The organism is Paenibacillus sp. sgz302148, assembly GCF_056120465.1.
Map to the genome: position 1 here is coordinate 1 of NZ_JBVYOJ010000025.1, position 57,671 is coordinate 57,671.

Genomic DNA, 57,671 nt, shown 5'->3' on the forward strand with positions numbered 1-57,671 from the left:
GAGGTTGATAGGTTCGGGGTGGAAGCGCAGCAATGCGTGCAGCTGACGAATACTAATCGGTCGAGGGCTTAACTAATTTCCCCCGGTTACCCGCCGGGAAGCTAAGGATTAACGAAGCACACTTACTTTCGCATTCAGTTTTCAGGGAATAATACCTGAGCATTGCACCGCTTTCGCGATAAGCGATAGCCCGTTTGGTGGCGATGGCGGAGGGGTTCCACGCGTACCCATCCCGAACACGACCGTTAAGCCCTCCAGCGCCGATGGTACTTGGATCGCAGGATCCTGGGAGAGTAGGACGTCGCCAAGCACAGATGAAACAGCCATTACGATCCGTCGTAATGGCTGTTTTTGTTTTGCTTTTCGGAGCAAGTTAGGCATGATAATACGAAAAATCGTGATCGTTTTGGCGGACAAGACCGGCATTGGATTGCTTGCGAAGGCTATATAATACCGCGAGTCGCGGCAGCATGACCCAGAGGTGCACCGTAGCGACGTTTACAATGGCGTACAGAGGGATCCATGGACTAAGCAGCCCAACGAAGCAGAAGCCGATCCAGAACAAGTGAACCTGCGTTTGGCGGAAGATGCGCCAGGTCATGAACTGAGGCGGCATGAAGCCAATGAATGGTAGCTTCATTTTCACAATCCAACGCTTCTGTGCGGACCGCATGATCGTTTGATGGAAGATAGACATAATGACGTAATGTATAAGCCCGACCATGATGAAGCCGGCTCCATAATAAAGAAGACTGACGATGGGCCAGATAACGCTGTCTACCATCGGAACGATGGCAAGAAGCAGGATATAGCTATAGAGCAAAGCGGGACGAAACGTTATTTTACGCACCAATTTATACTGATAGACGGTCGTATCGCCGGTTTCGGGAACGGTAGTGGGTAGAGTCATGATGGCACCTGCTTATGAGCCGCTTCGCTGCGGCGATATTTGTTCGTACGTAGGTCTTTGGTCGAAGGGCTAGGATCAGAGCTTATATTACTATTAATATCGGCCAGACGAAGGACAATCAATATATTATTTTTGCTTTGCGGAATGGGGATTGTCGGGTCTGGACTAACACCTATGCGGTTTGCGCCGCATACGTTATAGGGCAGTACGGGGTAAACGTTTAAACTTTTTGGTGTTTTCAAAGTTTAAAAGAATAGATTTTGTGGCATAATAATAGGAAAATGAAACGGGGTGACGGCAATGGAGGACAATCGGCCGAAAAACAAATGCATCATCTGCGGGCTCGAAAAGCAGGAAGGCATCGTCATCATTTCGGAGTTTATTTGCGACACGTGCGAAGCGGAAATGGTGCAAACGGACGTCAAGGACGCGAAATATCCTTTTTTCATTCATCAGATGAAGCAAATCTGGTACAAGAAAGACGCATAACCGTTAAATCGCAACGCGGAAGGGGTTCCATCAGGGAAGTCCTTATTTTTTTGTGTTACAATAGGTACAAAAATTCGGAAGGATCGACACGATGGATCGGAACAGTGCGCCTCTATATGAGGCATTGGTTCTATACGGCTTGCGTGAGGCGACAACCTTTCACGTACCTGGACATAAAAACGGCAAGGCGCTGAACCCGCTTGGGGCTGATCGGCTGGCTGCCGTGATGGGCATCGACGTGACGGAAATCGCGGGCTTGGACGATTTGCATCATCCGGAAGGCGTGATTGCCGAAGCACAGCGTCTGGCGGCGGAATGTTTTGGCGCGGAGGAGACGTGTTTTCTCGTTGGAGGCAGCACGGTGGGCAACCTGGCGTTCATCACGGCATTGTGCGATCGGGACGATGTGCTGCTTGTTCAGCGGAATGTACATAAATCGGTTCTGCATGGGTTAATGATAGCCGGAGCGAAGGCGGTGTTTCTCCCGCCGGAAACGGATGAAGCATCTGGCTTGGCGGCAGGAGTCAGCCTGGAATCCGTCGATAAAGCGCTGCAGATGTATCCGGAAGCTAAAGGCGTTTTCCTAACGAATCCGAACTATTACGGCATGGGCATGAATCTGAAGGCTATCGCCGAACGCGTACATGCGTACGATAAACCGCTCATCGTCGATGAGGCGCATGGAGCGCACTACGGCATGCACCCGGAGCTGCCGCCTTCGGCTTTGCAATGCGGCGCGGACGGCGTCGTGCAATCGACGCACAAAATGCTCGCGGGCATGACGATGAGCGCGATGCTGCACATGCAGGGGCCGCTGGTCCTCCGCAACATCGTCAAGGAGCGGCTCGCGATGCTGCAAAGCTCCAGTCCATCGTATCCGTTGATGGCATCACTGGACTTGAGCCGCCATACGCTGCATACGCGCGGTACCGACAGCTTCAGCGAAGGGTTGAATGCGGCAAGGTCATTCCGCCGCATGTTGCAAGAGCTGCCCCCATTTGGCGTGCTGCCGGAACAGCGGCTTCAGGGCGCTTCACGTCAAGCCTTCACAACGATGGATCCGTTCAAAATCGTCATCCATGATGAAACCGGCACCTTATCCGGTTATGATTTGTTGGAGCAGCTCGGTACCTATCAGTGTGTCGCCGAAATGGCCGATATGCGGTACGTTGTTCTCGTATTCAGCTTAGGGACGACGCTGAGCGATGCAGAAGCGTTATACACAGCGTTGAAACGAATAGCGAAGCAATATGGACTAGGTAACAAACCGGAAGCCATGGCAACTCCGCAGCCCGCAGAAACGCTCCCACGTTGGAATGTGATCTCGGAGCCCGTACCGTTCCGGCTATCGTTCAGTCGGTCGTCGGATCGGGGAGACATGGCTGAAAGCGCGATTGTATCCATCCCCGTGGATGAAGCGGTAGGGCAGGTAGCAGCGGAAATGGTTATTCCGTATCCGCCGGGCATTCCCGTGTTGTACAAGGGGGAGCGCATTACGGCTGAGACGGCTCGTTATTTGGTCGCACTGGCCAAGGAAGCGGAGAAAGGTATGGTCAAATGCCAGGGAGTCCATGACCCAACGTTAAGAACATTGCGTATATATAATGAAGCAACAGAAAATGATGAAAATAAAGAGAACAGGGGCATACCGTCACATGAGTAAAGGCTGGTTTATATCGTTTGAAGGCGGAGAGGGCGCAGGCAAATCTTCGTTGATCGTCAGGCTGGAGCAGGAGCTTCGCAGCCGGGGAATGGAAACGATCGTAACCCGCGAGCCGGGCGGGATCGAGATTGCCGAACGAATTCGTGCAGTTATTCTGGATAAGCAGCATACGGCCATGGATGGCCGTACGGAGGCGCTGCTCTATGCGGCGGCACGCAGACAGCATCTTGTCGAGAAGGTGATTCCCGCTTTAGAGCAGGGCAAGATCGTCTTATGCGACCGTTTCATCGACAGCAGCTTGGCCTATCAGGGCTATGCTCGCGGTTTAGGAATCGACGAGGTGATGTCGATCAATGCTTTTGCCATCGACGGCATGATGCCGGACATGACGATTTATTTGGATCTCGATCCTGAGCTCGGCTTACAGCGGATTCGTGCGAATGAGGATCGTGAGGTGAACCGGCTGGACCTGGAAGCGATCGGCTTCCACAAGAAAGTGAGAGAAGGGTACCGAATCCTTGCGCAGCGCTATCCGGAACGAATTTTCAAGGTCGACGCGGCACCCGAGCAGCAAGCGGTATTTGTAGCCGTTTTGACGCTAATAGAACGGGAATTTGCAAAAAAACGGCTCAAATAAAGGATTTTCGCAGGTTCATGTCAAATATTATATTGTAATACCGGACTCATGGTTTGATTATTGACGAATATGTCGCCAACGAATAGGACAATGAATCGCAGATCAACTTTTATTCTCTAGGGAGGTTTTTGGAATGAAATTGGTCATTGCCGTAGTACAGGATAAGGATAGCAACCGGTTGTCCATTGCACTCGTGAAAGCGGGTTTCCGCGCAACGAAGCTGGCTAGTACGGGCGGTTTCTTGCGTGCGGGGAATACGACGTTTCTGATCGGGATCGAGGATGAGCGCGTCACCGAGGTCATGCAGGTCATCAAATCGAACTGCAAGGTGCGGGACCAGCTTGTAACGCCGGTTTCGCCAATGGGGGGAACAACGGATTCCTACATTCCGTTCCCGGTCGAAGTACAAGTAGGCGGCGCCGCGGTGTTCGTTATGCCGGTAGAGCGATTCGAGCATTTTTAAAACGATGCGCCGACGAGGATGGCACAAGCCGTTTATCCTTGCAACAGATGATATCCTATCGTAGACAGTAATGAGGCTTTTCTATAGAATGAAATTGACGGCGGTTTCGCGTCACGAAGAATAGGCAAGCAGGATAAGAGACAAGGAGCCGTACGGCATGAAAATCAATCCGGGCTTTCGGCCGATGGGCCAAGGAATACAGATAACGGATAACACGAACTTGCAGCAGATCCAGCCGAGAGCGTTTAACGACGTCATGCAGCAGCACGCGCAGCAGGCGACACAAGAGCAGCTTTCGCTTAAGATGCAGCAAATTCAGCTGCAGGGGGAGCGCCTCGCCAAGTCGATGACGATTCGCGAGCTGCGCGCCTATAAGCAGCTGGTCAAGCAGTTCCTTGAAGATACGGTTCGCCGCGGCGTCGGCATCAAGGATACCAAAGGCTGGGATCGGCGTGGGCGAGGCAAACGGTATAAGCTGCTTGCGGAGCTCGACTCGGCGCTGCTGGCTATGGGCGACGATCTGCTCGAGACCGAACAAGGACGTATCGATCTGTTGCAAAAAATCGGCGAAATCCGCGGATTGTTAATTAATTTATTTTTTTAGCGGGGCGAATAAGACATGTCATTTGAAGCAATCGTCGGACAGCAGCGGGCGAAGCAACTGCTGCAGAACGGGCTGCGGGGCGATAAAGTATCGCATGCGTACCTGTTCAGCGGCCCTGCGGGAACGGGAAAGCGGCAAATGGCGCTCGCATTCGCGCAAGCGTTATTTTGTCTCGAACGAAAGGACGATGCGTGCGGGACGTGTATCGAATGCCGGAAGATCGAACACGGGAATCATCCGGATTTGCACATGGTCGAGCCGGATGGGGCTTCGATCAAAATCGATCAAATCCGAGAGCTGCAGCGCGAGTTTTCCTATCGCGCCAAAGCGCAGCAACCGAAAGTGTATATCATGCTGCAGGCGGAGAAGCTGACCGTCCAAGCCGCCAACAGCTTGCTTAAATTTCTCGAGGAGCCGGCGGCAGACGTTGTTGCGATTCTCATTACAGACAACGGCAATGCCGTGCTGCCGACCATCCGTTCTCGGTCGCAATGGGTCGCCTTTACGCCGCTTTCGCCGGATGAAATGATTCCGGTGCTGCTTGGCGAAGGACATCCCGAGACGTTGGTCCGCTGCGCCGTTCACCTGGCCGCAGGCCTTGCGGCATGTAGGGAAATTATCCAGCGAAATGAGTTTGCAGAATTAAGAAACGTAATGATACAATTGGGGAAGGAAGCGTTAGCTAAATTTGCTTCCGCCATCGTTACGGCACAGCAAAAACTCGTCAAATCCGAGCTCATCGACCAGCTTGATACCATTCTTAGCTTGTTTGTATTATGGTTCAAAGATATGCTTCACATGCAATGCAATCGACGAGGAAGTATCGTTTTCATAGATCAAATCGAGTGGTTGACTGGGCATGCTTTCTCACGCAGCATGGCCGAATGGGTCGCCTGCATGGAGCAGGCGGTCGAAACGCAGAAAAGGCTCCGCTATCATGCCCAGCCGCAGCTCGCATTTGAGCAATTCATTATGGGAATACAGAGGCAGGGGGGGTAGTGCTTGTATAATGTCGTAGGCGTCCGCTTCAAAAAAGCGGGGAAAATCTATTATTTCGACCCGACGCATTGGCCGGTAGACAAGGATCAGAGCGTCATCGTCGAAACCGCGCGCGGCATTGAATACGGAAAAGTCGTTATCGGTAAAAAAACCGTAGGCGAAGCCGATGTCGTGTTACCGCTCAAGAAGGTAATCCGAATTGCAGACGACACAGACGCGCGTGCGGTAGAGGAGAACAAAGCCGCAGCCAAAAATGCGTTTGCAATCGGTTTGGATAAAATCAAAGAGCATGGACTCAAAATGAAGCTCGTTGACGTGGAATATACGTTTGACCGCAACAAAATCATTTTTTACTTTACCGCCGAAGGGCGCGTCGATTTTCGCGAGCTGGTCAAAGATTTAGCCGGCATCTTCCGTACCCGAATTGAGCTAAGACAAATCGGCGTGCGCGATGAAGCGAAAATGCTCGGCGGACTCGGTCCGTGTGGACGAATTCTTTGCTGTTCCTCGTGGCTCGGCGATTTCGAGCCCGTATCGATCAAGATGGCCAAGGATCAGAGCTTGTCGCTGAATCCGACGAAAATTTCAGGCCTGTGCGGCCGGTTAATGTGCTGCTTGAAGTTTGAGCATGACAATTATGAAAGCGTGAAGGACGAGCTGCCTTCTGTAGGCAAGCTGGTCGTTACATCGTATGGAGACGGCAAAGTCGTGGGTATTAATGCGGGCGAGCGTACCGTACATGTGCAATTGTTCGAAATCGGCAAAGTCAAAGAGCTTCCGTTTGACGATGTCGTTGTTCAATAAGGAACGAAGCAGCCTTAGAGGATTTGAAAAATAGAGCGTGAGATGGAATGGCGAAGAGGTCTGTCCGCACGCGGGCAGATCTCTTTTTACCAGAATAGAATTTATAAGTTTTCCGAAGATAACGATCGCTCATCTTATGTTGAAGAACTTCGATTGAAGGAATAGCTCGGATACCGGACAATAAAGTTCGGCAGCTCGTCCGAGATGTTTCAATGGGAGTTTTTCTTATAATATAAAAATAACCTACCGCTGAAAAGCGGTCGCTCATCTTTGAATGACTTCGATCGAAGTTTTTCTTACCACAATAGAATTTATAAGTTTCCGCAGATAACGTAATGACCTAAATTCGATTTGGCAAGAGAAGCTTCCTCTAAGACACGAATGTATCATCATCGAAAGGGCTTCGATTAGAATTAGAAGCTTCTCTTAACGCTAAAGAAAGTTGATTTTGATGAAGCAATAATGCGAAAGAGAACTTTCTTTACCAAGAATAAACTACCGCTGAAACGCGGTCGCTCATCTTTGAATGACTTCGATCGAAGTTTTTCTTACAATTGCGGGGTGGGAATCGTGGATAAAAAAAATATTTTCCAAGAAATCGATCAAATCGAATCGCACATGGGCGAGCTCCATGGCAATCTGGGGACCTTGAAGCAAACAATCAAACAGCTGCTTGAAGAGAACCAGAGGCTGCGCATAGAAAACCAGCAATTGCGCAAAATATTAAAAAAAGAGTCGCAGTCAAGCTATGCACAATCGGCTAACGGCGAGACCGAAGAGGCTTCGATCGATGCTGAAGAAACGCCGATAGTTGATGTTGAGGCGTCGTTGAAACTGCCGGAGGAGCGTACGGCCAAAGAGATCAAGATCGCTGCGGCTACCGGCGAAGGATACGATAATTTAGCGCGTCTGTACCACGAAGGGTTTCATATATGCAATGTATATTACGGACATTTAAGAACCGAGGGCGATTGTTTGTTCTGCTTGTCGTTTTTGAATAAATAAAGAAACCGTAGGAGCTGTCGGCCTACGGTTTTTTTGCTAGGAGAGGGAATAATGGATAACGTAGCATTGAAGGATACGGAACGGCTTGACGACCTATTGACACATCAGTTAAAAATCATACAAAGCAACGAAGTATTCAGCTTTTCGATGGATGCGGTGCTTCTGGCCAGGTTCTGCTCCGTTCCCGTACGGGGGAGAATCATGGATTTGTGCACGGGCAACGGGGCCGTGCCGCTGCTGCTCTCGACGCGAACGAAAGCGTCCATCGATGCGGTCGAGATCCAAGACCGCTTGTTCGATATGGCGGCGCGCAGTGTCCGATTGAACGGGCTGGAAGGACAAATCCGCATTCATCATGGAGATTTGCGGGCATGGCGTGATCCTGCGCTGCATGGCGTTTATGACCTCGTTACGGTGAATCCGCCCTATATGCCGGTTCAGGCGGGCGATCAGAATACGAACGCGCATTATGCGATAGCCCGGCACGAAATGCATTGTACGCTGGAAGACGTGGTCGCCGCCTGCAGCTGGCTCGTCCGTACCGGAGGCAAGGTGGCGATGGTGCACCGTCCATCGCGGCTTGTGGAAATATTGGCGGCAATGAGCAAGCACCGGCTGGAGCCGAAACGGATACGGTTCGTCCACCCGCGTGCGGGTGCCGAAGCGAACATGGTGCTGATCGAAGCGATCCGGGACGGTAAACCGGAGGTGCGGTTGCTGCCGCCGCTGATCGTATATCGGGATCATCAGGAATATTGCGACGAGCTGCTCGACATTTATTATGGCGGAAGCAGTCGGCTGTCGGATGATGGCGAGTCCGTTGTCCCGCAAGAAGCGGATAAGAACCCTGATATCACGGAAGAATGGACGAAATCAACCGGGCCAAATGGCTATTTCACATCGCAGAAGAAGGAGGGAGAGACGGAATGACTTTTCATGTGCAAAAAAGTTTTCGCAATCGCGCAAGCGATGGGTCGGATGCGAAGGGAGCGCAGGAGCCAGGGACGTTATATTTGGTCGCTACACCGATCGGAAACCTGGAAGACATGACGTTCCGAGCCATTCGAACGTTGAAGGAGGTCGATCTCATCGCCGCGGAAGATACGCGGCAGACGCGCAAGCTGCTGACGCATTTCGAAGTGGCGACGCGGCTCGTCAGCTATCACGAGCATAACAAACAATCGAGCGGGCCGGAGCTGATCCGGATGCTGGAGGAAGGGAGCTCCATTGCGCTAGTGAGTGACGCCGGACTGCCTGCGATCTCCGATCCCGGCGAAGACCTTGTCCGGCTTGCGGTGGAGCGGGATATCGCCGTTGTGCCCATACCGGGCGCGAACGCCGCTTTATCGGCGTTGATCGTATCCGGCTTGTCGACCGGCCGGTTCACCTTCGTTGGCTTTCTGCCACGCGAGAAGAAACCGCTGGAGGAAGCGCTGACCGGCTTGAAGCGACTGGAAGGATCGTTATTGTTCTACGAATCGCCGCACCGCGTGAAGAAAACGTTGGAGGCGATGAGACGCGTGATCGGCGACCGTCAGATCGCTTTGGCCCGCGAACTGACGAAGCGATATGAGGAAATTATACGCGGGTCAATTGCAGAGTGTCTCGAATGGATGGAGGAACACCCGCCTCAAGGCGAGTACTGCATTGTAGTGCAAGGTGTGGAAGCGGGAACAGCAGCCTTGGCCGTGGCCGGTGGAGAAAGCGATGAAGCTGTATGGTGGCAGGCTCTGACGGAGGAACAGCACGTTGCGCATTATGAGCAGCAGGGGATGAACCGCAAGGAAGCGATCAAACTGGCGGCCGTCGATCGCAAAGTACCGAAACGCGAGTTATACAACCGGCTGCATCAAACGTAGAAGCCGGGCACCCGGCTGCAATTGCATCATCCTGCTGAGCGTTTCCGCTTGTGTCGCCGGAGCAGTGTTTGCGAAATGCATCAAGCAAGCCGCTAGGCCATTAGACTGCGAGTTAAGTCAATCCTAGCGGCGGAACATTTGCGAAGTGTTATTTTTGCACAAAAAGATGCCCTTGCCGGTGATTCCCAAAAAAGATGGGCCGGACAAGGGCACAAGGAGTATGAAAAAGGTTAGAATTAACATACTCGGGTAACAAACTAATGCTCAACAATTCTATTATATACTATTTTTTCGATTTTGTCTTATTATTTTGCAACGGGAACAGGCATTTCCGATAAACAGCTGTTGCAAACGATTTTTCCTTTGAAATACGTAACATTTTCCGCGTTGCCGCAGAAGATGCAAGCCGGTTCATATTTCTTCAGCATGATGCGCTCGCCGTCTACATAAATCTCAAGCGCGTCTTTCTCGCCAATACCCAGCGTGCGGCGCAGTTCGATCGGAATTACAACACGGCCCAGTTCATCAACTTTTCTTACAATACCAGTGGATTTCATCATTTCAATTTATCTCCTCTCAAGTACAAATGATTATCGCCATGATTCGACAAACACTTTAGTTTAATGATACCAACCTTTCCCAAAACAGTCAACATCAAATTTGCTAGAATTGGAGTTAAATGTTGGTATAAAATATGGATAACGCAAGCTGCGAAAGGGATTTTCGCGATTCCGTAAATTGGATTGCGCGTTTCCGTAAGGTGATTTTCTGGAAGAGTTTACATGACATGTTTCGACAAACAAAGACTTTATACTTACTGAAAATTGTCGAAAACAGAGGTCTAAAGTCCTAATAAATTCGACACGGTTTGATGAAAAGGAGGCAATGCTCATGGATCACCATCCGCTCCCCGAAGAAAAAGTGTTCAAAGATCCGGTGCACAAATACATTTATGTACAAGACGGTACAATTTGGGACCTCATCAACACCAGGGAGTTTCAACGTTTGCGGCGGATCCGCCAGCTCGGCACCTCGTATTTGACATTCCACGGGGCGGAGCACAGCCGATTCTCTCATTCGCTCGGTGTTTATGAAATTACGCGTAAAATCATTTCGCAATTCGAGCGCAATCAGCATCCCGACTGGCCGAAGGAGGAACGATTATTGTGTCTTTGCGCAGCGCTGCTGCACGATATCGGACACGGGCCTTTCTCACACTCGATCGAACAAGCCTTCGACATGCATCATGAGGATTGGACCATCAAGCTTTTGCTTGGCGACACGGAGGTGAACCATGTCTTGCGCCGGGTTTCGGAATCGTTCCCGCAGCGCGTTTCCGAAGTGATCGCCAAAACGTACAATAAGCCGATCGTCATCAGCCTCGTATCGAGCCAATTGGACGCGGACCGGATGGATTATTTGCTTCGCGATGCCTATTTTACCGGCGTCAATTACGGAACGTTCGACTTGGACCGGATTTTGCGCGTGCTTAGGCCTTTCAAAGGAAAAATCGTCGTTAAGGACAGCGGCATGCATGCGGTGGAAGATTATTTGATGTCGAGATACCAAATGTACTGGCAGGTCTACTTCCACCCGGTTACGCGAAGCTCGGAAATCATACTTCGACAAATATTTCGCAGGGCGAAACAGCTTTATGGGGGTCGTTATTCGTTTCAATTCCTGCTCGAACCGCTGCCGTCGCTATTCGAGAATACGATGACGGCCGAGCAGTATTTGATGCTGGATGAAGCGCTGATCCAAACGCTGTTCATGCAATGGACGAAGGAGCGGGACCCGATCCTATCCGATCTGTGCATTCGATTTCTCGACCGAAAGCTGTACAAATATGTCATATCGGACGTCATCGACGGGAAATTGATCGAAACGATCCGCGATAATATGCGCCAAATCGGCATCGATCCCGATTATTACTTCGAGATTGATTTTCCTTCCGATCTTCCGTATGATGTTTATCGGCCTGGGGAAGCTGAGGAGAAACCGCCGATTTTACTGCTCGGCGATCGCGACAAGTTGACCGAAATCTCGCGAAAATCGGAGATCGTCCGCTCGATCAGCGGCATCCATATGGGGAAACATCACTTCTATTATCCTGCGGACATGTTATATGAAGAAAGACAAAATTTGAAGCCGGAAGTCCGGAAATTTTTCGACATAGAATGAGGAGGACAATCATGTTAATCGACACGCATACGCATTTGGATTCGCCCAAGTTCGACGATGATCGCGAGGAAGTAATCGCGCGCGCGCTGGAGCAGGGCGTAACCAAATTAATCAATATCGGATTCAACCGCGAAACGATCCCGACGACGATGAAGCTTGCCGAAACCTACGATTTCATCTACGCCGTCGTTGGATGGCATCCCCAAGATGCGATCACTATGGAACCGGGCGATTTGGAATGGATCGAATCGCTAGCGAAACACCCGAAGGTGGTGGCGATCGGTGAGATCGGGCTAGATTATTATTGGGACACGTCGCCGCGGGACGTGCAGCATCGCGTATTTCGGGAGCAAATCAGGCTCGCTCGCAAGCTGAACATGCCGATTGTCATTCATAATCGGGATGCGCATGAGGATATTCTGAGGTTGTTGAAGGAAGAGAAGGCCGGAGAGGTCGGCGGGGTCATGCACAGCTTCTCGGGGAGCTGGGAAACGGCCAAGCAATGTCTCGATATGGGTTTTTATATTTCGTTCGGGGGACCGATCACGTTCAAGAATGCGGTTCAACCGAAAGATGTGCTCTCGAAGGTGCCTCTGGACCGTCTATTGGTCGAGACAGATAGCCCTTATTTAACTCCTCACCCATTTCGTGGAAAGCGAAACGAGAGTGCTCATGTGAGACTAGTGGCGGAGATGGCAGCGGAAATAAAAGGAATTTCTCTCCAAGAAATCGCGAAAATAACGAGCGAAAACGCCGCCCAAATATTTACATTTTCACAAAAATGAAAGAAATACAGAGATCTTCTTAAATATGACGAAATAATTAATGCTTTTGTTTCAAAAATTCACGAAATTTCGCTGCTTTTTCATCAATTTTACCGAAAAACGGTTTTTTGCCGTTCTTTACACCGATGGTGGAATCAGGTTATCATTCTTTTCAGAACGTTAATATTGTTTGCAATTTCCAGTATCGCTGAGTCTCCAGTAGGAGAACGGGGGAACCACGTACGGCTGCTTATCCGATAGTACGCCGTGTGCATTCATTAGGGGTGAATTTTGCAAGCGATCATTTTTGGCCATATGCCGAATGTGATTGCGTTGCGAATAGGGCGACTCTCACGTCCGAATCCGTCAGCTAACCTCGTAAGCGTGCCAGGGAGAGGAAATTTCGTGCTGCCAACCTTCCTATGTGTTTTTGACGTCACCGGAAGCCGCGAAAGAGTATCCTCTTATCGCCGGCTTCTTTTATTTTGAATATCGAACAAGCGGGGTTCATACAGTTAAGCATGGGAGGTGGACTGTACCAGCTTGCACACCGGATTAGCAGCTTCGATCGGATCGAACTGCGGATCTGGGAGTAAAAAACGATAGTCGCGTCAGGATGAACTCATGTTACACTCGGGCGGCGGGGCTATGAAGGAGGACCGAAGAAGTGGGCGATTTTCAGTTTGAGGACACCCATGGGAACCGATCATCCAGCATGTCTTTCGCATTGCGATGGAAGCATGAAAACTTGCGTCTGATCCTACTTACCGCTGTAATCTCATTCGCTATGACTTTCATGTTTTTGGTGTTGTTGTACGGTACGGCTACCAAGAGCGTATCCGTAGTTGTGAATGGACGAGAAACCGTTGTGGAAACAAAGCAATGGGTCCTGCAACGCCTACTGGATGAACAAGCCATTTCGATCGGCGAGCACGACCGGATTTCTTTGCCGGTAACGTCGTCGATCAAGGACGGGGATCGCGTCGTGATCGATCATGCGATTCCGGTTCAAGTGACTGCTGACGGGCAGACCAAAACGGTATACACGACAGAAAAGACAGTTCGAAACGCCATAGAGAAGTCGAATATTTCTATAGGCAAGCAAGACAAAGTAATGCCATCGCTGGACCAGGCGATCGCTTCGGGAGGCAAGGTCACGGTCGTCAGAGTGAAGAAAACGTTCGAAGACCGCAAACAGACCGTTCCGTTCCAGATCGTGAAGAAGGCGGATCCGACGCTGCTCAAAGGCAAGGAGAAGGTCGTTCAGAACGGCAAATCCGGTCTTGTCGTCAGCAAGGTGGAGAAAGTGTACGAAGACGGCAAGCTCGTATCGGCGAAAGTCGTAAACAAGCTTGTGCAGGCGCCATCTGTGAATACCATTATCGCCGTCGGCACGAAGCAGATGCCGAAGGTGGCGGTATTATCCAAACATTCTCCCGCAGTGGAGACGTTGTCGAAGAAGGGCGTCACGTTTGATGCGAAGCAAGTGCTTAAGAACGTCACGTTAACCGCTTATTCGGCCGGCGAAGAATCGACCGGCAAGAAGAAGGGCGATCACGGTTATGGCGTGACCGCATCCGGCACGCGGGTAACCGAAGGCCGTACGATTGCGGTTGATCCGAAGGTCATTCCGATGGGCTGGTGGGTATACATCGAAGGGATCGGCTTCCGGCGGGCGGAAGATACCGGCGGTGCCGTCAAAGGGAAGAAAATCGACGTCTATTTCGATAGCGAGGATTACGTCGACCGTTTTGGGCTTAAGCGAGGCTACACCGTTTATATTATCGGGCCGAATAAGCCGTCGGCGAATTAAGCTTCAGCTTGGGCAGCTGGCATTCAATTGCAAAATGTGGCATGCTAAGAAGAGGAGTACATCCTCTTCTTTTTTGCTGTGAGGCGTAAGTTTTAACATTACCACTCACATCATGTATCCATGGGGTCTGGAGGACGAATGGCGGAATGATTAAAGAAATTATTGTCGTTGAGGGCAAAGACGATACAACGGCGATTCTGAGGGCCGTAGAGGCCGAAACGATCGAGACCGGTGGCTCGGCCATCGGAGAGGACGTCCTCCGCAGGGTGGAGCTTGCGCATGCGAGACGCGGCGTCATTATCTTCACCGACCCCGATCATGCGGGGGAGCGGATTCGTAAAATCGTGGCGGCGCGCGTACCGGGCTGCAAGCATGCTTTCATCAATGCGGAGGACGCGGAGTGGAAAGGCGACATCGGCGTCGAGAACGCGAGCCCTGAGACGATCCGGAAGGCACTTGCCAATGTGCGCAGCGAATACGCCGGGAGCGAGTCGCAGATCACGATGGAGGACCTGATCGAAGCGGGACTCATCGTACATGCCGACGCGGCGCGCAGACGGCTGGAGATGGGCAAGCTGCTTGGGATTGGCGTATGCAACGGCAAACAATTTTATAAACGGTGCAGCATGTTTCAAATTAGCCGCGAGGAGTTTCAAGCGGCGCTGCAACAATTGGACAAAAGAGGGTCATAGATGACGAACATCGAACAGGATATCGCCTCGCCGAGGCGGACCAAAGAGATTATTAACAAATACGGATTCACGTTGAAAAAAAGCTTAGGCCAGAACTTTCTGATCGACCAGAACATCCTCGGCAAAATCGTCGATGCGGCGCAGCTGGATGCTACGCGCGGCGCGCTTGAGATCGGTCCGGGCATCGGGGCGCTGACGCAGCAGCTCGCGAAGGAAGCGGGCAAAGTCGCAGCCATCGAAATCGACCAGCGGCTCATCCCGATTCTGGAGGACACGCTTGCGCCCTACGCCAACGTGAAGGTTGTCCACGGCGACGTGCTCAAGCTGAACCTGCACGAGGTTGTCGCGCAGCATCTGAACGGCGTAGAGGCCGTCAGCGTTGTCGCCAATTTGCCGTATTACGTGACGACCCCGATTATCATGAAACTGCTGGAGGAGCGGCTGCCGCTCGAGAATATCGTCGTCATGATCCAGAAGGAAGTCGCGGAGCGGATGGCGGCGAAGCCGGGCGGCAAAGATTACGGCAGCTTAAGCGTAGCCGTTCAGTTCTATTGCGAGCCGGAGCTCGTCTGCATCGTGCCGCAGACGGTGTTCGTGCCGCAGCCGAACGTTGATTCGGCGGTCATCCGGCTGAAAGTGCGATCGAAGCCGGCAGTGGACGTCAAGGATGCGAAGCATTTCTTCGACGTGGTGCAGGCAAGCTTCGCCCAGCGGCGCAAGACGCTCGCCAACAATTTGCTGACTCGTTTCTACACCAAGGAGACGAGAGGGCAGATGGAGGCTGTTCTGGCACGCTGCGGCATCGATCCGACCCGGCGCGGAGAAACGCTCAGCCTGGAGGAGTTCGCCCGCCTGAGCAACGCGATGCAGGAATAATCTGGCCGGCTCAGGTGGCACCAATTGCCGCGTCTGCCCATACGATAGACGTAGAGGTGATTTGGCTTATGAGGCAAGGAGACCTGGTCGTTCGCCGTTCATATGGCGGAGATGTCCTGTTTCGCATTGAAACATTTTATCGCGAATATGCGATATTAAAAGGAACGGAATTCCGATTGCTCGCCGACTCTTACGTCGACGATCTCGTAACCGTAACCGAACCGGAGAAGTTCGAAGCGCGGTCGCGGGCAGGGGCGAAAATGCGCGAATCGATGCTTTGGATGGATGAGCAGCGCAAGCAGCAGCGGCAGAAATCAGGAGCTTCGTACGGTTCTCGCATAAGGGAAAATACGTCTTATTTCGACATGCCGGGCAAGGTGCTGCACCTTGACGGCGATCAGTCCTATTTGCACAAAAGCATTGCGATGTATGAACAGCTGGGCGTGCCTGCCGAGGGCTACTTCGTTTCGGAGTCCCGCATGGCCGATCTGCTGTATCGTCTGCTGCCCCAGTCGAAGCCGGACATCGTCGTTATCACCGGACATGACGGATTGCTGAAAAGCCGCCGCGGGGGCGACATATACAGCTTGAACAGCTACAAAAATTCGCAAAATTTCGTGAATGCGGTAAGGGTTACCCGGGAATACGAGCGCAACCGCGACGCGTTAACGGTGATCGCCGGCGCTTGTCAGTCACACTTCGAGGCGCTGCTGAAGGCTGGAGCCAACTTCGCCAGCTCGCCCGGCCGCATCTTGATCCATGCGCTCGATCCCGGTTATGTCGCCGCCAAAACGGCGTATACGTCAATCAAAGATACCGTCAATATGCCGGACATCTTCAGCCGCACGGTGAGCGGCGTCGAAGGCATGGGCGGCATTGAGTCGTACGGCAGCTATCGCATCGGCGTCCCGAAGCCGATCGATTTGAGCAAGAAACAGATTACCCCAACCGCTTAGGTTGGGTTTTTTTGCGTAGGTAAGACACTATATATATGAAGGAACGGCAAAAATTTGTCGGGAATTGGCTTTTGCAGGACGACAAAACGGGTAAAATGCGGATTGGCCAATTGGTAAAAAACCGCGAACCTCCTTGAAGGGATCCCATATACACACCGTCCATACGGCTTGTTCTAAAATGGCATGAGATTGAAAAATTTGATATGCAATGGACCGAATTTGAACATTGTGTGAACAATAATTAATTATTTTGTCCCATGGATTTAAAAAAATCGCAAAAACCCCGTTGACAACTGATTTGCATCGCTGCTATAATATTTCTCCTTGTTTGACATGCCCCCTCCAAAAGGGTATAATGAACAAGGAAAGAGGTGGTAGTTGACAATGGCAAAAAATGCGCTGTTGGAAATCAAGCGTAGTTTGGAAGCCCATGTCGGGCAGAAAATTATGTTGCGGGCAAACGGTGGGAGACGAAAGACGATCGAACGTACCGGTGTGTTGGAAGAAATCTACCCTTCTGTTTTCATTGTGAAATTAGACCAAGAACAACATGCGTTCAAACGCGTGTCATACAGTTATGCGGATATCCTTACGGAATCGGTGGAGGTTTCGGTCTGCCAGGATGAAGGACAAGTACGCATCAACTTTGTACAGCATTGATTCGACATACAGGAGAGCGGCTGGGCTTCTACGGGAGCTTGAGCCGCTTTCTGCATATAGGCCGGGGTATGGCGCGAAGCCAGGTAGCCAGACAAGCCCAAGGCAAGCTTTTGCGGTATGACATGCTCTCCAAATTCGCATACTAACGCTAACCTAAGCTCAAAGGAGGCGAATGTACACGTGGCGAGAAGAAGACGAGGCGGGATCATGTCTGAGCAATTGAAGTACGAGCTGGCGAAGGATCTCGGTTTTTACGATACGGTGCAGAACGAAGGCTGGGGCGGCATTAAAGCAAAGGATGCCGGCAACATGGTGAAGCGGGCGATTCAGATTGCGGAGCAGCAGGCTGCGAGAACCGGGAAGTTTTAATACTTTAGCATGAAATGTGGGCGAGGACAGGCGACTGTCTTCGCTTTTCTTATAAGACACGAATGTATCTTCATCGAAAGGGCTTCGATCAGAAACTTTTCTTATATCGGTTTGTTAAGATATAATATATGACAAAATGACGTTACATGGCATGAAGCAGGAAGCAGGTGGACAAACCGATGAAAGTGTATGAAAAAGCGCCGGCCAAAATCAATTTGCTGCTGGACGTGCTGCGCAAGCGAGAGGACGGTTACCATGAAGTCGAGATGGTGATGACGATGGTCGATTTGGCCGACCGTCTCGAGATGGAGGAGCTCGCGCGCGACGCAATTATTATTAGCAGCCAGGCGGGGTATATCCCGCTGGACGAGAAAAACTTGGCCTTCCAGGCGGCCAAGCTGATTAAAGAACGGTATGACGTGAAGCAGGGCGTTTATATTCATTTAGATAAAAAGATTCCGGTCGCCGCGGGCCTCGCCGGTGGCAGCAGCGATGCGGCTGCGACGTTGCGCGGGTTGAACCGGCTATGGAGGCTGAACATCCCGACCGAAGAACTGCAGCAGCTTGGCGCCGAGCTTGGCTCGGACGTGCCCTTCTGCGTCACCGGCGGCACGGCGATCGCCCGGGGGCGGGGCGAACAGCTGGAGCATATCGACAACCCGCCGCAATGCTGGGTCGTCCTGGCGAAGCCACCGATTAACGTCTCGACCGCGGACGTATACGGTAAGCTGCGCGCGAACGCGATCGACAAACATCCGTCCCTGCAGGGGATGGTCTCTGCGATTCAGGCACAAAGCTTCGAGGCCATGTGCGAGGGGCTCGGCAACGTACTCGAGGACGTGACGCTGGAGCTGTATCCCGAAGTTCGGCAACTAAAAGAATGTATGCTTCGACTAGGTGCCGAAGGGGTGCTCATGTCGGGCAGCGGGCCGACGGTATTCGGCCTTACTTCGAAGGAATCGAAGGTGGCCCGGTTGTACAATGGCTTGCGCGGATTTTGCAAGGAAGTATACGCGGTACGTTTGCTCACATAAACTAGACATAAACAGGACATAAGCCAAGACTCCGCTTGAATAAAGCCGTACAAAAATGCTATATTCTCTTTATAATATTCGGATTTTGGGCATGCGAAGTAGGGGGAATATCGATGAAAAAACTGAAACGAAGTGCCAGACTTGTGGAAATGACGCAATATTTGTTGTTCCGCCCTCACACGTTAATTCCTCTGACAACGTTTGCCGACCGCTACAGCTCGGCCAAATCGTCGATCAGCGAGGACTTGTCGATCATCAAGGAAGTGTTCGAGGAAGAAGGTCTAGGCGAATTATTGACGATGGCGGGCGCGGCGGGCGGCGTCAAATATATCCCGAAAACGCCGAAGGCGACTTCGCTTGCCACGCTGCAGCAAATTTGCCGCCGGCTGGAGCAGCCGGAACGGATTTTGCCCGGCGGTTATTTGTACATGACCGACGTGCTCGGCGAACCGGGCACGCTGCAAGAGATCGGCAAAATGTTCGCCTCCGCCTTTGCCGGAAGCGATGCCGATGTCGTCATGACCGTCGAGACGAAGGGTATTCCGCTCGCTTATGCGACGGCCTCGTATCTCAACTTGCCGGTCGTCATCGTTCGAAGGGATCATAAGGTGACCGAAGGCTCAGTCGTGAGCATCAATTACGTCTCCGGCTCGACCAAGCGCATTCAGACGATGTCGCTTGCCCGTCGCGCGCTGAAAGAGAAGTCGAAGGTGCTTATTATCGACGACTTTATGAAGGCAGGCGGCACGGTGCACGGCATGATGGACCTGCTGAAGGAGTTCCAAGCCACTGTGCAAGGCGTTGGCGTCTTCGTAGAATCCGGCGAAACGGAAGAGCATCTCGTACCGGAGTACGTATCGCTGGCGAAGTTATCCAGCGTCGATTCCAAATCCAAACAAATTACGGTGCTGCCGGGAAATTATTTTCAAGAGTAGCAAAGACGTCCCTAATTCATAAATTTCAATAACGAAAACGATACCCAAAGGAGCCATGACCCTATGAAACCGCAAATCGTATCCACAAACGAGGCACCGGCAGCGATCGGACCGTATTCGCAAGCGATGCGCATCGGCAATTTATTGTTTACGTCCGGGCAAATACCGCTTGATGCGAGCGGACAGCTTGTAGAAGGCAGCGTAGAGGAGCAAACGCACCAAGTGTTCCGCAATTTGAAGGCGGTACTCGCTGCGGCCGGAGCAACGCTGAACGATGTCGTGAAAGCGACCGTTTTTCTGAAAGACATGAATCAATTTGCGGCGGTCAATACGATTTATGCATCGTATTTCGGAGACCATAAACCGGCCCGTTCCACCGTGGAAGTTGCGCGCTTACCCCGTGACGTATCTGTCGAAATCGAATTGATTGCAGCGCTTTCTGTCGAATCGTAACGAATCGTCGTGGAACAAAAAAATTATTTTTAAAAAATCTAGTTTTCTGCCAAAATAAAGAAGGAATCGGCACAATTGTGTGGAAGTATACACCAAGTCTTTTGGAAAAAGGTGGTGAACACAAAAGTGCAGATTACTGATGTTAGACTCCGCCGTGTCAATTCCGAGGGGAGAATGAAGGCGATTGCGTCCATTACCATTGACAATGAATTTGTTGTTCACGATATTCGCGTGATCGACGGCAACAATGGAATGTTCGTCGCAATGCCAAGCAAGCGGACTCCGGATGGGGAATTCCGCGACATCGCTCATCCGATTTCATCGACGACCCGCGAGAAGATTCAGTCCGCTGTATTGGCAGAATACGAGCGCGCGGCAAACGAAGAGGAAGTTATCGAAGAAGGGGCGTAATGGTACATTGTACCATGAAGAAAGAGGGCCAAACGGCTCTCTTTTCTTTTGGAGTAAAGTAAGATATATTCAGTATGATTCACTAAGAAGTTTTGATGCATAGAACCAAATTTTCCTATGCACAATTGCGAAGCGGAACAGCCGCTATATGACGCATTGGCGAAAGCTAGGGAGGGTATTGCACAGATGAAATTGATGGCAATCGTATTGGCGGCAGGCCAAGGAAAACGAATGAAATCCAAATTATATAAAGTGCTGCATCCGGTATGCGGCAAACCGATGGTTGCGCACGTGCTCGATGCACTGCATAAGCTGGAGGTCGATCGGACGGTCGTCGTTGTCGGCCATGGCGCGGAGTCGGTTCAGGCGCAGCTTGGCGATCGTGCGGAGTATGCACTACAGGCCGAGCAGCTTGGGACAGGCCATGCGGTGATGCAAGCGGAAGCCGCGCTCAAGGGCGAGACCGGCGTCACGTTCGTCGTATACGGCGATACGCCGCTCGTGAAAGAGGAGACGCTGCGCAGCATGTACGAGCTCCATACGAAGCGTGGAGCTGCCGCAACGCTGTTGTCGGCGGAGATGGAGGAGCCGTTCGGCTACGGCCGCGTCATCCGCGACCATGACGGCTCCGTGCTGCGCATCGTCGAGCAGAAGGATTGCACGCCGGAAGAGCATGCGGTCGGCGAAATCAACGTCGGTACTTATTGCTTCGATAATGCGAAGCTGTTCGCTGCGCTGGCGCAAGTGACGAACGAGAATGCGCAGAAGGAATATTATCTCACCGACGTGATCGATATATTGCGGGCACAAGGCGAGTCGGTGCTTGCCTACTGCACGGACGACCCGAACGAAGCGATCGGCGTGAACGACCGCGTCTATCTCGCGAATGCGGAACGGATCATGCGCGAGCGGATCAACCATAAGCATATGGTGAACGGCGTCACGCTGATCGATCCGGCGTCCACGTATATCGGCGCGGACGTTACGATCGGCTCGGATACGGTCATTTACCCGGGCACGGTGCTGCGCGGAACAACCGTCATCGGTTCGGATTGCGAAATCGGCCCGAATACCGAGATCGACAATTCGCAGATCGGCGACGGCGTCACCGTGAAGCAATCGGTCCTAACGGAATCGGTCGTCGGCAACGGGACGGCGGTTGGGCCTTTCGCTTATATGCGTCCAGGCAGCCGTACCGGGGAAAACGTCAAAATCGGCGATTTTGTCGAGATCAAAAACGCGACGCTCGGCGATAACACGAAAGTATCGCATCTGAGTTACGTCGGCGACGCCAAAGTCGGCAGCAACGTGAACATCGGCTGCGGGGCGATTACGGTCAATTACGACGGCTTCAACAAATCGATTACCGATATTGCCGACGATGCGTTTATCGGCAGCAACGTCAACCTGATCGCGCCGGTGCAGGTCGGCAAAGGCGCGTATGTGGTGGCGGGATCGACGATCACGCATGACGTGCCGGAGGGCGATTTGGCCATTGCCCGCGAGCGGCAAACGAACAAGTCGGGTTATGCGGAGAAGATCCGTGCCCGTGCATTAGCCAAGAAAAACCGCGGCAAAGCGTAAAGCGAGTGAAAGCATATGACTAGAAACCTCCGGTTTGAGGGAAAGTAAGACAGAATTATTTTCCCGAACAACAAGGAGGTTTTCGAGCAATGACGGGAAGCATTAAAGCGGAGGCGCGCACGGGAACGACAAAGTCGGCTTTGAAGGAGCTTCGCGCGCAAGGGAAAATTCCCGGAGTCGTCTACGGCAAGAAGCTGAATCCGGGGACGTCGATCTCGATCGATGCCAAGGAATTGATAGCGCTGCTGCGCGGCAATCCCCGTGCGGTCATTGAAATGGACGTACCGCAATCCGGGAAGATGCCGGTTATGGTCACCGATGTGCAGCGGGATAAAATAAACCGGGACCTGCTCCATATCGATTTTCACCAGATCAATATGGACGAGAAGGTCAAAACGCTGATCCGGCTGGAGCCGACAGGCGACTCCGCCGGCGAACGGGAAGGCGGCATGCTGCAGATTCAGCTGCACGAGCTGGAGATCCGCTGCTTGCCGAATGAAATTCCGGCGGCGATTACGTTCGACGTGACGCCGCTCACGTTCGGCGACAGCCTCTTCGTCAGAGATTTGCAGATCCCGCCGGGAATCGAAGTCAAGTCCGACCCGAACGAGATGGTGGCGACGATCTTGGCGCCGCAGAAAGAAATTTCGGCTGAAGAGAAGGCAGACGCCGAAGTCGAAGAAGCCGAGGAGAAGAACAGGGCTAAAGAAGCGCTGATGCACGAGACCGGCAAAGGGGAGTAACCGCAGAAGCAGCCGGATAACCGGCCGGGAGGCGAGCTCAAGGCGAGTTGACCTTAGGCCGATGCCTTGTCTGAAAATAGGAATGCAAGCCCCCCGGCCCTTTGGGTTCGGGGGTGTCTGCGGATACGTAACGACGATGGCGCACGCAACAGCGGAACAGGGTCGCTTCGATTGGAAGCGGCCCATTGCAAGTTGAGGAACGCGGCATGCCTCAACCTGCCGGGTCTGTACGGATTCAATATCCCGGCCTGGAAATAAAGGTATATACCGTTCGGCTGTAGAATGTATTATTGACCTTCACATATTCCGGGCCATACGTCTCAATGAAGCCGATGTCGCTGTGGGTTTGGCCGCAATAAATTTGGACCGGGACATCGTGTTCGATGTGGTCTTGGAAATGGTGGTCATCAATTAAAGCTTGTCCGAATAAATACATTGGCGTCACCCTCCGTTCGCATGATCGACGAGCTCGGCAGCAACGTAATGGCATCTCCACAGGCGAGTGCGCCGATTAAGACGGCGATAGCCGTTAGTGCACGGAGAGCGATACGGTTGCCTTTTCTTGTTATGACAGCGGAAAATGCCGTTTCGTTGCGTGGCCATATTTTTTAAAATAAATGAGAGTATAAGTCTGAATGGGGAGAACGACATGAAATGGTTTGTCGGTTTAGGCAATCCGGGCAATCAATATCGCAATACGCGGCATAATGTCGGGTTTATGGCGCTTGACCGGTTTGCAGACAATTGGGGCATATCGATTAGCCCAAACAGCAAATGCAAGGCGCATATCGGCGAAGGCTCGGTAGGCGGCGTCAAAGTGGTTCTCATCAAACCGATGACGTATATGAATCTATCGGGCGAATCGGTGCGCGCCTACATGGATTACTATAAAGCGAGTTTAGAAGATTTTATCGTTCTGTACGACGATTTGGATACGCCGCTCGGTAAGCTGCGCCTCCGCTACCAAGGAAGCGCGGGCGGCCATAACGGCATCAAATCGATTATTCAGCATACCGGCACGCAAACGTTCAACCGGATCCGAATGGGAATCAACCGGCCGGAGCCGGGGCGAGACGTCGCTGACTACGTGTTGTCCCCCTTCGCCAAGGCGGAAGCGGGAGCGCTGGACGAAATGCTCAGAACAACGTGCGATGCGATGGAAGATGTGCTGAAACAGCCGTTCGAGAAGACGATGGCCCGATTTAACGGGTAGAGACTTAATGTGACGGGATTTTCCGATTTCGTGCTCCGCGGCGGCTAATGTACGGCAAAATTGGCCATACTGAAGGGTATATCGACACTTCAGGAGGCATAAATATGTCAGTATCTTACGTTTGCAGACATTGCGGCACGTCAATCGGGAGGCTGGAGGACGAAAGCGTCAGCGAATACCGGCTAGGCTTTCATTTCTTGACCCCCGAAGAACGCAGCGATATAATATCGTATAACTTAAACGGAGACGTTACCGTAAAAGTCGTCTGCGACTATTGCAAGCAGGCGCTTGACGCCAATCCGGAGCTGCTGCTAGTTTCGAATCCGCTGCAATAAGAGCGTACAGGCTTACGTGAACGTAGCCTTGGCAATTTGCCGAGGCTTCTTGATGTTATATTGAACGATAAATCCCGGGGTCCCCGCAAAGTATCTGATCAGCTTCGAAGTCAAACCCCACTTTGCGGGGTTAATTTGTGATGGGGCCGTGGCCGACTGTTACTTATGTGAAAGAGGTGCCCGTGTTGAGAGCGTTAATGCAAGCTTTGACTGAGGATATAGATTATCAATCGATCGTGTCCGGCATTCGCTCGGGGATGAGGGAACAACTCATTTCCGGGCTTGCCGGGTCTTCGCGTCAATTAATGATGGCGTCGCTGTTCGAGGAATTGAAGCGGCCGATGATGGTCGTGACGCATAACATGTTCGCCGCCCAGAAAATCGTCGAAGACCTGCAGGAGACGTTGTCGCCGGAGCAGGTGCTGCTCTATCCGGCCAACGAGCTGATCGCCGCGGAAGCGGCCATTTCGAGCCCGGAGACGCTGGCGCAGCGGATCGACGTCTTGACGAAGCTCGCGCGGGGCTATCAAGGGATCGTGGTGGTACCGTTTGCAGGCGTCAGAAGGTTCCTGCCGGCACAAACCGTGATAGCGGAAGCTCAAGTTACCGTGAAGGTCGGCGAGACGATTCAGCTAGAGGAATTCCTGCGGGGCATGAACCAGCTTGGCTACGAGCGCGTGGAGCGCGTCGAATCCAAGGGTGAGCTCAGCGTACGCGGCGGCATTATCGACTTGTACCCGCTGACGTCGCCGGTAGCGTACCGGATCGAGCTGTTCGACGACGAGGTCGACTCCATACGTACGTTCGATCCGGCCGATCAACGGTCGGTCGATAAAATTGCGGAGCTGGTCATTCCGCCCTGCAAGGAGATCATTGCCGACCGCAACCGCTTTCAAAATGCTGCCCAGCATGCAAGCGAGCTGCTGGAGGCCCAGCTTGCCAAAATGTCCGACCGCCAAGCGAAAGAACGTCTGCGCGAAGAGATCGGACAAGAGATCGAGAAGCTGCGCGAGCATGTATATTTTAACGGACTTTATCAATATATCGCTTTGCTTTACCCTGAGCGTCAAACGTTGTTCGACTATATGCCGAAAGAAACGCTGCTCGTGTACGACGAGCCGATGCGATTGATCGAGACGGCACGACAACTGGAGCGGGACGAGGCCGAATGGATGACCCACCTGCTGCAGCACGGCAAATCGCTGCCGGGTTTCGTGCTGGCCAAGACGTCGGAGTCGCTGCTGCATTACCGCTCGCTGCCGACGCTGTATATGTCGCTGTTCCTGCGCCAGGTGCCGCATACGCAGCCGCAGAACATCGTCAATTTCATGTGCCGCGCGATGCAAAATTTCCATGGCCAGATGAATCTGCTTAAAGCGGAGATGGAGCGCTGGAAAAAAGCCGGCACTCGCGTCATGATGCTGGCGAGCGGCGAAGAGCGGATGGATCGGATGCGCCGCGTGCTCGAGGATTACGACATCGAAATGCCGACGATCGTCAAGGGCAACCTGCAGACGGGTTTTGAGCTGCCGTCGATTCATCTTGTCGTCATTACCGAAGGCGAGATGTTCTCCCAGAAGCAACGCAAGGTGCGCAAGCTGGACAAGAAGATCGACAATGCCGAGCGGATCAAAAGCTACACCGAGCTGAAAGTCGGCGATTACGTCGTCCATACGAACCACGGCATCGGCCGGTATATGGGCATCGGTACGCTCGAGGTAGGCGGCATTCATAAGGACTACATTCATATTCTGTATGCGGCCGGCGACAAGCTGTCGGTACCGATCGAGCAGATCGAGCTGGTGCAGAAATACGTCGGCGCCGAGGACAAGGAGCCGAAGGTCAACAAGCTCGGCGGCAGCGATTGGCAGCGGGCCAAAACGAAAGTCCGCGCGTCGGTTAAGGACATCGCCGACGATCTGATCAAGCTGTACGCGGCGCGCCAGGCGACGGCCGGTTACGCATTTACGAAGGATACGCCGTATCAGCAGGAATTCGAGGCGATGTTCCCGTACGACGAAACGACGGACCAGCTGCGGGCCATCGAAGAAATCAAGAAGGATATGGAGAAAGCGAGCCCGATGGATCGTCTGCTCTGCGGCGATGTTGGCTACGGCAAAACCGAGGTGGCGATTCGCGCCGCGTTCAAGGCCGCGATCGACGGCAAGCAAGTAGCCGTGCTCGTGCCGACGACGATTCTCGCGCAGCAGCATTATGAGACATTCCGCGAGCGCTTCTCCGGGTATCCGTTCAATATTCAAGTATTAAGCCGTTTTCGTTCGCGTAAGGAGCAGAACGAAACGACAAAAGGCGTCAAGCAAGGCACGGTCGACATTCTGATCGGCACGCACCGGCTGTTGTCCTCGGACATCGTGTTCAAGGATTTGGGCTTGCTCATCGTTGACGAGGAGCAGCGGTTCGGCGTGACGCATAAGGAAAAGCTCAAGAAGCTGAAAACGAACGTCGACGTGCTGACGTTGACCGCAACGCCGATTCCGCGGACGCTGCATATGTCCATGCTCGGCGTGCGCGACTTGTCCGTCATTGAAACGCCGCCGGAAAACCGGTTTCCGGTGCAGACCTATGTCCTCGAATACAGCGCGTCGCTCATTCGCGAGTCGATCGAGCGGGAGCTTGCGCGCGGCGGGCAAGTATACTATTTATACAATCGGGTGCAGGGCATTCAGCAAATGGCCGAGCAAATATCCGCGCTCGTGCCGGATGCGCGAGTGACGGTCGGTCACGGGCAAATGTCCGAGCAAGAGCTGGAGAAGACGATTCTTGATTTTCTCGACGGCGAATTCGACGTGCTCGTCAGTACGAGCATTATCGAAACCGGCGTGGACATTCCGAATGTCAACACGCTGATCGTGCATGATGCGGATAAAATGGGCTTGTCCCAGCTGTACCAGCTGCGCGGACGGGTCGGACGCTCCAACCGGATCGCTTATGCGTACTTCACCTATCAGCGGGACAAGGTGCTGACCGAGGTGGCCGAGAAGCGGCTGCAGTCGATCAAGGAGTTCACCGAGCTAGGCTCCGGGTTCAAAATCGCCATGCGCGACCTTGCGATCCGCGGGGCGGGCAATTTGCTCGGCGCGGAGCAGCATGGATTCATCGCGTCCGTCGGCTTCGATCTTTATTCGCAGATGCTGGCCGATGAAGTTGCGGCGCGGAAAGCCGAAATGCACGGCGAGCCGGTGAAGGAAGAGAAGACGGTTGCGACGGTCATTGACCTGAACGTCGACGCCTATTTACCGTCCGACTATATTTATGATAATATTCAGAAGATTGAAATCTATAAAAAGGTTGCTTCGTGTTCTAGCATAGAAGAAGCGGGCGACTTGTTCGACGAGCTGACCGACCGGTTCGGCGACGTGCCGGATGCGGTGGAACATTTGCTGACCGTGGCGCGTCTTAAAGTATACTGCCGGGAGTACGGCATTGAATCGATCGCAGGCAAAGGCGACGATGTGCTGATTAAAGTGAGCGACAGCCGCAAAGAAACGATTGACGGCCAGAAGCTGCTAGCCGTCGGGTCGCGTTTCGAAGGGCGCGTGAAGCTTGTCCCCGGTCCGAATTTCGTCATTCAGATTCGATGCAAAGGCATGAACGACACACAAATGATGGCTTTGCTGGAACAATTTTTGATACAATACAAGGAAGCGTTAAAATCGAAGGGAGAACTGCAAGATGTTGCAAAATAAACGGCAATCGACGTGGAAGCGTACGATCGCGAAGGGGGCGCTGGCCTTGTCCGCGGCGCTGCTCATCGTTACGGCGGCAACGGGCTGCGGCAAAAGCACGGTCGTAGCGACGTACAAGGATGGAGAAATTACGGAGAAGCAGCTGACTACGTATATGAACACGCTCAAATTCGTACAGCCGAGCTACGCGCAAATTCTCGATATCCCCGAGTTCAAGGAACAAATTTTAAAGCAATATATCGGCACGCAAATCCTGTATGCGAAAGCGGACGACAAAGCGAAGAAGGATGCCGCTCCGCAAGTGGACGAGCAGATGAAAGGGCTTGATTCCGCGTTAAAGCAAAATGCCCAATTAAAGGACCAAATGAAGCAATTAGGCGTCACCGAGGATGACGTCAAGCGATATTTCGAAGAAACGTTCACGATCGTGAAGGACGCTCAAAATAAAGTGACGGACGAGCAGATGAAGGCGTTCTACGACAAGGCGCCGGCTGAATTTGACGTTGTGACGCTCCGTCATATTCTGGTCGGAACGTCCGACCCGAATACAGGCGCTGAAACGCGCAAGAAAGAAGATGCGCTGAAACGGGCCAAAGAAGTGCAGGACAAGCTCAAAACGGGCGATTTTGCGGCGCTTGCCAAAGAATACTCCGATGACACAGGTTCGAAGGAAAATGGCGGACAATATAAAGATGCTAAACCATACAAGTGGGTTGAAGCCTTCAAGAAAGCAGCTACGACGCTTGCGCTGGGCACGATTAGCGATCCGATCGAAACCGAATACGGCTATCATGTCATGAAAGTGGAATCGCGCACGGAAACGCCTTTCGACAAGCTGACGCAAGAAGACAAAGACTTCATTCGCGGCAATGTCGCGCAGCAAACGATGGGCGACTTCATGTCCAAGGAGCTGCCGAACCTGATTACGAACATCAACTTGCCGGAAACGAAAAAAGAAGGCGAGAAGAAGGACGAAGGTACGAAAACGGACGACACGAAGAAGGACGACACGAAAACAGACGATACGAAGAAAGAAGAAACAAAAAAATAACGGATCCAGGGGTGGAAGCGATCTTCCATCCCTTTTATTTTGCCCCAGCCGGATCATCGATTCATAAGTCACCTGCGAAGGTGGCTTTTTTACCTTCCTCATGCCGCAATAGCGAGTTATTTTTAACAAAATTTAAACTATACATGCTACAATGACCGTAAAATAACAATATAAGGAAAGGGGGCGATTCGATGTGGCGTAAATTGTTGCTGGCGGCGATTGTCCTCTCCGGCGTTGCGTATTTGCTCTCGATGCAAGGGGATATCATGCCGCTGAAGTTTGTGTTGAAGCCGGGAACGATTGTGCTCATGATGGTATGGGTAGCTACGGCTAGAGGGGGGACGAATACATACCGTAATTGGATTATGGGCGGATTGGCTTTATCCGCCGTCGGCGACGCATTTCTTCTGATGAAGGACGATCGTTGGTTTGTATACGGGGTATTTTCATTTCTCCTTGCCCATGTGCTGTATATTGCGGCGTTTGCGACCCGGCTCAAGTTCGGAAAGCTCCATGCGCTTGCTGTTGTCCCGATCGCGGTCTATGCATTTCTGCTGCTGCGCGCCATTCATGGGGGCATGTTCGGCGAGGACGGAAGCGGAGGCGGGATGTGGATCCCGGTTATCGTATACGTCGTTGTTATCTCCCTTATGGCTTCTAGCGCGGTCATGACCCGCAGCGGAACTGCGATCATAGGCGCGGCCTTATTCATTATCTCGGATTCGCTGCTGGCCTGGAATAAATTTGTGGCCCCGTTCGAATGGGCCGGTTATGCGGTCATGATTACGTATTACTTGGCGCAAAGCTTGATCGCGGCGAGCGTTTTTACCCGGAAATGACGGCGCTTACATGAATGACGGTTTCGGCTTATCAGGCCGAGGCCGTTTTTTCGTTATACACTGGGTACCAAATGTCGGAATTGTTACGAATTGTTATAGAGTAAAACATTTTTTTGGCCCAAAAATAGCCGCCGAAGCAGGTCCCGGCCGTTTATCATGCGTGCGCATAAGAAACTGGGAACCGAAGAATACTATGGGCAGAGCTAAGATATATATCTGCTACTCCTCCTTCGAATAAAAGCAACAACCAGACTACCACTCCAAGGAAAGCGGGGCAACACATTTATGAAAGCTACTGGCATTGTTCGCCGTATCGACGATCTCGGCAGAGTCGTTATCCCTAAGGAAATTCGTCGTACGTTACGTATTCGCGAAGGCGATCCGCTGGAAATATTCGTTGACCGGGATGGAGAAGTCATTTTGAAAAAATATTCGCCGATCGGCGAATTGGGCGATTTCGCCAAGGAATATGCCGAATCGTTATTCGAGAGCACGAACCACGTGACGATCATTTCGGATCGCGATTCCGTTATCGCCGTATCCGGGGCTTCCAAAAAAGAGTATCTTGATAAGCAGATCGGCTCCGTGCCGGAAAGCTGCATGGAGAACCGCAAGACGATGACGGAAACGGGCGGCGGCGCTTTTGAAATCGTCAAGGACGTGCAGGAAAATTACAGTTCGTTCGTCATTGCGCCCATTATTGCCGGGGGCGACCCGATCGGAACGGTCATTATGCTCACCAAGGACGATTCCGTGAAGATGGGACAGATGGAAACGAAGATGGCCGAAACGGCCGCCGGTTTTCTGGCGAAGCAAATGGAACAATAGCGGTGAGTCAAGGATACGCGGCTAGCGCCGGACTTGTATAAGCAAAGTTTCCTTCAAGACACGAATGTATCTTCTTCCGCTAAAACGCGGTCGCTCATCCTTGAGGGACTACGATTAAAGTTTTTCGTATATTCGAACGAAAGCTTCCTCTGGCTATGGGCGGAAGCTTTTTTTCTTTACCGGGCGTGCCGGGTTTGCGTTTGGTTTTGGCATCATCTGTCGATTGGGCTATAATGGGGATAATGTGCAGAGAGGAGTCGGACAGATGGCCAAATCGACGGCGGCTACCGCCGGGGCCGGCGTGTCGCTTGTTCGCGGAGCGGCGGTACTCGGTATTGCGGGCATCATTTCGAAGATGCTCGGCACGCTGCAAAAAATTCCGCTGCAAAATATAGCGGGCGACGATGCGTACGGCATTTATAACACGGTATATCCCTTTTATGTTCTGCTGCTGTTCCTGGCGACCGCGGGGTTCCCGATCGCGGTAGCCAAATTCGTTGCCGAACGAAGCGCCTTGGGGGACGACGCGGGGGCGCTCCGCGTCTTCCGCGTCTGCACGGCGATTTTGACGGTTACGGGCGTCGTGTTCTTCCTTTTGTTATACTTCGGCGCCGATCTCGTCGCCGGCTGGATCGATAACCGCCATACGGCGGCTGCGATTCGCAGCGTATCGTTTGCGTTGTTGATCGTGCCGGTTATGGCGGCGCTGCGCGGATATTTCCAAGGGCTGCAGCAGATGGAGCCGACAGCCATATCCCAGGTGGCGGAGCAGTTGATCCGTGTCGGGACGATGGTAGGCCTGCTGCTTTATTTTACGCATGAGGGCGCGCCGGACGACTGGATCGCCGCAGGGGCCACGTTTGGCTCGGTGACCGGCGCCGCAGCCGGATTGGCCGTCATGGCGCTGTATTGGCGAAAGGCGAAACGCACGCGAACGGCGGAAGGCGCGAAGGCGGCGCTGGCAAGAGATGCCGCGAAAGCGGGCTGGGTGATGGAAGAAGCCGAAGGGGTGCGCGAGCAGGCGGCTTCCTCCGCTCCGGACAAGCCGGTTCACGAGCAAGAGCCGGTATGGACGCTGGTCAAGCGGGTTGTCGCTTATGCGATCCCCATTTGCCTCGGCTCAATCGTGATGCCGATCCTGAATATCGTCGATACGTTTACGATGCCGCGGCTGTTGAAGGAGCTCGGATTCAACGATATGGGCGCGATGGCGCAATACGGCATCTACGGTCGCGGCCAGCCGCTCGTTCAGCTGATTGCGATGCTGGCGAGCTCGATCTCGGTTGCGCTTTTTCCCGCCATCGCGGAGGCGGTGCTGCACCGGCGGACCGGGCAGATTAAGCTGCGCACGGAGCTGGCGATGCGATTCACGTGGCTGTTCGGCCTGGCGGCGTCGATCGGGCTGGCCGTGCTGGCGGCGCCGATTAACGTGATGCTATACGCCGACACGTCCGGCACGGACACGATGGCGATCACGGCGTTTACGGCCGTATTCAGCGCGGCGAACATCATCTCGACGAGCCTGCTGCAAGGCGTCGGCGACGTGATTGCGCCGGCGCGCAATCTGCTTGTTGCCGCGGCGCTCAAGGTCGCGCTCAACATTGCGCTTGTGCCCGCGCTTGGCATCCGCGGGGCAGCCATCGCGGCCGTCATCGCTTTTGCGGCCGCGACGGTGCTCAACTACATCACGCTCGTGCGGCGCACCGGCGTAAGATTCACCCTTGGCCGCGACGCGGTGCGGCCGGCCGTTGCGCTGCTCGCGCTGGCTGCGAGCGCGAGCGCGGTCTATTGGGGCGTCGGCGCTTTGCAGGGCGCCCTGTGGCCCGGCCTGGCGCCGCGGGCTGGGCAAACGCTGGCCGTGCTGCCGGCGATTGCGGCCGGCGCGGCGGTGTACGGCGCGGTGCTGTGCAAGGTCCGCGCCGTCCGCGAGGACGACTTGCGCGCCGTGCCGAGCGTCAGCCGCAAGGTGCTGCCGCTGCTGAAGCGGCTGCGGCTGCTGTAGCCGTGCGGGGGCGCAATGCAACTTTGAGCGGAGCGTTGTGCTATAGCGCGACGTGAGCGGCGCATTTCAACAGACTCCCGTTAACCATGACAAGAAACAATCGGAGGCGAGATTTTCGCATGGCAGGACAAATAACGGTCGTCGGATTAGGCTCCGGCGATGAGAACCAGCTGACGTTAGGCATATGGAAGAAGCTGCAAACGGCAAAGCATGTCTATTTGCGCACGGACCGGCATCCCGTCGTGAAGCTGCTGGACGAGCACGGCATCGCTTATGCGACCTTTGACGGCCTCTACGAGAGCAAGTCGTCGTTCCCCGAAGTGTACGATGCGATCGCGGACACGCTGCTGGCGAAGGCGAAGGAGATGGCCGCAGAGAGCGAAGCGGAGATCGTCTACGCCGTTCCCGGCCACCCGATGGTCGCGGAATCAACGGTGCAGCTGCTGCGTCAACGCTGCTCGTCGCACGGCATCGAGCTTGCCGTACTCGGCGGCGAAAGCTTCCTGGACGAGGCGTTCGTGCGGCTCGGCTTTGACCCGATCGAAGGCTTCCAGTTGCTGGACGCAAGCAGCCTGAAGCGTTCGCTTCTCCAGCCGGAGCTGCATACGGTCATCGCACAAGTGTATGATGTATTCACCGCGTCCGACGTAAAGCTGTCTCTGATGGAGGTTTACCCGGACGATTACCCGGTCGTCGTGGGACACGCACTCGGCGTCCACGGCGAGGAAGACATTCGCACCGTGCCGCTGTACGACCTGGATCGCACCGAAGGCTACGGCAATCTGTCGATCATATGGGTGCCGCGCACGGAGCAAGAAAACGTCCGCAACCGAACGTTTGCCCGCTTGCACGAAATCGTGCAAATTTTGCGCAGTCCCGAAGGTTGTCCGTGGGATCAGGAGCAGACGCACCAATCGATCCGCAAAAATTTGATCGAAGAAACATACGAAGTGCTGGAAACGATCGACGATGACGATCCGGACGCAATGAAGGAAGAGCTCGGCGACTTGCTGCTGCAAGTCATGCTCCATTCCCAGATGGAAGAGGAGACCGGCGCGTTTTCCGTCTTCGATGTCGTCCAAACGCTCAATGACAAGCTCATCTTCCGCCATCCGCACGTATTCGGCGAAGCCGAAGCGGGAAATGCCGGAGAGGCGCTGCAAAGTTGGGAGAAGATGAAGGCCGAGGAGAAAGCGCGCAAGGGCATCGATACGGCGAACGCCTCGGTGCTGTCCGGCGTTCCGCGCGACCTGCCCGCGCTCATGAAAGCCTTCAAGCTGCAGAAAAAAGCGGCCAAGGTCGGTTTTGACTGGGACAACATCGAGGATGTGTACGCGAAGATCGAGGAAGAGCTTCAAGAACTGAAGGAAGCGGCCGCCGAGGGCAGTGAGACGGAGCGGACCGGTGAGCTCGGCGATCTGTTGTTCGCCGTCGTGAACGCGGCGAGATTCCTGCATGTGGACCCCGAAGAGGCTCTAGCTCAGACGAATCGAAAATTTTCTAGCAGATTTTCATATATTGAGGATCAGCTTCGTATAAACGGCCGAACTTTTGAACAAACTAGTTTACTAGAGATGGAAAACTGGTGGCAGGAGGCGAAGACGTTCAAAGATTAGGTGAAAGGAAGCAATTCCTTGGCGTGCATTCGGCACCATTCGTCCTATTTTCACATCATTCGCAAAAAAAGTTTGCAGGTTAGCAGGAATTGTCTTGCCAACAAAGAATATTGTACTTCGTGCCTTTGTTACATCCACCATTAAAAACAATTCATTTAGGAGGATTCAAATTATGAACAAAACAGATCTGGTGAACAACATCGCGGCAAAAAGCGGATTGACTAAAAAAGACGTAGAATCCGTATTGAACGGATTCCTGGGCGAAATTACAGAAGCATTATCGACTGGCGACAAAGTGCAACTGATCGGTTTCGGCACCTTCGAAACTCGCAAACGCTCCAGCCGTACGGGCCGCAACCCGCAAACAGGCAAAACGATCAGCATCCCTGAATCGAAAGTGCCTGCATTCAAAGCCGGCAACAAACTTAAAGAAGCTGTAAAATAATGCGTCTCGACAAATTTTTGAAGGTATCCCGGCTGATCAAACGACGTACGGTCGCCAAGGACGTATCCGATCAAGGACGCGTCTGGATAAACGGCAAGGAGTCGAAGCCGAGCAGCACGGTGAAAGAAGGCGACGAGCTGACGATTCAGTTCGGACAGAAAACGATCACCGTGAAGGTCGAACGGACGGCGGAAACAAGCCGGAAGGACGAGGCCGCCGGGATGTATACCTTAATCAAAGAAGAATCGAGAAAATCGGACCTGTTCGCGGAATGAAGCGGACGGCGTTCGTAGAGAAACGGTTTGCCAGCGGACCTGAGCCGCGGCAGGCCGTTTTTTTGTGCTAGCAGGGCTAATCTGATTGGATTTGAGGAGAGAACTTATGACATGTCACTCTCTTCACCGTACATCGTACCATTGCGCCACCTCGTACAACTCTTTGTTCTAAACCGTCATCGCGTTCCATAAGCTAGTCTTAGAACAAGCTTCTTCCCGTTACGGCGGCGGGAGCCGAGTGATAAGGAGGGTATGGCGATGGTCGACCACGGCAAAGTGAAGCGACAGGAAATCCGGATGTTGAACCGCAAGTCGCTGGAAATTACAGGCGTGCAAAACGTGGAAAGTTTCGACAGCGAAGAATTTCTGCTGGATACGGAATGCGGCTTTCTGGCGATCCGCGGACAAAATTTACATATTAAAAATTTGAGTCTGGAGCAAGGCCTTGTCGCGATTGAGGGACTCGTGGGTTCGATGACGTATCTGGATTCGAACGCGCAAGAGAAATCCAAGGGCTTGTTCGGCAAGCTGTTCAAGTGAGCCTGCACGTTCAGCTCGTAACGGTAGCGATGATGATGCTGAGCGGACTTGCGATGGGCGCCGTGTTCGACAGCTACCGTGTCGTATCGGGGCAGCTGCGAATCCATCGTTTTTTCATTCCGGTATTCGACATCGTCTATTGGATAGCCGCGACAATCTTTGTTTTTCGCGTTCTTTACGCGAATAATCAAGGAGAAGTGCGATTTTACGTATTTTTGGGATTATTTCTAGGAGTATGGTTCTATTTTTTAGTCATCAGTTCAATTACGATTCGTTTTGTGTTATGGTTAATACGCGTCATTAAAAAACTGGTCCGGTTTCTGGTCCGATGCTTTGATGTATTGGTCATAACGCCGGTGATGGCGCTGTATAAGCTGCTTACCCTTTTTTTCGGATTTGGGTTGGCGCTCTCTATGTTCCTCTATAAAATTGTGCTACAATCTTTACGACCGTTCTGGAAATTGACTTTATGGCTCGTTAAGCCTTTGCTCAAATATATCAAGATTCCCGGCTGGGTGATGAAATCGCTGGATGCGGTAAAGCGGCTGTGGAAACGACTGTTCTAGAAGATGTACTACGTTCCCCGTTAGGAGGATATTCGATCGTTATGGCAGAGCGAACTACCGCCCAACAGCCGAATAATTCCGTGCAAGGCGCCCGTAGGCGTTTGCGTCTGTGGCTGCTCGTCGTTGCCGCATTTTTAGGCTGGGCCGGGTTTACGTTGTTCGGCCAGATGGAGCAGGCGGGCGCGAAGCAAGCGCAGATCGACGAGCTGCAGAAGGCCAAAGCCGAAACGGAGAAGCAGCATGAGAAGCTGAAACTGGAAATGACCCGATTGAACGATCCTGAATATATCGGTCAGCTTGCTAGGCGCGATCAGCATATGTATTTGCCGGGCGAAACGCCCTATAACGTAACGGAAGAAGCCAATCCTTAAGAAATAGAATCATCGTTCGCGTCGTGAACGGATAAATAAGGCCCAATTGCCGAAAATGCCCGTGTTGACCTTGTTTTAGGCATCAGGTATAATCACCATAGCCAGTATTTTATGCGACAACTGCGTTTCTTTTAAAATTTTAAGGGAGGAACATTGTATTCTATGGCAATAGAAGTGGGCAGCAAGTTAGAGGGCAAGGTGACAGGGATTACGCATTTCGGAGCGTTCGTTGATCTGTCCGGAGGCGTTACAGGTCTCGTCCACATTTCCGAGATTGCGGACAACTACGTGAAGGATGTCAAAGATCATTTGAAGATCGACGATGTCGTCACGGTGAAAGTCATTAACGTCGATAAGGACGGGAAAATCGGACTTTCCATCCGTCAAGCGGTCGATAAACCGAAAGAAGAACAGCAACAAAGACCACGCTTTAATCGTGAAGGCGATCGAGGCGGCGACCGGGGTGGAGACCGAGCCGGTGGCGGCGGTGGAGGATACCGCGGCGATCGTGGAGGCCGTTCTTTCAAATCACCTGCCAACAAACCTTCGTTCGAGGATAAAATGTCACGCTTCCTTAAAGATAGTGAAGAGCGCATCTCGTCGTTGAAGAAGAACACGGAAGGCAAACGTGGTGGCCGCGGCGCTAGACGCGTATAATGAGCCCACAACGTCATGAATAGGATGAAGAACCGCACACAGCTTGCAAGTCGCTGTCTGCGGTTTTTTTGCAACTAGGCGAGCCCAAAAGCCCAAACAATGGAGGTTGTTCTTAGTGGAACTGAATGTCATGACGTTTAATTTGCGCGTTCATGTCGAATCGGATGGAGGCAATGCTTGGCCGTATCGCGTCCAGGCAGCAGCCAGAGTCATCATGGAGTCGGGCGCGGCGGTGGTCGGCACCCAGGAAGGAACGCGGGCGATGCTCGAAGACTTGTCGGCGGAGCTTGAAGGGTACAGCTGGGTCGGACGTTCCCGTGAGGCTGGAGACAGTACATATGGTGAGTATAACGCGGTGTTCTACCGGGACGATCTGCTAGCCGTTCGGCAGTCGGGGGAATTCTGGTTGTCGGAGACGCCGGACGTGCCGGGAAGCCAGAGCTGGGAGGCGGTCTGCCCGCGCATTTGCACGTGGGTGCTGTTCGAGACGGTAGCCGAGCCTGCGCACCGGTTTGTCCACTTCAACACGCACTTGGACCATCTGAGCCAGGAAGCGCGTCAGCGCGGAGCGGCGCTTGTGCTGGACGCGATCGAGCGGCAGGCGCAGGCGTCCGGCGATTTGCCGATGCTGCTGACCGGCGATTTCAACGCTTACCCGGCCGATCCGGAAATCGCGCAAATTCGCGAGCGCCAAGGAACGAAGCTGCCGCTGCTTGATGCTTACGCGGTCTTGGAGAAGGAAGGCGTGGAGCCGGGCTTGACCTACCATGCGTACGAAGGCGGCACGGAGGGGCAGCCGATCGATTATATTTTTGCGACGAGCGACGTGGAGTTTGAATCGGTCGTTGTCGATCAGAAGCGTTATGACGGGCGTTACCCGTCCGATCATTATCCGATTCTCGCAACCGTTCGATTCTAGCAAGACTCGGGAGATTGTATATCGATAGAGTGATATGGACCCGGGGTCCCGGCCTCGACACGTTCCTACGGCATTCCGGCGCGAATGCGGCGGTATCGGGTAAGGAAGGGACGGCGCTTTTTGCAGGGACATGTCGGAAACATCATCAAACCTCAGGCTGGGCGCGGTATTGCGCGTTCGCGGCTTGAGGTTTATTTTTGTCGGAAATTTCTTGGAAGCGTCCTCCTCATTGTGACAAACTTTTAGTTTTGCCCTCACTATAATAGAGTCACAAGTTTCATAGAGGTGGTGTACGAATGATGGAGAAGAACAAAGGGCTCGGCGAGGCACAGGCTCTTCCTTTGCGGAATAGCATGAGACAGCGTATGGCGCAGCGAGGCAGGGAGCTGGTGGCTGAAAATCGTTTCTTGCAGGCGGCACTCGCCAAGAAATGGGCGCTTCTGCTCGTAGCGATGGCCTTCCTGCTCGGCCGGGCGATGATTTTGGAGCAGCTCGCTCCGTTTGCCGTTGCATTTTTTGCCGTCGTCTATTTTTTGCGTCGGGACGTGCATCGGTGGGTAGGGTTATTCCTTATCTTGGGCAGCTTGTTTGCGGTGGAGCCGCATACCGGATTTATCGCGGCGGAGATTTTGATCTTCATGGCGGTGCAGAAGGCGCTGGAAAGCTACGAACGGTCGGATATTTCCTTTGCCCCGCTCATGGTGTTCCTTTCCGCTTTTATCGTGGAGCTGTTCGCGGCCATTATCCAGAAGGATCTTTCGTGGTATGGGCTCATGATGATCGGGATCAACGCGGTACTGAGCTTCGTCTTGACCTTGATCTTCATTCAGGCGGTGAAAGTATTCACGCTGTCGCGAAGAAACTACAATTTGAAAAACGAGGAAATTATTTGCCTCATGATTTTGCTGGCGTCCGTCATGACGGGCGCGGTAGGCTGGATGATCGGCCCGGTGTCGATCGAGCATGTGCTGACCCGGTTTCTCATTCTGCTGTTCGCCTTTGTCGGCGGCGCGCCGCTTGGCGCTTCGGTGGGTGTCATTACCGGGCTCATCTTAAGCTTGGCCAGTTTGAATGCGGTTTACCAGATGAGTCTGCTTGCGTTCGCAGGGCTGCTCGCCGGACTGCTGCGGGAAGGCGGCAAAATGGCGGTGGCGTTCGGGATGCTGCTCGGTTCGTCGATTCTCGCCATCTACATCGGCAACCAGACGGACGTGCTCCACTCGACGTGGGAGTCGGTCGCCGCCGTCGTTTTGTTCCTGCTGACGCCGCGCAGTGTCGTGAAAACGGTATCCAAGTATGTTCCGGGGACGCAGGAGTATACGAAATCGCAGCATGATTATGCGAAGCGGGTGCGCGACGTAACGGCGAGCCGGGTGGAGCAGTTTTCCGAGGTGTTCCGCCAGCTCGCCAAGAGCTTCGTCCATCTGTCGCCGGCGGCGGAAGCACAGCAGGCGGAGGAGACGGCCACGCATTTCATGAACGCGGTTTCGACGGGCGTATGCCGGCATTGCACGTGGCATGACAAGTGCTGGGGGCCGAAGTTTGTGCAAACGCACAAGATGATGACCGACATGATGACGCTGATCGAGGAGCGGCCGCAGGTAACCAGGCGGGAGTTTCCGAAGACGTGGGACCGGATGTGCCTGAAGACGGGGCCGGTCATGGAAATCATGAAGCAGCAGTACGAGACGTACAAGCATGATCTACACTGGAAGCGGCAAATTCAGGATAGCCGGCAGCTTGTGGCGGAGCAGCTGAACGGCGTGTCGCAGGTGATGGAGGACCTGGCGAAGGAAATCAAAAGAGAGGGACAGGAGCTCTTCCTGCAGGAGGAGCAAATTCGCGGAACGCTGGAGAAGCTGGGGCTGTCGATTCACGGCATCGATATTATTAGCCTGGACGAAGGCAATGTGGAGATCGAAATCGTCCACCAGTATACGAAAGGCTTCGACGAATGCCGCAAAATCATCGCTCCGCTGCTGAGCGACATCTTGGGCGAAAATATCGCCGTCCGCAGCGAACGGCCGCTGCAGCAGGGCGAAGGCTACTCCGTCGTCGTCTTCGGCTCCGCGAAGGAATACGAGATCGAAACCGGCGTCGCCGGGGCGGCCAAAGGGGGCGATCTGCTGTCCGGCGACAGCTACAGCGCGATCGAGCTCGGCAACGGCAAGTTCGCCGTGGCGATCAGCGACGGCATGGGCAACGGCGAGCGGGCGCGCGAGGAGAGCAGCGCGGCGCTGTCGATCCTGCAGCGGCTGCTTCAATCGGGCATGGACGAGCGGCTTGCGATCAAGTCCGTCAACTCGGTGCTGCTGCTCCGTTCGCCGGACGAGATGTTCGCGACCGTCGACGTCGCGCTGATCGACATGTACACGGCGAACACGACGTTCCTGAAGATCGGCTCGACGCCGAGCTTCATCAAACGCGGCAGCGAGGTCATCCCGATCTCCGCGAACAATTTGCCGATCGGCATTCTGCAGGATATTGAGGTCGACCTCATCTCGCTGCAGCTTCAGCCGGGTGACACGCTCATCATGATGACCGACGGCATTTATGACGCGCCGGGCTATACGGTCAATAAGGAGATGTGGATGAAGCGGGTCATTTCCGAGGTGCGTTCGAATGAGCCGCAGGAAATCGCCGACTGCCTGCTGGAGACGGTCGTCCGCCACCATCATGGAGAAATTCGCGACGATATGACCGTCGTCGTGGCGCGCATCGAGAAGCATAAGCCCGAGTGGGCTGCATTCCGCTGGCACGGCGCCGATCGCGTCGAGCGTCCAAGGACGGTGAGCTGAGGGGGGACCGAGGTAGAGAAGGAAGGTTGGCACGAACGAGAAAGGAGGGGAGTGCGTAAGAGCAGGGATGCAAGGTCGGGGCGAGCTTTGAGAGGGCGAGCCCCGGCAGAGATGCAATGCAGGGAAGGAAGCCGAAGTAAAGAAGGGAAGGTTGGCACGAACGAGAAAGGAGGAGAGCGCATAAGAGCAGGGATGCAGGGGGGAGCTATGAGAGGGCGAACCCCGGCAGAAATGCGAGGACGATGAACGCGAGAGGGGGAAAGGAGCCATATAAACAACAAACAAGCCGACAGCCCGTGAAGGGCTGTTTTTATTTTATACGAAGGCCTTCGCTGAAGCTAAGATGCATAGATTCTCTTTTTCATATGAAAGAGGTATTGTGCCCTACCAACGTAAATTTTCCGGCATAGAGCAACAATTTTCCGCTCGCGGCGTCTCTATTAATAGATGCTGCGATACATACCTACAAACGAGAAAGGAATTGGAAGATGAAGTTACGGAAATGGATTACGTTGTTGCTCTTATGCGTCTTATGTTTATCTGTGGCGATCCCTTCGGCATTGGCTCAAGCTCAGAAGAAAATTCAAATTTATCTGGACGGAAATGTCATTAATAGCGATGTAGACCCTTATATTATTCCGAAAGTGAACGTGACGATGGTGCCAATCCGGGTGATCAGCCAGGGGCTGGGCGCTTGGGTGGATTGGACGGAAAGCACGAAGTCGGTCGCCATACGCAAAGGCGACAAGCTCATTACGATGAACGTCGGGGCCAAGGGCGCAATCGTGAACAATACCAATGTGGCGCTCGATACGACCGTTGAGGTCAAAAAGAACAGAGTGATGGTTCCGCTGCGTTTTGTCAGCCAGGAGCTCGGTCTGGTCGTCAACTGGGATTCGAAGACGCAAAATGTCTTCATGCAGACGATTCAACCGCCCAAACCGCCGGAACCTACAGAACCGACAGAACCGACAGAACCTACAGAACCGAGCCCAACGGAGCCGACGGAGCCTTCGACGCCGCCGAATCCGAGCGGAGGCGACCACAGCACATTGCGGGGTGCCTGGGTTTCCACCGTATACAATCTGGACTGGCCGACAACCGGTTCATACAAGAACATCGACAAGCAGCAGAAGGAATACATCAAGCTGCTGGACGAGTTGCAGGGCATGGGCCTCAACACCGCTTTTGTGCAGGTTCGTCCTGCGTCGGATGCTTTATATCCGTCCAGCCTTACGCCATGGTCGAAGGTGCTAACCGGCGTGCAAGGCCAAGATCCCGGATATGACCCGCTTGCCTTTATGATCGACGAAACGCATAAGCGCGGCATGCAGTTCCATGCGTGGTTCAACCCGTTCCGTGCCAACACGGACACGAATACGACGAACCTGGATACTAAGCATGTAGCGAAGCAGCACCCTGAATGGATCGTCAAATCGGGCAACCTGCTCTACATCAATCCCGGTATTCCGGAGGCACGTCAGCATATTGTCGATGCTATCACGGAAGTAGCGGCCAATTACAATGTGGACGGCATTCATTTGGACGATTATTTTTACCCTTCCGGCGGAGTGTTTAACGATGATCTCGCATACTTGGCGTACAACAACGGACGGTTTATATCCAAGGACGATTGGCGCCGCGATAATATCAACCAGTTCGTGCAGCAGCTTGGGCAATCGATACATAACGTCAAACCGGATGTGCAATACGGGATCAGTCCTTTCGGCGTTTGGCGCAACATCGCTAAAGACAGCACAGGCTCCGATACGAAAGCCGGCGTTACAACCTACGACAACATGTACGCTGACGTGCGGACATGGATTCAGCAAGGCTGGATCGATTATGTCATTCCGCAAATCTACTGGAGCCTCTCCTTCTCGGCGGCACGTTACGACAAGCTCGTCGATTGGTGGTCGAACGAAGTGAGCGGAACGAAGGTCAAGCTGTATATCGGCCATGCTCCATATAAGCTCGGGACCAAAGAAACCGGCTGGCAGACGTCGGACGAAATCATCAATCAGCTCAAATACAACGAGCAACGCCCCGAGGTCGAAGGCGACGTATACTTCAGCGCCAAAGATCTGCGGAAGAATCCGCTCGGTTTGCTCGACGCACTGCGCGCTTATTACGGCTTGCAGTCCGGGCAGTAGAATTACAATTGAAGTGCACCTCTTAGAATGGACATTGGAAAAAGCCCTAGGTTACCATCCGATGAAAATTTTAGGGGTGCATTTTTTATGGAACAAAGGCTGCAATTTGGGGGGAAGGATGAAAAAAATAAAACTATTCCTTTGGACGTTAGTTATACTTTTTAGCTTATCGGGTTGTGATCAAGATCAACCAGTTCTATTGCTAGATTTGGTTAACACACAGGTACCAAAAGTGAAGCAGATCAATATTCAATATGGAGATGGGGCGAAGGCTGAAATTAGCGATCAAACGATTATTGATGAAATATTATCGAAAATGAGAAATATTCAACTTATTAAGGATAAAGACAAGGAAATCAATGGATATTTGTATTTTATGGACCTATCCGATGGAACAACAAAACTTAGAATAGGTAGCGACCTCAAAATTGAAAATACGCAGTATTCTACGAAAAATGATATAGATGAGCTAAATAAACTGATTTTTAAATTTGAAGCCGTGAGACCGTTTTCCATACTCTTGTAACTTGTCTATTATTATGAAATAATATTTCTAACATTTGGTATAATAGCGGAATGATTGAGGGCGTACTGATGGAAGAGTGGATATTTTTGTTGTTCCGTAATGAGATCAAGCATTTGAATGAAGAAACGCAAAAAATGCTGTTCCTATCCTTTCGGGAGTTTGTGTATCGCGATATTTATTTCATGCTGGCGGATCATACACTGACCGAGGACGTCATTCAAGAAGCTTTTATGAAAGCGATTCGCAAGGCACCCCAAGTACGGGAAGAGGGCAAGATCAAGGCATGGGTGAAAAAAGTTTGCCGTAATACGACTTATGATGTTTTGAGAAAAAACAAAAAATACCGAAATGCCCTCGATCTTGACTACGTCTCTACTTATGAAGGGCATAATCCCGAACTGGCTGCGGCCAGCGAATCGGTGGCCGATCTCATCGAGAACTGTGAGCGAAATGAGCTCCTGTACGAAGCGATTCGAGAGCTCCCGATCAATCATCGCATTGTGCTGTTGCTTTATTATTTCGAAGATATGTCCTACGAGCAAATCGCACAAGAACTGCATACGACCAAATCGGCCGTATCGTTAAGATTGTTCAGAGCCCGGCATAGCTTAGCCGAGCGGTTTCGGCGAAAATGGGGTGATATACCGTGAATGAGTACAAGAAAGAAGAGGGAGCAACGTCGTTTCGCGTGAAGCAGGCGGTACAGTTGTATCATGCTTCCATTCCGATACCGGATCATGAATGGGCATGGAAGAAGATGCGCGGCAAAATAAAAGCAGACGTCAGGCGAAGACGGGTGAGCCGCTCGCTGAAAATAGGCGCTGCGGTAGTTTGCTTTTCGTTTATAGTCAGCATCATGACCGGGACGATCCAACAGACATCTGCGTACGCAAATCTGTACACGTTAGTGAAGAAGGTTCACAACGGGTTGGTCACCATGATTTTCAGCGACACGAGCGAGAAAGACCGATCCGGTGCCCGAACACCGCCGCCTCCGGAACGTAATTCGCAGCAAGCCTCTTCGAGCCCCGAAGAGACGATGGCTTTGAACGGGGCCTTCAAACCTGTAATACTCCAGGAAGCCAAGGAAAAAGCAGCTTTTGACTTCCGGATTCCCGAGTATGCCGCCGAAGGGTATCGGCTTGAAGAGGTCGGAATTATGGAGGTTATCGAAGGGGTATATCCGGTTGTCCGGCTTACCTATGAAGCAGAAGGGCAGAAGGCGTACAGCATTACCCAGAGACTCGTCGCACCCGACGAGCTATACAGAGAGACAATCATACGCCTCATCGATGAGACGGCTAGTAAAGTTGATGTTGGCGGGAGAAAAGGCGTTCTCATCCATCGTGAGGACGGCGGACTGAGATTGCAGTGGCTTGACGATCAGGTGGTTACCGCCATTTCCGGCGAACTAAGCGAGGACGAAATGCTAAAGGTCGCCCAATCGATGAATAAGATTGCTGTAAGTTCGCCGTAATCTTTTTCGTCCATGTTACGTCAAATAGATATAGCAATCAAAATTTATAAGGAGATGAAGAATGATGAACAAACGGAAATTCAAAGCATGGAATCTGCTTAAAGTGGCGGCATTTGGTTGTTTGGTCATGGCACTTATCCTTCCCGCGAGCGCCCAAGCTTTGGGGGGCACTGGCTCTGGAGCCAAAACCAGCCCGCCGCCGGGCAGCGTTGTCGTCTACAGCAGCACCTTCGATCCCAATCATAAATATTTGAGGGACGGAGTGACCGTCTTAAGCAACGCGGAAAGCGGCAAAGCATCGGTTACAGGTACAACAACCTCCTCCGTCAAGGTTGACACCATTGGGGTCAAATGGAAGATTGAGCGGTGGACAGGCTCGTCTTGGGTAGAGGTAGTAAGCACGCCGGATTATACGGATTCGAATACTACGCTGGTTGCGGCAGGCCTTTCATCCAAAGTAACTTCGGGATATTATTATCGGGTAATTTCCACCCACTGGGTCATTAAAAGCGGGGTACGTGAAGAGGGGACAAGGACCAGCGATTCTTACTTGATCAATTAGACCGTATTAAGACCGTAACAAAGAAGAGGACTTGCCATCAGGGCGGTCCTCTTTCGTTCGTCTACTTCATATGTTTTGCGATGTTTGCAATCTCCGTTTTGCTCAAATCCCCCATGATGCTGATCAACACATTATTCTTCATCCATTCCAGCTTGGTCTGCCCGTCTTGCAGATCATATAGGAATGCCTTCAGTCCGCCCAAGTCAATCTCTTCGATGTCACCTGCTCCCAGGCGGAGTCCGGAGGAGATCATCGAATCGGGTTCGATCTTCCCCTGCATAATATAGAAGGACGACTTTTCGTTTTCTTTATAGTGTATAGTGACGAACCGGACTTCCTTTTGATCCTTTTGGATTTCCGTTTTGTCCAGCTTGAACCGGACGGGTACCTTCTCTGGGGAAAAGATGCGGAAACGCGCTTGTTTCTTCGCTTCGTTGAGCGATACTTCTATACTTTTTAATACGCCGTCTGAATTGGACGAGGAATGCGCTGGAGCGGGTTCTTGAATGGCCCCCGGCGGCGGAGGCGTTCTCGCACCTTTTGCGACGGGATCCTCCGATCCGTAAAAGAACGTAACGACGTTTTCCCGAAGCGATCTAAATACTGAAAAGAACGGGCTAACCGCACTTGTCATCGGCGTTGCGCTAAATATAAATGCACCCAGGAGAATCGATGCGGTAAACAAGGAAATCCACTGCAGCCGACGTTTGCGAAGACGTTTGCGGTTCAAGGTATCAATTTGTTTCCGTACTCTCTCCCATGATTGATTTGGGTTCGCTTCTGCTGCTTGGGTGGAGTACTCCGTTGACATCACGTCGTCGAAAGCTTCATCGAACTTTTTATCGAAATCGGTTTTACTCACAGGGATCCCCTCCAATCCTCATAAATTTTCTCGCGAATCGCTTCTTTGGCTCTGGAAAGTCTTTGCCGAATGACGCCTTCGGTTACGCCTAGCTGCTCGGCCATTTCCCGATAAGAAAGTTCCCCGAACCATTTCATTTCGAGAATAATGCGATACTCCGGTTTAAGCTTATGGATGAAGATTCGGATCGAATCCTTCATGATCTTCGCTTCTACTTCTTGATCGACCGGCCTCACAGTATCCTTCAAAGGGAGTTCACCATCTATAAAAACACTGCCGGCTGCAAGTTCATCACGGGTTTTTTTATATTTTCGCAAATAATTATACGTTACGTTCCGAGTGAGCGTTTTCAGCCATCCTTCGATTTTTTCCTCTTGAACGTATTTGGGAGGCTTCTTAATCGCTCTTATGAAAGACTCCTGAATGATGTCTTCTGTCGCCGGATGATCATTCAAGATGAACATGACCATCGGATAAACCAATCGATAAAACTCGTAATACAGTTGTTCTTGGAGTTCGTTGTTTAGGGAACAGATGTCGGCGGAAAAGAGCAGCAGCAGTTTTTTCGACAAGGGTACGACCTCCATACCTTGTATGGGAATATAACCTAATTATTATCCACATTATACCAAGCGTAGAGAGCTTTGTGTTGTGCTTATGGAAAAATTTAATCAAATCCGTGATAAAAATCTTTGGATATGTGTTCTAGTAGTGAGGGCATCGATTTCAGGAGATGGATGAAGATCTAGGAGACTAGTACATAATCGCAAATTAAGTTTTATGGCCCTCGAATTGGATTGGATAGCAAAGCAAAACGATAAGAGGAGGTGAACAACAAAGACTTGTTAACAGATCTTCGATTTGGAAATTTAAAAAATGAAACTAAACTAAGGAGGAAATGAATATTATGAAAAAGGGAATTTATCTCATGTTGCTTTTTGTATTAATACTTTCGACCATTCCACTATCGGCATCTGCGGACGGTAATAATGAATTAACCAAGGAAGAAATGAATATATTAATAAATAAAGTAGGTTTAGAGGAGCAGGAAATAAGCAATTTTCCTGTTGATGTCTTGCGACGTTTAATTTCTGAAAATGCAAAAGTGTTAACTCACCAGCCTGAAAAGTCGTTCGATTTAATCAACGAAGGTGAAACAAGAGAGTCAAACATTGGTGAAATAAGTCCCAGTTCTCTAACAACAGACGATATCTCCCTATTTGGTTCTATATTTGAAGTTGGATCTGACAAATCTGGATACCGAAAATTTTATATTTATGGTGGCTTTGAGTGGAAGGTCAATCCAAGGTACAGGTTTACGGATAAATATGCTATCGGTTACCCAGAGTCAAATCAGTGGTTTGTAGATACAGCAAATTATAAAGTATTAAATCATGAGACAAACTATTGTAAGGCCTCGCAATACGATCCTTGGGATTGCAAAAAAAGCCCGGAACCGTCGGATTGGACTAATGGTACGGGCGTTGTAGGTGCAATTGATTTATTATTGGGGTATAGCTATCATAAGGGTTATGTTGCACAATATGTCTACATGGATAATCGAGCTCCAGGAGGAACTTCAAATATTAAATTAACATACGGGCACGATTATATTGGCTGGGGTGTGTCAGTTGATTTGTATCCAACTTCCGGTATCTCGATTTCACCATCTATAAATACAGAAACCCTAAGTATCCCGTTAACGTTTAGATGGTAGAAGTATTTCTAAGGAGTCCTCATAAATATGGGGATTCCTTGTTGCATTAGTTGTTTATATTAGTTATGGCAAAGGAGCTGGAAAAGGAATGTATAAGAAATATGCCGTCATTGTACTTATTTTGATCGGGCTCTGGCTCATTTATCTAAAAGTAAATGACACAAACGATCTGGATCTAAGAGGAAAAATAATAGAGGATTTTGGAACCGATGTTTCATGGAGCAAACCAGTTGCCAAAATAAATAATCATGCTTTTGTTTTTGTCTTGAAGGATGATGGGGAGATTCATTTGGTCCATTACCTGAAAAAATGGATTGGTTGGTCGGAGAATGATGATTCTATGGGCAACTTTAGGGAGAACAAGCCACAAGATTCATATCAAAATTCAATTCCCATAGGGAATGGGGTTGTATTCGTATATGGCATAGCCCCTATGAATACAGAGTCTGTTATCATTAATGGTTTAAAGGCGTCATTAATTAGGGATGATGAAATTGATTTCGAAGGTAAAAAATCAAAATTATGGTACAGATTCATAGATGGTGATCAAAAAAATTTAAAGATTGAATATAGGGAAAACCCTATTTCAAAGTGATATCAGCTGAATGGGGGCTAATAAAAATCCTCTACATATAGTAGTCCGCAACCACGTTAAATAATTCAGATCCTGTCAGGCTGAACAGGAAGTAACCAACCTCACCGAAAAATAGTAAATCGACCTTTTCCGGTTTTTCTCGGAATTGGCTAAGGAGTCCGCTGCAGATTTCTCCTGAAGCGCAGCTACCATTCCGAAGCCCGGCAAAACTACACCGCCTTGCCCCAGCGGCAAGATTCCCCTCTCAGTGCTTTTACCATTTGCGCCTTTCGTCCTACGGTCCCCATTAACAACAAAATCCCCTTGCGGTCTAGCCATATTAATTCACGGTACTTCTCCGGACAATTTTCCGTTTGGAAATGAGATGTGGTCATATATGTACCCTTCGAAGGCCCCGACCTTGCGGTGCCTTCTCGGCGGAAGTAAGTCCAAGCTGTTTATAGCTGGTATGGGTCTGGTCGGAATCGGAATGGCCAAGTTACGCGTGGAGTAGCCACGTTGTTCTCCACATGGCCCCTCTCATGGCAGTGCTGGAATCCTTCCGTTAATTACCTTCTCCCTGATCCCAAATTAGATTCAGTAGACGAATGCGGTATTGCTATACCGGAAATTACTGCGGGGATTCCTTTTCGCAATGAACTAGACACTAATGTTGGTCAAAACTTGATTCAAATTTCTACAAAAAATGATTCACGTGGAACATTTTTCGCTAAAAACTGCATGGCGGTAGGGTTTGCTTTGTGCGCCTTATTACGAGCCAAGCAAAGAATTACGCTCTTGAAGTTCTACTCCCGGAAGGCCTTCCGTTCAGTGGTGTCGTACTAACCGATCAACAAAAAGCTTGGATGGCAAGAAATGAAAAATGAAAGTGATCGGCAACATCCGCAAGATTCCGATATCATGAGAAGCATTCTCCGTAACACTCGCTCCAACGTATTTGCGTCATACGCCGATGCTAGTAATCATAAGCGCTATGGTCCTGATCCGTGCTTACGCGGCGCGGGGAGGCATGAGACCATCGCAAGAAGTGCAATTTTTGTCGAGGCGGTGCTTTTTGTTTTTTTGCTCGGCATATCTTGCACTCTTAGATTTGAAATTCATTGGAAGCACTTGCTTCCCTTCATGGAGAACGGTTTGCCGCCGGCGCTCGGGGAGCGACCGTCTCGGCTAGCTTCTACAGTCAACTCACGCTGGTTTCGTTTCTGCTGCCGCTGCTTCGAAAGAAAGACCAGCGCTTGTTGTGAGGACAACGAAACGGTATAACTGAGTTTAAGCAGCTTGCTGAAGAGGCAATGCTTTTTGAGATATGTATGCCTGACCGGTGCGTGCCATACCAACCAAAATTCGCGCAAGTTTACCACAAAGCTTCATAATCGACCTCATCTTTTTCATCTTCTTTACGTATACATTGTTGGCGTGAAGGGTTCGAAACTCTGGATTATTCATCACAAGACTCATGGTCGCCATAAAGAGGAAGCGACGAAGGCGGGATCGTCCGCGCTTGCTAATCTTCATTTGCCCGGTCCATTTAGCTGAGCTTGCCTCAGCAAGGTTAAGTCCCGTATGACGCAGCAGGGCATTTCCATGAACAAAGCCGCTTAAATCGCCAGCTTCACCAAGAATACCGGCAAGCGAAATGGCGCTAATCCCTTTGACGGCAAGCATGGACTTAGCGAAGGGAATGCGTTCTAATACGGAACAATCTCACGCTCTACGTCCTTCAGCTGTTCACAAGCCAGATCATATTCTGCGAGCAGTTGCTTCAAGTGAAGCTTGTTAGGCTTGCGTAGCTTGTCTGGAACCGACGGAACGTTCAGCCAGCACGATTAACGCGTGTGCCTTTCGCTCACCACAGTGTCGCTTCATCAGAGTTCTCCATTTTTGAATCAGGTCCTGCGGTTGTAAATCACTCAGTTCCGCCGGCGTAGGGAACAGGCGAAGCGTAGCTAACGAGCCGGCGCCCGTCAGGTTCTTAAAAACCTGTCGCAGTACGGGAAACACAACGTCAACCCAGCGATGAATTTGGTTTTTGGCACTTACAACTCGCTTGACTACAAAGTCCCGGTTCGAGAGCAAGACACGAAGTTCTGTGAATGCTTCAGGCGTCGTGCGGGCGATGGAGTAATACCCGTTTTTCACCATGTCGGCAATAACAAGCGCATCCTTTTTATCGCTTTTTGAAGGCGTATTGTCACGGTTTTCTTTGTTCTTTTTCACAAGATGTGGGTTCACGAGAACGACTTCAAAATGGCGATCAGCAAGCCACTTCGAAACATTGAGCCAGTAGTGTCCTGTCGGTTCCATTCCCACAATTGTGGTGGTTGTTATGAGTACTCTGCAGCCGCTGGATCCATTGAAAAAGGTTGTCAAAGCCGTCGTCGTCGTTAGAAAAAGATAAAGGGCTGCCGATCACGATACCGCGAAAGTTTACAGCACGTGCGTCATGTGTTTGCTGAGCGATGTCGATTCCAACGACAAGATGCTGAGAGGTAATCCTTTCAATGAGTTGATTTTGCCGTACTTGTGATTAAAACTTCATAGTAGAGCGTCCTCCTGGATGATGGGATTTTAAGGGCTATGACCCGTTGCGTACTCCCATCGTACCGAGGCGCTTGTTTTTTTGCAAAGCGGAAATTTAACGCTCTACAGGAATGCTAATGGAGTCGGACTTTCTTGCACTATTGGGTCATAACCTGCAATGTCTCTAGTTAACTAATCTCACACAACATGAAGCAACGAGAAGCCGCGAAGGCTTGCGGGAATCGGTGCTTTTTGGCGCATGCGGTTTAACTCTCTCAAAAATGGAAAAACTAGCAGAAGGAAGCTTGAAACCAGTTGAGAGGGTGTGCGAATCGTGAAACAAATCATTTTGATCACCGACGGGTGTTCGAATGTAGGGATGAGTCCGGTTGTTGCGGCGGCTCATGCGCAAGCGGAAGGGATCATAGTTAACGTAGTCGGCGTCGTCGACCAGGGGGAAATCGGCGAGTTCGGCGCCGCGGAAATCGATGAGATTGCCAAGGCCGGCGGAGGTTTGAGCCGAATGGTCAATACGCGCCAGCTGTCGCAGACGGTGCAGATGATGACGCGCAAAACGGTGGTGCAAACGATTCAGCAGGCGGTGAACAAGGAGCTGCGGCATATTTTCGGTACATCGGCAATTGAAGAGCTGCCGCCCGAGAAGCGGGCTCAAGTCGTGCAAGTGATCGACGATCTCGGCGAAACGTCATCGCTGCAGGTGGCCTTGCTGATCGACGCAAGCGCCAGCATGAAGCCGAAGCTCGTTGCCGTGGAGGAAGCGATACGCGATTTAACGTTAAGTCTTCAGGCGCGTTCGGGCACAAGCGAAATCGCGGTATTCCACTTCCCAGGGCCGCACAATATCGAATTGGTGATGGATACGGGTTGGACGCCGAATATGGCGGGCGTGAAGCAGCTGTTCAGCAAAATTAATATGAAAGGCACGACACCGACCGGCCCTGCGCTGTTAAAAGTGCTCCATTATTTCCGATATGGTAATATAGAGGGTAGCGGTATGGAAGACGCCGACCGCAGAAATACGTACGAGCGGAACGGCACCGACGACAAGGGCGGGATGTTAGGTGACTACGTGGTCTGAACCGACGTTTCCTGCCGGCACGCAGGTGACGGGCAAGTGGAACAAGGGAGTATATATCATAGAACGGCTGCTGGGCGCCGGCGCGAACGGCAAAGTATATCTCGTGCAGCGCGGCCGATCGTCATATGCGATGAAAATCGGCTTCGATCCGGTTGATCTCCAGTCGGAAGCGAATGTGCTTCGCAAGCTGCAGTCGCAGAAGCGCGGCGAGCCTTACCTTGTCGACGTGGACGATTTCAGGTTCAGAGGCAAGGATTATCCGTTCTATATTATGAAATATGTGCGGGGCTGCAATCTGCAGGAATTTATCCAGCAGAAGGGTAAAGACTGGTTCCGGGTCGTCCTCTACCACCTGCTCTGCAAGCTGAACGAGCTTCATGAAGCGGGCTGGGCTTTCGGCGACGTCAAAATCGAGAACGTGCTGGTGTCCGATTACGGCTTCGCGGAACTTGTCGACTACGGCGGCGTAACGCCGCTTGGCCGGTCGGTGAAGCAGTTCACCGAGATTTACGATCGCGGCTATTGGGCAGCCGGGTCGCGGGTGGCGGACCAAGCTTACGATCTATTCTCCTTGGCAGTGCTATGCGTGAAGTTGATGGATCGCGAGCGGTTTCTCGCCCATAGCGCGCAGCTCATGCCGCAGACGCGGAACGTGGACGAGCTGCTCGGACTCATCCGGACAAGCGCCAGCGAAGCGCTTCGCGAAGCCGGCCCGTGGCTGGAGAAGGCGCTGCGCGGCGGGTTCGCGACGAGCCGGGAGGCTTGCCGCGAGTGGCAGGCGTTCATGCACCGGACGCGGCGGGAGAAGCGGGCACGCTCGAAGGCGCGCTGGATTGGCGGCGTGTTCGCCGTTTCGGCGGCGTTGCTCGTGGCGACGCTGTATTTCATGCAGCAGTTGTAGTGTAGCATGCGAGACTGGATCTAGAAATTCATCGAAAGTAACAGCATGTTTTACAATTGAACCTGTATACATATTCTATGTTAGGTCCATGTTAGGACCTGCATGTATGAGCAGCAAGAACATTGTCGGAACTAGGCCGAATCGAGGGATAATCCTTCGGTTGTCGGACAAATTGGAACAGACTGCATGCATGTTCCCAAACAAGGAGGAACGGCCATGGACGACCAGGCGCTTATCCGCGCCATGGAGCATACCGCCAAGGAGCACCGCCTATGGCAAGCCGGCGACACGATAATTGTCGCGGTATCGGGCGGCCCCGATTCGATAGCGCTGCTCCATCTGCTGTGGCGCATCGCACCTGACGACGGCTTGCGGCTCATCGCCGGGCATGTCAACCACGGCTTCCGCAGCGAAGAATCGGACCGCGAAGCGGAGCTCGTGCAGGCATTATGCCGTAAGCTCGATGTGCCGTGCGAAGTCGCGGTCATCGACGTGCCGGGCTACATTGCCGCAACCGGACTGAACGCGCAGACGGCGGCGCGGGAGAAACGATATGCGTTTCTCCATGAAATCGCCTCCCGGTACGATGCGAAGCGGATCGCGCTGGCTCATCACGCCGACGATCAGGCGGAGACGGTGCTCATGCGGATCGTGCGCGGGACGGGCCCATCGGGGCTTGCCGGCATACCGATTCGGCGCACCGAAAAAAATACGGAACTTATCCGACCTTTACTACGTATTAACAAAATGGACCTTGTAAACTATTGTTTACGGCACGCGCTGCCGTATGCGACGGATAGCAGCAACGCATCGCGCAAGTATGCGCGCAACCGCATCCGGCTGGATGCTTTGCCTTTTTTGCGGCAGTACAACGAACAGCTCCCGCAAGCGCTGAACCGACTCGCCGAGCTAGCACGCGAGGAGGACGATTACCTCGAGCAGGAAACCGCCGGGTGGTTCGCCAAGCTCGCACAACCGGATCCGAGTGGGGTCGGGTTCGTGCTCGAACGGGGCGCGTTCGTTCAAATACATGTCGCTTTACAAAGGCGTTTGATTAAACTAATATTAAATTACCTTTCTCCGGAAAACGATTCCATCGACTTTGGAATGACAGAGACGGTGCGGGAGGCGATGGTGCAAGAGCATCCTGCGACACTTAGCTTGGATGTGGAGAAGCGGGTTCGATTCGTTCGCGAATACGACCGGCTTCGTTTTGTTGGTTCCGCGGCGGAAGCTGCAGGCCCGTATTGTTATATACTTGACGGTCCCGGCTCAAAGTTTATCCAGGAAGCCGGCGTTATCGTCACCTGCAGTCTTGAGGAATCAGGTAAGAGAAGAAGCGAGCGGCAGGCCCACCCGAGTGAAGCCGTTTTTGATGCCGACGCGCTGTCTTTTCCGCTTACGATCCGAAATCGGCGAGACGGCGACAGGATGAAAATTGCCGGATTAAACGGTACCAAAAAAGTGAAAGATATCTTCATTGATGACAAAATTCCGCCCTCCCGGAGGGACAAAATTGCAATCGTGCTCGATGCGGAGCATAATATAGTGTGGATACCGGACGTACGCCGCTCGCAGCTCGCTCCGGTATGCGAAACGTCGAAGCGAATTGCGCGTATACACATTCAACCGCTTTGAGGCCGGCATCGGCCTAAGCAGCCAGGATGCCGAACATCCCGTCCACTTCAAGCGGAAAACGCAGAATGTAAGCAGTTTTGCTTTCATAGAATACAATAGGAGGTCCATGACTTGCATAATGACATTCAACAGGTTCTTTACAGCGAAGAACAAATCCAAGACAAAATCCGGGAGCTAGGCGAAACGCTTAGCCGTGACTACGAAGGGCGGACGCCGCTCGTTATCTGCGTTTTGAAGGGCGCCTTTATTTTTATGGCCGATCTCGTCAAACGCATGTCCATCCCGCTGGAGCTTGATTTTATGGCGGTGTCCAGCTATGGGCAGGCAACCAAATCTTCCGGTGTCGTGAAAATTTTAAAGGATTTGGATATCCCTGTAGAAGGACGCGACGTCATCATTGTCGAAGATATTATAGACAGCGGACTCACGCTGAGCTATTTGATCGACGTGCTGGAGCGACGCAATGCGCTATCGATTTCCGTCGTTGCGCTGTTCGATAAGCCTGCGCGCAGAACGGTCGAACTGGATGCGGACTACAAAGGGTTCGTATTGCCGGATTCGTTCGTGGTGGGATATGGTTTGGATTATGCCGAGAAATACCGGAACCTCCCCTACATCGGAGTATTAAAACCCGAAATTTATACGCGCTAATGCATGAGCCATGCCGCTTGCCTTGTTCTTGTAGTGGCAAGACATACTGTGGTAAAATAATCTATGTGTCTCTCGAGAGGAGGTAGGGGATGAATCGGATCATCCGGAATACTGGATTTTATTTGCTCATATTTTTGGTGACGGTTGGGATTGTCCATTTTATCAGCAATCAAAACGACCAAAAAGATGTTTTAAGATACGATGAGTTCCGCCAAGAGCTGAAAGCGAACAACGTCGCTGAACTGTCGATGCAATTCGACGGCTATACGTACCTTGTTAAAGGTAAGTATGTGAAGCCGCGTCCTGATCATCCGGACGTAACGACGTTCGTGACGCGGACGACCGTCGAATCGATGTCGGTGAGCGAGATCATGAACGCCAGCGAGGCGAACCATATCAAGCTCGTCGTCGACAAGATGGAAGGCGAGAGCATATGGCTCACATTCCTTACGTCGATTATACCGTTTGTGATCATGTTCATTCTGTTCTTCTTCCTGCTCAACCAAGCGCAAGGCGGCGGCGGCAAGGTCATGAATTTCGGCAAGAGCCGCGCGCGGTTATATAATGAAGAAAAGAAACGGGTCACGTTCGAGGACGTGGCGGGGGCCGACGAAGAGAAGCAAGAGCTTGTCGAAGTCGTCGAGTTCCTGAAGGACCCGCGTAAATTCGCATCCCTCGGTGCCCGAATTCCGAAAGGCGTATTGCTGAACGGACCTCCGGGTACCGGTAAAACGTTGCTCGCCCGGGCGGTTGCCGGGGAAGCAGGCGTGCCGTTCTTCAGCATCTCCGGTTCCGACTTCGTGGAAATGTTCGTCGGCGTCGGCGCATCGCGGGTACGCGATTTGTTCGAGAATGCGAAGAAAAATGCACCTTGTATCATCTTCATCGACGAGATCGACGCGGTCGGCCGCCAACGCGGCGCCGGCTTAGGCGGAGGTCATGACGAACGCGAGCAAACGCTCAACCAATTGCTCGTCGAAATGGACGGCTTCGGCGCGAACGAAGGCATTATCATCATCGCCGCGACGAACCGGCCGGACATTCTTGACCCGGCATTGCTCCGTCCAGGCCGTTTCGACCGTCAAGTGACGGTGGATCGACCGGACGTCAAAGGACGCGAAGCCGTTCTTAAGGTTCACTCCCGTAACAAGCCGCTGGCGAAAGACGTTAAGCTGGAAACATTGGCACGTTACACGACCGGATTTACCGGAGCCGATTTGGAGAATCTAATGAACGAAGCGGCGCTTATCGCTGCGCGCCGCAATCGTAAAGATATCTCGATGAGCGAGCTGGACGAAGCATTCGACCGCGTTGTGGTCGGTACGCAGAAGAAAAGCCGCGTCATCAGCGAACGCGAGAAGCGCACCGTCGCTTATCACGAAGCAGGCCATACGATTATCGGATACCATGTCCGCCATGCGGACGTCATCCATAAGGTGACGATCGTGCCGCGCGGACGCGCCGGCGGATACGCGATGATGATTCCGAAGGAAGGCGAAGACCGGATGCTGCAGACGAAGTCGGAGCTGCTCGACCGGATCACCGGCCTCTTGGGCGGTCGCGTAGCCGAGGAGATTTTCATCGGCGAGATCGGCACGGGAGCATACGACGACTTCCGCAAAGCTACGGGTATCGCGCGCGCCATGATCGTGGAATACGGCATGAGCGACAAGCTGGGACCTATGCAGTTCGGCCACTCCCAAGGACAAGTGTTCTTAGGACGCGACTTCGGCCATGAACAGAACTATAGTGATGCCATCGCTTATGAGATCGACCAGGAAATGCAATCGATGATTCGCAGCTGCTATGATCAGGCGAAGGAAATTTTGACGAAGCATGCGGATCAGGTTCATTTGATCGCGAACACGCTGCTCCGCCTCGAAACGCTCGAGAAGGACCAAATC

General features: G+C 52.2%; 57 protein-coding genes, 1 rRNA gene, 1 pseudogene and 1 riboswitch (1 of these 60 running past the window's edge). Of the genes and pseudogenes, 53 read left to right on the forward strand and 6 right to left on the reverse strand.

Features of this window, described 5'->3' with window-relative positions; all coding sequences use genetic code 11:
• Positions 1-193: 193 nt before the first annotated feature.
• A 5S ribosomal RNA gene (gene rrf, locus AC0LWM_RS27860) occupies positions 194-310 on the forward strand.
• A gap of 63 nt (positions 311-373) precedes the next feature.
• Here rrf and AC0LWM_RS27865 read toward each other — a convergent pair.
• Positions 374-910: a hypothetical protein gene (locus AC0LWM_RS27865; protein ID WP_474678302.1), complete on the reverse strand. Its 537-nt coding sequence runs from the start codon at positions 908-910 to the stop codon at positions 374-376.
• Positions 911-1,210: 300 nt separating this feature from the next.
• Between AC0LWM_RS27865 and AC0LWM_RS27870 the strand changes: the two genes are divergently transcribed.
• The 10 genes from AC0LWM_RS27870 to rsmI all read left to right on the forward strand — a co-directional run bounded on the left by AC0LWM_RS27870 (position 1,211) and on the right by rsmI (position 9,433).
• Positions 1,211-1,399 carry a sigma factor G inhibitor Gin gene (locus tag AC0LWM_RS27870; RefSeq protein WP_474678303.1) on the forward strand — a complete coding sequence of 63 codons (189 nt, stop codon included), beginning with the start codon at positions 1,211-1,213 and terminating at the stop codon, positions 1,397-1,399.
• Between the two features lie 91 nt (positions 1,400-1,490).
• Positions 1,491-3,062 carry an aminotransferase class I/II-fold pyridoxal phosphate-dependent enzyme gene (locus tag AC0LWM_RS27875; RefSeq protein WP_474678304.1) on the forward strand — a complete coding sequence of 524 codons (1,572 nt, stop codon included), beginning with the start codon at positions 1,491-1,493 and terminating at the stop codon, positions 3,060-3,062.
• On the forward strand, positions 3,055-3,699 hold the full coding sequence (gene tmk, locus AC0LWM_RS27880; RefSeq protein WP_474678305.1) for a dTMP kinase: 645 nt from the start codon (positions 3,055-3,057) through the stop codon (positions 3,697-3,699). Before AC0LWM_RS27875 ends, tmk begins: the two co-directional genes overlap by 8 nt.
• Before the next feature lie 133 nt (positions 3,700-3,832).
• Entirely contained in the window at positions 3,833-4,162 is a 330-nt protein-coding gene (locus tag AC0LWM_RS27885) for a cyclic-di-AMP receptor (protein ID WP_474678306.1), read from the forward strand.
• A gap of 157 nt (positions 4,163-4,319) precedes the next feature.
• A complete protein-coding gene (locus AC0LWM_RS27890; RefSeq protein WP_474678307.1) occupies positions 4,320-4,766 on the forward strand; it encodes a YaaR family protein in 447 nt (148 codons plus the stop codon).
• A 15-nt stretch (positions 4,767-4,781) separates the two neighbouring features.
• A complete protein-coding gene (gene holB, locus AC0LWM_RS27895; RefSeq protein WP_474678308.1) occupies positions 4,782-5,765 on the forward strand; it encodes a DNA polymerase III subunit delta' in 984 nt (327 codons plus the stop codon).
• 3 nt (positions 5,766-5,768) lie between these two features.
• A complete protein-coding gene (locus AC0LWM_RS27900; RefSeq protein ID WP_474678309.1) occupies positions 5,769-6,569 on the forward strand; it encodes a PSP1 domain-containing protein in 801 nt (266 codons plus the stop codon).
• 570 nt (positions 6,570-7,139) lie between these two features.
• Positions 7,140-7,574, forward strand: coding sequence for an initiation-control protein YabA (locus AC0LWM_RS27905; RefSeq protein WP_474678310.1), 435 nt, complete (start codon positions 7,140-7,142; stop codon positions 7,572-7,574).
• Positions 7,575-7,625: 51 nt separating this feature from the next.
• On the forward strand, positions 7,626-8,504 hold the full coding sequence (locus AC0LWM_RS27910) for a tRNA1(Val) (adenine(37)-N6)-methyltransferase (protein ID WP_474678311.1): 879 nt from the start codon (positions 7,626-7,628) through the stop codon (positions 8,502-8,504).
• Positions 8,501-9,433 carry a 16S rRNA (cytidine(1402)-2'-O)-methyltransferase gene (gene rsmI, locus AC0LWM_RS27915; RefSeq protein ID WP_474678312.1) on the forward strand — a complete coding sequence of 311 codons (933 nt, stop codon included), beginning with the start codon at positions 8,501-8,503 and terminating at the stop codon, positions 9,431-9,433. The genes AC0LWM_RS27910 and rsmI overlap by 4 nt, the downstream gene beginning before the upstream one ends.
• Before the next feature lie 305 nt (positions 9,434-9,738).
• Here the strand turns inward: rsmI and AC0LWM_RS27920 are convergent, their stop codons facing one another.
• Positions 9,739-9,993, reverse strand: a complete 255-nt coding sequence (locus AC0LWM_RS27920; protein ID WP_474678313.1) for an AbrB/MazE/SpoVT family DNA-binding domain-containing protein — start codon at positions 9,991-9,993, stop codon at positions 9,739-9,741.
• Between the two features lie 331 nt (positions 9,994-10,324).
• Here AC0LWM_RS27920 and AC0LWM_RS27925 point away from each other — a divergent pair, with 331 nt between their 5' ends.
• From AC0LWM_RS27925 to AC0LWM_RS27990, 14 genes are all read left to right on the forward strand, one after another.
• A complete protein-coding gene (locus AC0LWM_RS27925; RefSeq protein WP_474678314.1) occupies positions 10,325-11,614 on the forward strand; it encodes an HD domain-containing protein in 1,290 nt (429 codons plus the stop codon).
• Positions 11,615-11,625: 11 nt separating this feature from the next.
• Complete coding sequence (locus tag AC0LWM_RS27930; protein WP_474678315.1) at positions 11,626-12,399, forward strand: TatD family hydrolase; 774 nt, start codon at positions 11,626-11,628, stop codon at positions 12,397-12,399.
• 175 nt (positions 12,400-12,574) lie between these two features.
• Positions 12,575-12,778: riboswitch (cyclic di-AMP (ydaO/yuaA leader) on the forward strand.
• A gap of 267 nt (positions 12,779-13,045) precedes the next feature.
• A complete protein-coding gene (locus AC0LWM_RS27935; RefSeq protein WP_474678316.1) occupies positions 13,046-14,191 on the forward strand; it encodes a resuscitation-promoting factor in 1,146 nt (381 codons plus the stop codon).
• A 146-nt stretch (positions 14,192-14,337) separates the two neighbouring features.
• The gene (gene rnmV, locus AC0LWM_RS27940) at positions 14,338-14,883 is read left to right on the forward strand and encodes a ribonuclease M5 (RefSeq protein WP_474678317.1); all 546 of its coding nucleotides are present in this window, start codon (positions 14,338-14,340) and stop codon (positions 14,881-14,883) included.
• Positions 14,884-15,759: a 16S rRNA (adenine(1518)-N(6)/adenine(1519)-N(6))-dimethyltransferase RsmA gene (gene rsmA, locus AC0LWM_RS27945; protein WP_474678318.1), complete on the forward strand. Its 876-nt coding sequence runs from the start codon at positions 14,884-14,886 to the stop codon at positions 15,757-15,759.
• Positions 15,760-15,827: 68 nt separating this feature from the next.
• Positions 15,828-16,715, forward strand: coding sequence for a sporulation peptidase YabG (gene yabG / locus AC0LWM_RS27950; protein ID WP_474678319.1), 888 nt, complete (start codon positions 15,828-15,830; stop codon positions 16,713-16,715).
• A 384-nt stretch (positions 16,716-17,099) separates the two neighbouring features.
• Positions 17,100-17,375 carry a biofilm formation stimulator Veg gene (gene veg / locus AC0LWM_RS27955; RefSeq protein ID WP_474678320.1) on the forward strand — a complete coding sequence of 92 codons (276 nt, stop codon included), beginning with the start codon at positions 17,100-17,102 and terminating at the stop codon, positions 17,373-17,375.
• A 207-nt stretch (positions 17,376-17,582) separates the two neighbouring features.
• Entirely contained in the window at positions 17,583-17,744 is a 162-nt protein-coding gene (locus tag AC0LWM_RS27960) for a small, acid-soluble spore protein, alpha/beta type (protein WP_474678321.1), read from the forward strand.
• A gap of 179 nt (positions 17,745-17,923) precedes the next feature.
• Positions 17,924-18,778: a 4-(cytidine 5'-diphospho)-2-C-methyl-D-erythritol kinase gene (gene ispE / locus AC0LWM_RS27965; protein ID WP_474678322.1), complete on the forward strand. Its 855-nt coding sequence runs from the start codon at positions 17,924-17,926 to the stop codon at positions 18,776-18,778.
• Positions 18,779-18,891: 113 nt separating this feature from the next.
• Positions 18,892-19,713, forward strand: a complete 822-nt coding sequence (purR, locus tag AC0LWM_RS27970; RefSeq protein ID WP_474678323.1) for a pur operon repressor — start codon at positions 18,892-18,894, stop codon at positions 19,711-19,713.
• Positions 19,714-19,776: 63 nt separating this feature from the next.
• The gene (locus tag AC0LWM_RS27975) at positions 19,777-20,166 is read left to right on the forward strand and encodes a RidA family protein (protein ID WP_474678324.1); all 390 of its coding nucleotides are present in this window, start codon (positions 19,777-19,779) and stop codon (positions 20,164-20,166) included.
• A gap of 126 nt (positions 20,167-20,292) precedes the next feature.
• Positions 20,293-20,577 (forward strand): septation regulator SpoVG, encoded by a 285-nt coding sequence (gene spoVG / locus AC0LWM_RS27980; protein ID WP_474678325.1) that lies wholly within the window; start codon positions 20,293-20,295, stop codon positions 20,575-20,577.
• A gap of 186 nt (positions 20,578-20,763) precedes the next feature.
• Positions 20,764-22,161, forward strand: a complete 1,398-nt coding sequence (gene glmU / locus AC0LWM_RS27985; RefSeq protein ID WP_474678326.1) for a bifunctional UDP-N-acetylglucosamine diphosphorylase/glucosamine-1-phosphate N-acetyltransferase GlmU — start codon at positions 20,764-20,766, stop codon at positions 22,159-22,161.
• An 89-nt stretch (positions 22,162-22,250) separates the two neighbouring features.
• Positions 22,251-22,904 carry a 50S ribosomal protein L25 gene (locus AC0LWM_RS27990; protein ID WP_474678327.1) on the forward strand — a complete coding sequence of 218 codons (654 nt, stop codon included), beginning with the start codon at positions 22,251-22,253 and terminating at the stop codon, positions 22,902-22,904.
• A 235-nt stretch (positions 22,905-23,139) separates the two neighbouring features.
• Here AC0LWM_RS27990 and AC0LWM_RS27995 read toward each other — a convergent pair whose 3' ends face one another.
• Positions 23,140-23,340: a hypothetical protein gene (locus AC0LWM_RS27995; RefSeq protein ID WP_474678328.1), complete on the reverse strand. Its 201-nt coding sequence runs from the start codon at positions 23,338-23,340 to the stop codon at positions 23,140-23,142.
• 213 nt (positions 23,341-23,553) lie between these two features.
• Between AC0LWM_RS27995 and pth the strand changes: the two genes are divergently transcribed.
• From pth to AC0LWM_RS28100, 21 genes are all read left to right on the forward strand, one after another.
• A complete protein-coding gene (gene pth, locus AC0LWM_RS28000; RefSeq protein WP_474678329.1) occupies positions 23,554-24,117 on the forward strand; it encodes an aminoacyl-tRNA hydrolase in 564 nt (187 codons plus the stop codon).
• Positions 24,118-24,221: 104 nt separating this feature from the next.
• The gene (gene fin, locus AC0LWM_RS28005; RefSeq protein WP_474678330.1) at positions 24,222-24,452 is read left to right on the forward strand and encodes an anti-sigma-F factor Fin; all 231 of its coding nucleotides are present in this window, start codon (positions 24,222-24,224) and stop codon (positions 24,450-24,452) included.
• A 185-nt stretch (positions 24,453-24,637) separates the two neighbouring features.
• Positions 24,638-28,159 carry a transcription-repair coupling factor gene (gene mfd / locus AC0LWM_RS28010; protein ID WP_474678331.1) on the forward strand — a complete coding sequence of 1,174 codons (3,522 nt, stop codon included), beginning with the start codon at positions 24,638-24,640 and terminating at the stop codon, positions 28,157-28,159.
• Positions 28,146-29,210, forward strand: coding sequence for a peptidylprolyl isomerase (locus AC0LWM_RS28015; RefSeq protein WP_474678332.1), 1,065 nt, complete (start codon positions 28,146-28,148; stop codon positions 29,208-29,210). The genes mfd and AC0LWM_RS28015 overlap by 14 nt, the downstream gene beginning before the upstream one ends.
• 191 nt (positions 29,211-29,401) lie before the next feature.
• A complete protein-coding gene (locus tag AC0LWM_RS28020; RefSeq protein ID WP_474678333.1) occupies positions 29,402-30,049 on the forward strand; it encodes a lysoplasmalogenase in 648 nt (215 codons plus the stop codon).
• Between the two features lie 285 nt (positions 30,050-30,334).
• A complete protein-coding gene (gene spoVT, locus AC0LWM_RS28025) occupies positions 30,335-30,877 on the forward strand; it encodes a stage V sporulation protein T (protein ID WP_474678334.1) in 543 nt (180 codons plus the stop codon).
• Between the two features lie 265 nt (positions 30,878-31,142).
• Complete coding sequence (locus tag AC0LWM_RS28030; RefSeq protein WP_474678335.1) at positions 31,143-32,879, forward strand: putative polysaccharide biosynthesis protein; 1,737 nt, start codon at positions 31,143-31,145, stop codon at positions 32,877-32,879.
• 119 nt (positions 32,880-32,998) lie between these two features.
• On the forward strand, positions 32,999-34,495 hold the full coding sequence (gene yabN / locus AC0LWM_RS28035) for a bifunctional methyltransferase/pyrophosphohydrolase YabN (protein WP_474678336.1): 1,497 nt from the start codon (positions 32,999-33,001) through the stop codon (positions 34,493-34,495).
• A gap of 172 nt (positions 34,496-34,667) precedes the next feature.
• On the forward strand, positions 34,668-34,940 hold the full coding sequence (locus AC0LWM_RS28040; protein WP_474678337.1) for an HU family DNA-binding protein: 273 nt from the start codon (positions 34,668-34,670) through the stop codon (positions 34,938-34,940).
• A complete protein-coding gene (locus AC0LWM_RS28045; RefSeq protein WP_474678338.1) occupies positions 34,940-35,215 on the forward strand; it encodes an RNA-binding S4 domain-containing protein in 276 nt (91 codons plus the stop codon). The genes AC0LWM_RS28040 and AC0LWM_RS28045 overlap by 1 nt, the downstream gene beginning before the upstream one ends.
• 258 nt (positions 35,216-35,473) lie before the next feature.
• On the forward strand, positions 35,474-35,755 hold the full coding sequence (gene yabP, locus AC0LWM_RS28050) for a sporulation protein YabP (RefSeq protein ID WP_474678339.1): 282 nt from the start codon (positions 35,474-35,476) through the stop codon (positions 35,753-35,755).
• Positions 35,752-36,321 carry a spore cortex biosynthesis protein YabQ gene (gene yabQ / locus AC0LWM_RS28055; RefSeq protein ID WP_474678340.1) on the forward strand — a complete coding sequence of 190 codons (570 nt, stop codon included), beginning with the start codon at positions 35,752-35,754 and terminating at the stop codon, positions 36,319-36,321. Before yabP ends, yabQ begins: the two co-directional genes overlap by 4 nt.
• Before the next feature lie 41 nt (positions 36,322-36,362).
• Positions 36,363-36,692: an FtsB family cell division protein gene (locus AC0LWM_RS28060; protein WP_474678341.1), complete on the forward strand. Its 330-nt coding sequence runs from the start codon at positions 36,363-36,365 to the stop codon at positions 36,690-36,692.
• Between the two features lie 162 nt (positions 36,693-36,854).
• Positions 36,855-37,349, forward strand: coding sequence for a S1 domain-containing RNA-binding protein (locus AC0LWM_RS28065; RefSeq protein ID WP_474678342.1), 495 nt, complete (start codon positions 36,855-36,857; stop codon positions 37,347-37,349).
• A gap of 115 nt (positions 37,350-37,464) precedes the next feature.
• Entirely contained in the window at positions 37,465-38,268 is an 804-nt protein-coding gene (locus AC0LWM_RS28070; protein WP_474678343.1) for an endonuclease/exonuclease/phosphatase family protein, read from the forward strand.
• A 296-nt stretch (positions 38,269-38,564) separates the two neighbouring features.
• Positions 38,565-41,066, forward strand: a complete 2,502-nt coding sequence (spoIIE, locus tag AC0LWM_RS28075; RefSeq protein WP_474678344.1) for a stage II sporulation protein E — start codon at positions 38,565-38,567, stop codon at positions 41,064-41,066.
• 488 nt (positions 41,067-41,554) lie between these two features.
• Complete coding sequence (locus tag AC0LWM_RS28080) at positions 41,555-43,219, forward strand: family 10 glycosylhydrolase (protein ID WP_474678345.1); 1,665 nt, start codon at positions 41,555-41,557, stop codon at positions 43,217-43,219.
• 61 nt (positions 43,220-43,280) lie between these two features.
• Entirely contained in the window at positions 43,281-43,745 is a 465-nt protein-coding gene (locus AC0LWM_RS28085) for a lipoprotein (RefSeq protein WP_474678346.1), read from the forward strand.
• Positions 43,746-43,813: 68 nt separating this feature from the next.
• Positions 43,814-44,395 (forward strand): RNA polymerase sigma factor, encoded by a 582-nt coding sequence (locus AC0LWM_RS28090; protein ID WP_474678347.1) that lies wholly within the window; start codon positions 43,814-43,816, stop codon positions 44,393-44,395.
• Positions 44,392-45,222 (forward strand): DUF4367 domain-containing protein, encoded by an 831-nt coding sequence (locus tag AC0LWM_RS28095; protein ID WP_474678348.1) that lies wholly within the window; start codon positions 44,392-44,394, stop codon positions 45,220-45,222. The genes AC0LWM_RS28090 and AC0LWM_RS28095 overlap by 4 nt, the downstream gene beginning before the upstream one ends.
• A 64-nt stretch (positions 45,223-45,286) precedes the next feature.
• The gene (locus tag AC0LWM_RS28100; protein WP_474678349.1) at positions 45,287-45,784 is read left to right on the forward strand and encodes a hypothetical protein; all 498 of its coding nucleotides are present in this window, start codon (positions 45,287-45,289) and stop codon (positions 45,782-45,784) included.
• Between the two features lie 61 nt (positions 45,785-45,845).
• On the opposite strand, the gene AC0LWM_RS28105 is transcribed toward AC0LWM_RS28100, so the two are convergent.
• Together AC0LWM_RS28105 and AC0LWM_RS28110 are read right to left on the reverse strand one after the other, a co-directional pair.
• Complete coding sequence (locus AC0LWM_RS28105; protein ID WP_474678350.1) at positions 45,846-46,646, reverse strand: DUF4367 domain-containing protein; 801 nt, start codon at positions 46,644-46,646, stop codon at positions 45,846-45,848.
• Positions 46,643-47,218: an RNA polymerase sigma factor gene (locus AC0LWM_RS28110; RefSeq protein WP_474678351.1), complete on the reverse strand. Its 576-nt coding sequence runs from the start codon at positions 47,216-47,218 to the stop codon at positions 46,643-46,645. The genes AC0LWM_RS28105 and AC0LWM_RS28110 overlap by 4 nt, the downstream gene beginning before the upstream one ends.
• Positions 47,219-47,553: 335 nt before the next feature.
• Between AC0LWM_RS28110 and AC0LWM_RS28115 the strand changes: the two genes are divergently transcribed.
• Entirely contained in the window at positions 47,554-48,363 is an 810-nt protein-coding gene (locus AC0LWM_RS28115; protein WP_474678352.1) for a hypothetical protein, read from the forward strand.
• Between the two features lie 88 nt (positions 48,364-48,451).
• Positions 48,452-48,958, forward strand: a complete 507-nt coding sequence (locus AC0LWM_RS28120) for a hypothetical protein (RefSeq protein WP_474678353.1) — start codon at positions 48,452-48,454, stop codon at positions 48,956-48,958.
• 1,269 nt (positions 48,959-50,227) lie between these two features.
• Here the strand turns inward: AC0LWM_RS28120 and AC0LWM_RS28125 are convergent.
• Positions 50,228-51,461 (reverse strand): annotated as a pseudogene (locus AC0LWM_RS28125) (IS110 family RNA-guided transposase).
• A 351-nt stretch (positions 51,462-51,812) separates the two neighbouring features.
• On the opposite strand from AC0LWM_RS28125, the gene AC0LWM_RS28130 reads away from it, so the two are divergent.
• The 5 genes from AC0LWM_RS28130 to ftsH form a co-directional block, all read left to right on the forward strand.
• A complete protein-coding gene (locus AC0LWM_RS28130; RefSeq protein ID WP_474678354.1) occupies positions 51,813-52,577 on the forward strand; it encodes a vWA domain-containing protein in 765 nt (254 codons plus the stop codon).
• On the forward strand, positions 52,561-53,478 hold the full coding sequence (locus tag AC0LWM_RS28135; protein WP_474678355.1) for a protein kinase domain-containing protein: 918 nt from the start codon (positions 52,561-52,563) through the stop codon (positions 53,476-53,478). The genes AC0LWM_RS28130 and AC0LWM_RS28135 overlap by 17 nt, the downstream gene beginning before the upstream one ends.
• 216 nt (positions 53,479-53,694) lie before the next feature.
• On the forward strand, positions 53,695-55,116 hold the full coding sequence (gene tilS, locus AC0LWM_RS28140) for a tRNA lysidine(34) synthetase TilS (RefSeq protein ID WP_474678356.1): 1,422 nt from the start codon (positions 53,695-53,697) through the stop codon (positions 55,114-55,116).
• Positions 55,117-55,227: 111 nt separating this feature from the next.
• Positions 55,228-55,767: a hypoxanthine phosphoribosyltransferase gene (hpt, locus tag AC0LWM_RS28145; RefSeq protein ID WP_474678357.1), complete on the forward strand. Its 540-nt coding sequence runs from the start codon at positions 55,228-55,230 to the stop codon at positions 55,765-55,767.
• 89 nt (positions 55,768-55,856) lie between these two features.
• A protein-coding gene (ftsH, locus tag AC0LWM_RS28150) for an ATP-dependent zinc metalloprotease FtsH (protein WP_474678358.1) crosses the window boundary here: on the forward strand, positions 55,857-57,671 show its 5' portion. The gene runs 183 nt beyond the window's last position; 1,815 of the gene's 1,998 nt are visible here — the first part of the coding sequence; its start codon is at positions 55,857-55,859; its stop codon lies off the right edge, out of view.

Excerpts from the sequence above, each read along its gene's own strand:
- AC0LWM_RS27865 (WP_474678302.1), bottom strand. The coding sequence starts at position 910 with ATGACTCTACCCACTACCGTTCCCGAAACCGGCGATACGACCGTCTAT.
- AC0LWM_RS27870 (WP_474678303.1), top strand. The coding sequence starts at position 1,211 with ATGGAGGACAATCGGCCGAAAAACAAATGCATCATCTGCGGGCTCGAA.
- AC0LWM_RS27875 (WP_474678304.1), top strand. The coding sequence starts at position 1,491 with ATGGATCGGAACAGTGCGCCTCTATATGAGGCATTGGTTCTATACGGC.
- tmk (WP_474678305.1), top strand. The coding sequence starts at position 3,055 with ATGAGTAAAGGCTGGTTTATATCGTTTGAAGGCGGAGAGGGCGCAGGC.
- AC0LWM_RS27885 (WP_474678306.1), top strand. The coding sequence starts at position 3,833 with ATGAAATTGGTCATTGCCGTAGTACAGGATAAGGATAGCAACCGGTTG.
- AC0LWM_RS27890 (WP_474678307.1), top strand. The coding sequence starts at position 4,320 with ATGAAAATCAATCCGGGCTTTCGGCCGATGGGCCAAGGAATACAGATA.
- holB (WP_474678308.1), top strand. The coding sequence starts at position 4,782 with ATGTCATTTGAAGCAATCGTCGGACAGCAGCGGGCGAAGCAACTGCTG.
- AC0LWM_RS27910 (WP_474678311.1), top strand. The coding sequence starts at position 7,626 with ATGGATAACGTAGCATTGAAGGATACGGAACGGCTTGACGACCTATTG.
- rsmI (WP_474678312.1), top strand. The coding sequence starts at position 8,501 with ATGACTTTTCATGTGCAAAAAAGTTTTCGCAATCGCGCAAGCGATGGG.
- AC0LWM_RS27920 (WP_474678313.1), bottom strand. The coding sequence starts at position 9,993 with ATGATGAAATCCACTGGTATTGTAAGAAAAGTTGATGAACTGGGCCGT.
- AC0LWM_RS27925 (WP_474678314.1), top strand. The coding sequence starts at position 10,325 with ATGGATCACCATCCGCTCCCCGAAGAAAAAGTGTTCAAAGATCCGGTG.
- AC0LWM_RS27930 (WP_474678315.1), top strand. The coding sequence starts at position 11,626 with ATGTTAATCGACACGCATACGCATTTGGATTCGCCCAAGTTCGACGAT.
- rnmV (WP_474678317.1), top strand. The coding sequence starts at position 14,338 with ATGATTAAAGAAATTATTGTCGTTGAGGGCAAAGACGATACAACGGCG.
- rsmA (WP_474678318.1), top strand. The coding sequence starts at position 14,884 with ATGACGAACATCGAACAGGATATCGCCTCGCCGAGGCGGACCAAAGAG.
- yabG (WP_474678319.1), top strand. The coding sequence starts at position 15,828 with ATGAGGCAAGGAGACCTGGTCGTTCGCCGTTCATATGGCGGAGATGTC.
- veg (WP_474678320.1), top strand. The coding sequence starts at position 17,100 with ATGGCAAAAAATGCGCTGTTGGAAATCAAGCGTAGTTTGGAAGCCCAT.
- AC0LWM_RS27960 (WP_474678321.1), top strand. The coding sequence starts at position 17,583 with ATGTCTGAGCAATTGAAGTACGAGCTGGCGAAGGATCTCGGTTTTTAC.
- ispE (WP_474678322.1), top strand. The coding sequence starts at position 17,924 with ATGAAAGTGTATGAAAAAGCGCCGGCCAAAATCAATTTGCTGCTGGAC.
- purR (WP_474678323.1), top strand. The coding sequence starts at position 18,892 with ATGAAAAAACTGAAACGAAGTGCCAGACTTGTGGAAATGACGCAATAT.
- AC0LWM_RS27975 (WP_474678324.1), top strand. The coding sequence starts at position 19,777 with ATGAAACCGCAAATCGTATCCACAAACGAGGCACCGGCAGCGATCGGA.
- glmU (WP_474678326.1), top strand. The coding sequence starts at position 20,764 with ATGAAATTGATGGCAATCGTATTGGCGGCAGGCCAAGGAAAACGAATG.
- AC0LWM_RS27990 (WP_474678327.1), top strand. The coding sequence starts at position 22,251 with ATGACGGGAAGCATTAAAGCGGAGGCGCGCACGGGAACGACAAAGTCG.
- AC0LWM_RS27995 (WP_474678328.1), bottom strand. The coding sequence starts at position 23,340 with ATGTATTTATTCGGACAAGCTTTAATTGATGACCACCATTTCCAAGAC.
- pth (WP_474678329.1), top strand. The coding sequence starts at position 23,554 with ATGAAATGGTTTGTCGGTTTAGGCAATCCGGGCAATCAATATCGCAAT.
- fin (WP_474678330.1), top strand. The coding sequence starts at position 24,222 with ATGTCAGTATCTTACGTTTGCAGACATTGCGGCACGTCAATCGGGAGG.
- AC0LWM_RS28015 (WP_474678332.1), top strand. The coding sequence starts at position 28,146 with ATGTTGCAAAATAAACGGCAATCGACGTGGAAGCGTACGATCGCGAAG.
- AC0LWM_RS28020 (WP_474678333.1), top strand. The coding sequence starts at position 29,402 with ATGTGGCGTAAATTGTTGCTGGCGGCGATTGTCCTCTCCGGCGTTGCG.
- spoVT (WP_474678334.1), top strand. The coding sequence starts at position 30,335 with ATGAAAGCTACTGGCATTGTTCGCCGTATCGACGATCTCGGCAGAGTC.
- AC0LWM_RS28030 (WP_474678335.1), top strand. The coding sequence starts at position 31,143 with ATGGCCAAATCGACGGCGGCTACCGCCGGGGCCGGCGTGTCGCTTGTT.
- yabN (WP_474678336.1), top strand. The coding sequence starts at position 32,999 with ATGGCAGGACAAATAACGGTCGTCGGATTAGGCTCCGGCGATGAGAAC.
- AC0LWM_RS28040 (WP_474678337.1), top strand. The coding sequence starts at position 34,668 with ATGAACAAAACAGATCTGGTGAACAACATCGCGGCAAAAAGCGGATTG.
- AC0LWM_RS28045 (WP_474678338.1), top strand. The coding sequence starts at position 34,940 with ATGCGTCTCGACAAATTTTTGAAGGTATCCCGGCTGATCAAACGACGT.
- yabP (WP_474678339.1), top strand. The coding sequence starts at position 35,474 with ATGGTCGACCACGGCAAAGTGAAGCGACAGGAAATCCGGATGTTGAAC.
- AC0LWM_RS28060 (WP_474678341.1), top strand. The coding sequence starts at position 36,363 with ATGGCAGAGCGAACTACCGCCCAACAGCCGAATAATTCCGTGCAAGGC.
- AC0LWM_RS28065 (WP_474678342.1), top strand. The coding sequence starts at position 36,855 with ATGGCAATAGAAGTGGGCAGCAAGTTAGAGGGCAAGGTGACAGGGATT.
- spoIIE (WP_474678344.1), top strand. The coding sequence starts at position 38,565 with ATGATGGAGAAGAACAAAGGGCTCGGCGAGGCACAGGCTCTTCCTTTG.
- AC0LWM_RS28080 (WP_474678345.1), top strand. The coding sequence starts at position 41,555 with ATGAAGTTACGGAAATGGATTACGTTGTTGCTCTTATGCGTCTTATGT.
- AC0LWM_RS28085 (WP_474678346.1), top strand. The coding sequence starts at position 43,281 with ATGAAAATTTTAGGGGTGCATTTTTTATGGAACAAAGGCTGCAATTTG.
- AC0LWM_RS28090 (WP_474678347.1), top strand. The coding sequence starts at position 43,814 with ATGGAAGAGTGGATATTTTTGTTGTTCCGTAATGAGATCAAGCATTTG.
- AC0LWM_RS28100 (WP_474678349.1), top strand. The coding sequence starts at position 45,287 with ATGAACAAACGGAAATTCAAAGCATGGAATCTGCTTAAAGTGGCGGCA.
- AC0LWM_RS28115 (WP_474678352.1), top strand. The coding sequence starts at position 47,554 with ATGAAAAAGGGAATTTATCTCATGTTGCTTTTTGTATTAATACTTTCG.
- AC0LWM_RS28120 (WP_474678353.1), top strand. The coding sequence starts at position 48,452 with ATGTATAAGAAATATGCCGTCATTGTACTTATTTTGATCGGGCTCTGG.
- tilS (WP_474678356.1), top strand. The coding sequence starts at position 53,695 with ATGGACGACCAGGCGCTTATCCGCGCCATGGAGCATACCGCCAAGGAG.